The organism is Rhodococcus sp. NPDC127593 (assembly GCF_042671975.1).
In the GTDB taxonomy this organism is placed as follows: domain Bacteria; phylum Actinomycetota; class Actinomycetes; order Mycobacteriales; family Mycobacteriaceae; genus Rhodococcus_F.
Genome location: NZ_JBHXWI010000030.1, coordinates 1 through 56744, shown reverse-complemented (window position 1 = coordinate 56744; position 56744 = coordinate 1). Strand labels below are relative to the sequence as shown.

Here is a 56744-nt window from a genome sequence, read left to right as displayed (position 1 = left end):
CGCGGCGTTGGTGTTCTCCGACGTATTCTTCCCCGCGTTGGGGAATCAGGCCGGCACCGTCGTTTCATTCGCCACGCTGGGCGTGGCGTTCGTGGCGCGACCGTTCGGGGCGATCTTCTTCGGACACTTCGGAGACCGACTCGGGCGAAAGCGCACGCTGATCGCCACCATGCTGACCATGGGTGTTGCGACCGTCCTCATCGGTGTACTTCCCACTGCTGAAACGATCGGTGTCCTCGCGCCGGTCTTCCTTATTCTCTTGCGCGTTGCGCAGGGGCTGGCAGCGGGCGGTGAATGGGCCGGTGCCGCGCTGTTCACGACGGAGAACGCGCCGAAGGACAAGCGTGGCTTCTGGGCGATGTTCACCAACCTGGGAGGCGCTGCTGCCAATATGCTGGCCGCAACGACCTTCCTGCTGACCAGTGTGTTCATGACCGACGAAACGTTCGTGTCCTACGGTTGGCGGATCCCCTTCCTGCTGAGCGCGCTCCTGGTGGTCTTCGGCCTGTATGTCCGCCTCAAGCTCGATGACACTCCGGTGTTCACCAAGCAGATCAAGGGCGAGGGAGCCAGCTCACTTCCGTTCGCGGACGCGTTCCGCAACCAGGGCAGGCAGATCCTGCTCGGCGCCGGCACACTGCTGATGGCTTTCGCTCTCAATTACATGGGCGCGTCCTACCTGACCAACTACGGCACCGCAACGCTCGATCTGGATCGCTCTCAGGTCCTCGGAGCCGGCGTGTTCGGTGGTGTGATGCTCGGAATCGGCATCATCTCAGGCGGAACCCGTTCCGACCGAGTAGGCCGGAGACGGATTCTGCTGATCACGAACGTTGTCGCGATCCCCTGGGCGCTGGTGCTGTTCCCGTTGCTCGACACGAAATCGCTGGCCGCGTTCTGGATCGGTCTTGCGGTGAGCTTCCTCGTTGCCGGTCATGCCTTCGGTGTCGCGGGGTCCTTCCTGTCAGAGCTGTTCCACACCAGGTACCGCTACACCGCCGCGGGTCTGTCCTACAGCCTCGCCGGAATCTTCGGTGGTGCGCTTCCCCCGCTGATCGCCGCGAGTGTCATCTCGACATGGGGAGGTCTCGCTTTCGGTGTCCTGCTGGCAGGCCTCGGCCTGGTCTCCATCGGGTGCACGCTGCGGTTGCGGGAAACTCGGGACGTCGACCTGGACGACATTCCGGACGCTCCACGAGTCGGCTGATCCTTCACTACTCGACCTGGTACGAGAATGTGCCGGTACCGGCACGGGTACCGGCACAGTGCTGCCGCAGTTCAGGAAGAAGTCCGACCGGCGATCGGCAACCAGACCAGCGGACTGCCTTCCTGCCTTTCCACCCGCGCCTCGCATTCCAGTCGCACAAGGTGGGACATGGTCTCGCCCAGAGCCGCGCGGGCGCCGCGCGGATTCAGCGAATCGAATGGGCGCGCCCACTTCACCGCATTCGCGACATCCCAGGCCGTGCGGTGACCATCAGCGACCGCATCCCAGATTTCGTCCAACCGCGCGAGGTGGTGCACTTCCACGTCGCGTACTCGTCGATCGACGTCGGTGAAGGTCCACTCGTGCCCGGGCGCGGCCACGGCGTCGCCGAATGGTCCTAACCTCGTGAGTGAGGCACGGTAGTCGCCGAGGGGGTCCTCTCCTGACGTCGGGCGCTGTGAGATGTTGGCCGACACGCGGGGCAGCAGGTGGTCGCCGGTGAAGATAATGTTCCGGCCGCGATCGTGAAACACCATGTGACCTGGTGTGTGTCCGGGTGTGTGCACCGCAAGAAGTTGGCCGTCGGTGTCAGGGACCGTGGCTCCGTCGACAAGTTCGAGGTCTGGCAACTGCGACGACATGTCGAGCATGAGCTGGTTACGGTCGGCGAGGAGATCGGCGGACCTGTTGGGAGGCACTCCCACACGATCGAGCCACGACGTGATCTCGGCGAGGCGCCGGCGACGGTCCGCGGTAGTGCGCGCTATCTGGGGGTACTCGGCAGGGTGAAGCGCGATCCACGCCCCGGTAGACCGGTGGACTCGTGCTGCCAGACCGTAGTGGTCGGGATGGCCGTGAGTCACCACCACACCTGTCAGGTCGTCCAGCGTTCCACCCGCGCGGTCGAGTCCATCGGTGAACGCCTTCCAGCCCCCGTCGCTGTCCCACCCCAGATCGACTGCAACATAACCGCGATCCGACTGCAGCAGGTAGGCGAAGGAATGGCGCAACGGACTCGGAAACGGCATGGCGATCTGCCAAAGTCCGGGAGCGATCAACGAAAATCCTGAGGCGCCGGAAGCGCTCATCGGACGATATTCCGCTCGGTGAGTGAACTTACGAGTGGTAGAAGATTATTCGACTGTGTTCGCCGGACCATAGTGACGATGACCTCTCCGATGGTGATTAACGAGTGATGGTGCGCGCAACAAGATGGCGACTGGAAACCGCCCCAGGGCAACGACACTGGGCGAGTGGTGCCGACGCTACGCCATGCCTGTCACGACGTCCACGGTAGGCGTGCGGGTCAACAGGAGGGAGGTACTGCTGTTACCTGGAAGAGCAAGACTCACGCGGATCATCGCCCCCGGCTGAACTCGATGGGTGACACCGCCGTGGCGGTCGCGTGGGGGTTTCATGGCCCGATGAGCCAAGTCGCTATTGACGAGGACTGTGAGGCGGGATACATTCCTGGTTCACAAATGGAGCCAAAAGTCCGTATATACGTACGAATGTGTTCCGGCCGCTTCACGCGCCACGGAGCGCAACCGTCCGCAGCGCTCTCTAATTCAAAGGCATTGAGGAGCACCTGCTTTGACCGACTACCTCCCCCCTCCGAGGCAGGACTCTCCAGTTGCCGAGCGCCCGACAGAGCCCGCCGATTCTTCCACGGCAAAGACGAACAAGATGCCGAAGGTGGCGTTCGCCAGCTTCATGGGGACCGTCATCGAGTTCTACGACTTCGGCATCTTCGGTACAGCAGCTGCTTTGGTGTTCGCCCATGCCTTCTTTCCGGCCCTGGGATCCTACGCCGGAACGGTCGTGGCATTCGCAACTCTCGGCGTGGCGTTCGTAGCTCGTCCGTTCGGCAGCATCCTGTTCGGACACTTCGGGGATCGTCTCGGCCGTAAGCGGACGCTCATCTCCACGATGTGCCTGATGGGTACCGCCACGGTCATCATCGGTCTGCTGCCCACCGCAGCGACCGCAGGGGTCGTCGCACCGATCCTGCTCATCGTGCTCCGCATAGCCCAAGGGTTGGCCGCGGGCGGTGAATGGGCAGGCGCTGCACTGTTCACGTCCGAGAACGCTCCCAGCGACCGCCGCGGCTTCTGGTCGATGTTCACCAACCTCGGCGGAGCCGTGGCCAACATCCTCGCGCTGTCGACCTTTTTCGTGACCGGCCTCTTCATGAGCAACGAGGCATTCATCGCCTGGGGCTGGCGTGTTCCGTTCCTCCTCAGCATCGTTCTCGTCACGGTCGGCCTCTACGCCCGGTTCAAGCTCGAGGAGAGCCCGATCTTCGCGAACGAGGTCAAGCGGCGCGGGCGAAGCAGTCTCCCGTTCAAGGACGCCTTGGCCAACCAATGGAGGGAGATCCTCCTCGGCGCCGGGGCGCTCGTGTCGTCGTTTGCCTTCGGCTACATCGGGATTGCGTATCTGATCAATTACGGGACCGCTACGCTGCACCTGAGTCAGCACGGCGTGCTCGCGGCCGGGATCTTCGGGAACGTGGTGAACGGGCTGGCCATGATCTCGGGTGCGATCCTGTCCGACAGAATGGGCCGCCGACCTGTTCTGCTGATCGTCAACATGATTGGCATACCCTGGGCGCTGGTCCTCTTCCCCCTGCTCGACACCGAGTCACCAGTCGCGTTCTGGATCGGCATCACCGTGAGCTTCCTCATCGCCGGCCACGGCTGGGGAGTCTGCGGGTCCTTCCTCTCCGAGCTGTTCCACACGCGCTACCGCTTCACCGCCGCCGGTCTCGCCTACAGCCTCGCCGCCATCCTGGGGGGTGGTATCCCCCCGCTGGTAGCAGCAAGCATCATCGGTAGTCACGGCGGCTTTGTCTTCGGGATCTTCCTGGCGGGCTACTGCCTGGTGGGACTTGTGTGCACGTTCGTCCTTCGAGAGACCCGCAGCAGGGCACTGGACGAACTCCCTCCCGACATCGGATTCGCACGAGCTGAAAACAACTAGACAATTACATCGGAGTGGTCCCATGAGCCTGACGATCAGAGCATTCTCTGTCGGCCGAGTATTCGGCCTCCCGAAGCCCTCGTTCACCTATCTGCGGGGATGGGGCGACACCATGGACCTCCCGCTCATCATGTTCGTGATCGAAGGCGGGGAAGCGCCCGTGGTCGTCGACACCGGGGCCGACCTCAGCCGAGCCTGGGACACCCACCGCATCAAGATGGAACAAACTGTCGAGGAACGACCGGAGGTGGCGCTGCGGTCCGCCGGGATCGATCCGGACGACGTGCGCCTCGTCGTCAACACACACCTGCATTGGGATCACAGCTCGAACAACCATCTGTTTCCCAACGCACGCGTCGTTGTCCAGCAACGTGAACTCGACTTCGCCCGACAGCCCGTGCCCTGGCACTGTCGGCAATTCGAAGCACTGCCAGATATGGACCCCGCCTGGCAGCGAGCCGAGGACAAGATCGTTCCCGTCGACGGTGACACCGAGTTGGCTCCGGGAATCTCTTTGGTCGCGTTGCCAGGGCACACTCCGGGCTCGCAGGGAGTTCTCGTCGAGGCAGACACCACCCGTTACCTCATCGCCGGCGACTGCGTCTACCTGTACGACAACTGGGAGGGCGACGCCGAAGCCGACCACATTCCCGTCGGACTCTTCACCGATCTCGTCGCCTATCACGAGAGTCTGCTGAAGATCGAAGCCCTTGACTGCGAGGTCATCCCGAGCCATGACTTCCGTGTCCTCGAACGGTCGATTTTCAAGTGATCCCGCCGATTCGCGAGGGCGCCGAACCCCGGCTCCCTGCTGAACATCATCGCCTCGCTCCGGAAGGAACCCAGTGACACGAGAAGCCGTCGTCGTCTCCACGGCACGAACCCCGATCGGAAAGGCCTACCGCGGCGCCTTCAACAACACCCAGCCGCAGCGCCTCGCCGCCCACGCGATCACCGCCGCGGTCGAGCGGGCCTCGATCGACCCCGCCGAGATCGACGACGTCGTCCTCGGCTGCGCCATGCAAGAAGGCGCCTCCGGGCTCAACATCGCCCGCCAGGCGTCGCTGCGCGCATCGCTGCCGGTCACCGTGCCGGGTATGACCATCGACCGCCAGTGCGCATCCGGGCTGATGGCAATCGCCACCGCCGCGAAACAGATCATTGCCGACGGCATGACCGTCACGGTCGGCGGCGGCGTCGAATCCATCTCGCTGGTGCAGAATGATCACGCGAACCGTTACCGGGCCCGCGACCCGTGGCTGGTGGAGAACCTGCCGCAGACGTACATGCCGATGCTCGAGACGGCCGAGATCGTCGCCGAACGCTACGGCGTCTCCCGCGATCGCCAGGACGCCTTCGCACTTCTGTCCCAGCAACGCACCGCCGCCGCTCAGCAGGCGGGGCTGTTCGATGCCGAGATCGTTCCCCTCACCACCACCAAGGCGGTCACCGACCGCTCCACCGGGGAGGCCGGCGGCGAGACGGTCACCGTGACCCAGGACGAAGGCAACCGCCCACAGACCGATCTCGCCGGACTCGCCGGGCTGCGCACCGTCCTCGAGGACGGGCACGTCACCGAGAATGCCAGCGTCACGGCAGGCAACGCCTCCCAGCTCTCCGACGGCGCCTCGGCCGCCGTGCTCATGGAAGGCCGGGAGGCGGCCCGCCGCGGCCTCGATGTCCTCGGCACCTACCGAGGGATGGCCGTCGCGGGCAGCCACCCGGACGAGATGGGCATCGGCCCCGTCCACGCCATCCCGAAACTGCTCCGCCAACACGACCTGAAGATCGACGACATCGACCTGTGGGAACTCAACGAGGCCTTCGCCTCCCAGGCGGTGTACTGCCGCGACCACCTCGGCATCGACCCCGATCGCTACAACGTCAACGGCGGCGCCATCTCCATCGGCCACCCCTACGGCATGAGCGGCGCCCGCCTCGTCGGACACGCACTACTCGAAGGGCGTCGCCGCGGGGCCCGATACGTCGTGGTCACCATGTGCATCGGCGGCGGCATGGGCGCCGCTGGGCTATTCGAAATCTGAACCGCATGAACACCATTGGGGAATCCATAAGAAGCGTGCGCCGATCATCTCGGGGTGCGCAGAGGGCCGACTTCAACGGGTGATGGCGACGGCATCGGAAACGTCGCGATGTATGCGCACGCCGGTCTCGGCCAACGGACGACCGGCACCGCCCCACCGTGACGCGACGACCTCGGCCACGATCGATACCGCCGTCTCCTCGGGTGTGCGTGCGCCCAGATCCAAACCGATCGGACTGCGCAGCCGCAACGCGATGTCGAGGACCGGAACATCGAACCTCGGGTCATGGGTGAGCACACAGATCACCTTGGTGGCATCGATCGCACCGTCATCGGCTTGGGCCGCGAGGTAGCGGTGGGGCCACTCCACGACGACTTCGTCGGCGGCGGGGAACCGGGCGGGAGTCGCGAAGACCGGGCGGGCATCGACACACGGTGACTCGATATCCCAGCAGCGATCCTTGCTGTGCCAGGGCGGCGGCGAAGTCGACCGCACCGAAGATCAGCATCCGCGGCGGCGGCGCATGGCTGGCGACGAAGATCTCCATCCCGTCGCCTTGTCGCTCTCCCTCCGGCCCGTAAGAGAACACGGTGCTGCGGCCGACAGCGAGCAGGCCACGCGCGTCGTCGCGCACCGCAGCGTCAGTGCGCGCCGATCCGAGCGTGCCGGCGACCGTGTCGTTCTCGATCACCAGCCTGGCCCCCACCCGGTTGTCGTCGGGGTGGGCGATGATGGTTGCCACCGCGGTCGGTCGGTGAGCGGCAAGGTTGTCGGCCACAGTCTGAAGCTGAGGAAAGGTGCACTGCGACGCCGCCTCGACGCAGCCTCCCGACACAGATCCTGCGACCACGCCGTCCGGGGCCACGGTCATCGTGGCGCCCGGCAGCCGTGGCGCCGACCTCAGAGTCCGCACCACGGTGGCGACACCCGCCGTGCCGCCTGCCCGCCAGACCACCATCACATACGCCAGCACTTCACGCGTGCGGACCTCCCCGCCGATGAGCCGTCACAACAGGGTGTCCAGGGTGATGGGAAGGCTGGTCACCCGTTTTCCGGTCGCGTTGAACACTGCGTTCGCAACTGCTGCGGGCACGCCGACGATCACCACCTCAGCGAGCCCCTTCACTCCGAGCGGGTCGGCGATCATGTCCTCGGCGGGCACGAATTCCGCGTCGAGGGCGGTGATGTCGGCGTTGACGGGGACCAGGTAGTCGGCCAGGTTGGCGTTGACGATCTTGCCGTCGCGGTAGTCGAGGTGCGTGCCTTCCAGCAACGCCATCCCGATCCCGCCGACCATGCCGCCGATGGCTTGGCTATGGGCGAGTTTCGGGTTGATGATCCGCCCGGAGTCGTAGCAGGCGTGCATGCGCCGGACCCGAACCGTGCCGAGCAGTTCGTCGACGGCGACCTCGGCGAACACCGCACCGTAGGCCCACATCGAGTACCGTTCGGCGGCGTCGCCGGCATCCCAGTCCTGTTGGGAATCCAGGCTGTTCCAGCCGCGGCGCCGCAACAGGTCCTGGTACGTCTCGCCGCGGGCCTGGTCATCGGTCTGGAACATGCGGCCGTCGGCGACACCGACCTGGTCCGGGCGCAGACCGTTCAGCGGGGAACCGGGATCGACGACAGAGGTTCGAATAAATCTGTCACGCAGCATGTTTCCCGCGATGTGCACGGCCGACCCGACGCTGGCCATCGTCATCGAGCCACCGTGCAGGGGCGCGGGAGGGAAGGTGCTGTCGCCGAGCGCGAATCGCACCCGTGACATCGGCACGCCCAGTGCGTCGGCGGCCACCTGGGTCATGGACGTGTACGTACCCGGCCCCATGTCGATGGTGGCGCTGCGGACCTCGAAGGTGCCGTCGGCGTTGGCCCGAGCCACCGCGGAGGAGTCGGCGGTCAGTGTGTGATAGGCCGCAGCCGCGGTGCCGTATCCGATCAGGAGGTTGCCCTCGCGCGTGACTCCGGGCACCTGATTGCGACGCGACCAGCCGAAGACGTCGGCGCCGCGGCGAAAGCACTCGGTGACCCGCCGGGTGGAGAAGGGCAGTCCTTCGGACTGGTCGACCACCGGTTCGTTGCGCAACCGCAAGTCGATGGGATCCATGCCGAGCCGGTGCGCCAGGTCGTCCATCGCGCACTCCATGGAGTACGCGCCGGTGACGGTGCCCGGTCCCCGCATGGGTGCGGCCGGGTTGATGTCGAGCGGCACCAGGCGCGCGGTGGAGCGCATGTTGGGAGAGTTGTACATGAACCGCGCGTACGGCGCGTTGGCTTCCAGATACTGGTCGTAGCGCGAGGTCTCGATGGACACCTCGTGGATGATCGAGGTGATTGTTCCCGCCCGGTCGGCGCCGACGGCCAGGCGCTGGCTGCTGGCCGGGCGGAACCCGACCACGCTGTAGAGCTGTTTGCGGGTCAGGACCAGCTTGACAGGGCGAGCAAGTTTGCGTGCGGCGAAACACGTGATGAGTTCATGTGGCCACACCTTGAGCGCGTTGCCGAACGCGCCACCGACGAACGGGCAGATCACCCGCACATTCTCGACCGGGATGCCGAAGGCCTTGGCCAAGCTCGCCTGCGACTGCGGCACGCCCTGCACCTTGTCGCGCACGGTGAGCCGATCGCCGTCCCACCGGGCGACGGTCGCGGGCAATTCGATGGGGTTGTGATTGTTGCGCGCAATGTCGTAATGCAGATCGCTGACCACTGCCGCCGACGCGAGGGCGCCTTCAGGGTCGCCTCGGCTGTAGTCGGGGGTGCGAGTGTTGGGTTCGGCCGGCGCCGCGGGGTCGTGCATGTCGGTGATCTGCGGTGCCTCGGTGTAGCGCGCGGTGACCAACCTTGCGCCGTGGATCGCGGCTTCCGATGTGGAGGCGAGGACCACTGCGATCGGCTGTCCGTGGGAGCGCACCTGCTTCGGGTCGAACGGCAGCGTGACGCCGGTGAAGTCGGTGATCACCTCCAGAACGCCGGAATGCTGTTGTGCAGCAGTGGTATCTATGGAGTCGACCGTGCCGCGCGCGACCGTGCTGTCCACGAGTACGGCGTAGACCAGCCCGGGTTCGATATTGTCGGCGGTGTACGTGGCCTTGCCGGTGACCTTGAGTGGTCCGTCGACGCGGGAGATGGGCCGGCCGCTCGCGAGGGTCATGGCAGTGCTCCGATGGTCGAGAGCTGACGTTCGACGGTCCGCTTGATCAATTCGACTTTGAAACCGTTCTCCGACAATGGTTGCGCGCCGTCGGCTGCGGTGGCGGCCGCGGTGCGCCACAGTTCGGCGCTCGGCGCCTGCCCGATGACAGCGCGCTCCACCGACGGCAGCCGCCACGGCACGGTACCGACCCCACCGACGGCAACCCGCGCGGTGCGGATCCTGCCGCCGGCGATGTCGAGGGCAACCGCCGCCGAGGTCAGTGCGAATTCGTAGGATTCACGGTCGCGGACCTTGAGGTAGCCGGACCGGCGTGCTTCCGGACCGACAGTGACCTCGACGGCGGTGATCAGTTCGCCCGGGCGCAGCGTATTCTCGCGGTTCGGCTTCGTACCCGGCCGAAGATAGAACTCGCTGAGGGGAATTCGGCGTTCCCCATTGCTGTCTCGCGCGATGACGGTCGCGTCGAGGGCGGTCAGAGCCACTGCGACATCCGAGGCGTGGGTGGCGGCACAGCTGTCGCTGGTGCCCAGGATCGCATGGGTGCGGTTGCGGCCCCCGATCGCCGCGCACCCCGCGCCCGGTGTGCGGCGGTTGCAGGCCGCGGTGACGTCGCGGAAATACAGGCACCGGGTCCGTTGCAGGAGATTGCCGCCGATGGAGGCGCTGTTGCGCAGCTGAGCTGACGCACTCAGTTCCAGAGCCTGCACGATTATCGGGAACTGTTCGCGCACTCCGGGATGCGCGGCGATCTCCGCCATCCGCACCAGCGAACCCACACGCAACCGGCCGGGTTGCACATCGATGTCGCGGTAGGGCAGCGCGTTGATGTCGACGACCGCCTCGGGTCGCTCGACGGTTTCGCGCATGAGGTCGACCAGGGTGGTGCCGCCGGCGACGTAGCGTGCGCCCGACGCGGCGGCGCTGAGCGCGGCTTGCTCGTCGGAAGCCTTGCTGAATCGGAAGGGGAACATGCGTTCAGCTCTCCTTGGCGGCGGTGCCGATAGCGGCCGCGATGTTGGTGTAGGCCCCGCAGCGGCAGATGTTGCCGCTCATCCATTCCCGGATCTCGGCCGGTGATCCGGTGCGGCCCTCGCGTATGCAGCCGAGGCCGGACATGATCTGGCCCGGGGTGCAGGCGCCGCACTGGAAGGCGTCTTCGTCGATGAACGCCTGCTGCAACGGATGCAGCCGGTCGCCGTCCGCGACTCCCTCGATGGTGGTGATCTCGGCGCCGTCGTGCATCACAGCCAACGTCAGACAGGAGTTGACGCGCTGCCCACCGACGAGGATGGTGCAGGCACCGCACGCACCCTGATCGCAGCCCTTTTTCGTACCGGTCAGCTCGGCGCGCTCACGCAGCATGTCCAGCAGCGACGTGCGGTTGTCGACGGTCAGTTCGCGTTCTTCGCCGTTGATCCGCATCCGCACGACCGATGTCTGTGCCTCGCTCGCCCCGTTCTCGGAGTCACCGCAGGCGGCCAGCAGCGGTGCCGCCACTACGGCGCCACCGACCGCCAGCGAGGATCCGACGAAGGTCCTGCGATTGATTTCCTTCCGCCAGGGGGCGTTGCTACCGTCCAGCGCGCTCATAGGCGTTACCTCCTCGATTCGGGACAACTCACCGGCGGGCTTCGAAAATCTCTTTGAAGACCGGCATCGCGGTGAACACATACGGCCAGCCGGCGTAGAACGCGACCTGGGTGAGCACCTCGGAGGCCTGGGCCTGTGTGAGGCCGCTGTCCATCGCGCGGGTCAGGTGCGAGCGGATCTGCCCGGTGAGACCGGTCGCGACGAGCGCGCTGACCGTGACCAGGCTGCGGTCGCGGGGCGCCAGACCGGGGCGCAGCCACACATCCTGGAACAGCACGTCCGTGGTGAACCCGAGCACGCCGGGTGCCGCCTGGCCGAAATCGCCGTCGACCCGGTTGCGGCGTGCGGTCTCCCACTCCTGGTCGACCGGCAGGAGTTGAGGTGAGACGTCCGGCAGCTGCGCGGCGTCGATACCGCGGGCATCGAAGACGGGTTTGGCGGCTTCGACGGCACTCATCGCGTTAGGCCAGCCCGAGTAGAAGGCCAGGTGGGTGATGATCTCCGATACCTCGGTCGGGGTGACGCCGTTGGCGAGCGCTCGATCGAGGTAGAAGGGAAGTTCCACGCTCTGGTTTCGGGCGATCAGGGCAGCGAGGGTCACGATGCTGCGGTCGCGGGCGGACAGCTCGGTCCGCTGCCACAGCTGGTCTTCGAGGACTTCGTCGCCGTAGCGTTGCAGCGCCGGGGAGACCGAATCGACAGACTCCACCTTCGCCGCGGGCGAAGGCGAGGACGCGGGGTTGTTCTCCGAGCATGCGGTGGCCAGCACCGACAGCGACACGATCGTTCCCGGGACTGCGAACCATCTGGACAGTTTCATCAGAAGTTGCTTCTCTCAGAGGTAGTACTGTTCGGGGCCGACTTGCTCCATCCAGGTGACACGGCTGCCGTCGACTGCCTCGGCGACGGCGATATGCGTCAAAGCGTCCACGGCGGTCGCCCCGTGCCAGTGCTTGACGTCCGGCGGAATCGTCACCACGTCGCCAACCGTCATCACCTGCTTGGGGCCGCCCCATTCCTGCACCCACCCGGTACCCTCGGTCACGATCAACGTCTGACCTGCGGGATGGGTATGCCAGGCGGTCCGGGCGTGCGGCTCGAAACCGACCTCACCGCCCGAGGCTTCGGTGATCGGTCGCGCCGAACAGTGACCTGCTCTGCACCTGACCGGTGAAATTCTCCGGCGAACCGGGAGCCGCAGGCCGAGAAATCTCGGGGGAGACGCCGATCTGAGGGCTTCCGGCGTGGGCGGGCGCCGCGATGATCACGGCGCCCAGCACGGCTGACGTCGACAGCAGGGCGGCCTTGGAGGACAAACGCACGATATCGCCTTTCACAAAGGGGAGTTCGGCTACTTGCCGTCGAGTTGCTTGTCGGCGAGGAACTTCGAGACTTCGTCGGCGATTTGGGTGTTGTTGAGGTCGGAGAACGGGAAGTGGGTATTGCCGGTGATGCCGATCTCGGGCAGGTGGACGACGGTGGCGTCGCCGCCGTGGCGGTTGACTGCATCGGCCCACAGCCGTGCCATCTCGAGCCGGGCCCGCCAGCTGTCCTGATTCGGCTGATCGGTGGGCTCGCTGGGGATGTTGTCGCCGTAGTAGATGACGATCGGAATCTTCGTCAGCGCGGTGAACTGGTCCATCGGAACGGTTTCCGGGCTGAGAGTGTCGAAACCGTTCGGGATCGGTTGTGGTGCTTCCCCTTCGGGGAAGACAAATCCGCTGCCCGGCTCGAACGCGACGATACCCTTCACGTCGGGATTCTTCATGGCGGTTTGCCAGCCGGGCCCGCCACCTTGGGAGTGGGTGAAGAGGATCCCCTCGCCGATCCTGTCGAACAGGGCTGACAGGCTGTCGGAGATGACCCCGGCGTCGAAGGGACCGGTGTTGGGTGTCATCGAACGGTAGAACTGGTCCAGGGCTGCGGGGTCGCTCGGGAACTGCACCCCGGGGAACATGTCCGGCCAGGTCCCGAGGCGGAACTGGTTGAACCACAGTTGCTCGTCCGGGGTCGGGGTGACGGTGGTGCCGACAATGCCGCGGCCCGCGTCACCGCGCCGCGGCTGGTCGACGAGATAAGTGGAGAACTGTTTGCGCAGGAACAGGTTTTGGAAACCTTCCCGGCCGTCGGCGGTGGTCTCCCAGGTCTTGGCGGACTGGCCGGCACCGTGCAGCATCACGATAGGCAGGTTCCGGGTGTCTTGGGGCACCTGGTAGTAGGCGTAGGCGTGGTCGCCGTGATAGGTCTGTCCCTGCGGATCGGCGGGACGACGAGGATCGAACTGGCCGGGCGCGGTTGTCATGGTGCCGCCGACGGTGAAGCTGCCCTGCTCGGCGATGGTGAGTCCGGTCGCAGGTGAGTCACTTCCACTCTCGCCGGAGCTGCAAGCGGTGAGCGCAGCGGCGACGGCCACTGCGAGGGCGGCCATCCGTGTCCGCGTGCCGATCGTTGTGGTGTGCATATCGTTTTTTCTCCCGACTAGAGCGTGTTCTGTGAAATATTGGCGGTCGGATGGTCGATGCTGTCCCGGTGCTGCGTGCCGGCGAGATTTCCAACGTTCCCGGGGACTGCGATCAACGGGGCCGCTGGGAGCGAGATCAGATCTCGCGGAGGACATCCCGAATCCCTGTCCCGCAACCCGGGGAGGTGTGTCACACCAAGCATTCCGCATGACGATAGAGAAACTGTCGATGCGTTCTGTGTGAAAAGATGTGAGCTTCCTATGAAGTGCCCGTCGGCTCACTCGGCCGTAGCTGGCCCGAGGCTCAACTCGCCGGTGCCGACCATCGACCCGATCAGCAGTACCGCGCTGCCACTGGGAAGAAATCCCGGCGGAAATACTGAACCGGTCCACCCGATGTGGTGCGGGTGGACTGGATCGCCGTCAGCCGAGTTGGCCGGCGGGGCGGAGCAGGATCTCGTTGATCGCCAGGTGACGGGGGCGGGCGAGGGTGAAGGCGATGACCTCGGCGATCTCCTCGGGCTTGACCGTGGCGACGTCGTAGCCCTGTTGTACGGCCTGCCTGGTGGCCTCGTGGGTGATGTGGGTGGGCAGCTCGGTGTCGACGACACCCGGTTCGATCAGCGTGACCCGGACGTCCGGTAGCAGTTCCTGGCGGAGGGATTCGGACCATCCGTTGACGCCCCACTTGGTGGCGGCGTAGACCCCGTTGGTTGCCCTGGCCGTGCGTCCGGCGACGGAGGAGATGTTGATGAGGTCGCCGCCGCCATCCTTGAGCTGGTCGAGGAAGACCTCGGTGGCGGTGATCGCGCCGAGCAGGTTGACCTCGATCATGTTGCGGTAGTCGGCGCGCTGTTCGGAGGAGAACGGGCCCAGGAGCATGGTTCCGGCGTTGTTGACCAGCACGTCGGCCCCGCCGAGCTCGTCCTGCACCCGCTGGGCTGCGGCCACGAGTGCGTCGCGGTCGGTCACGTCGGCTTGGATCGCGATCGCACCGTCACCGAGCTCGGCGGCGAGAGCCTCGATGCGGCCGAGGCGGCGCGCCAACAGCGCGACGCGGTACCCGTCGGCATGGAGGGCGCGAGCGGTGGCTGCGCCGATCCCGGACGATGCGCCGGTGATAACCGCAACACGGGGAAGGTTCTGGGAGTCAGTCATGTGATTGGTTTCCTTCTGATTGGTCGGGGGGTCTCGCAGTGGCAGCGACCCGACATACGGTGGGATGCTCGCCCTGCTGCCTTTCCAGCACACCATGGTGACGCCGAATGCGGGAGTAACCGGCTATCCGTGTACTGGTATTACTCTTTACCGCCGTCGGTCGGGCGTGACGTACACGAGCGGGCGCGTTGTCCGTGCTGCTTTCTCATACGAGGTTGTTGGCGCTGAGCCACTTGTCGAGCTCCGGGGCTGCTTCTGCGACGGTCTCGCCCTGAATGGCCAGCCCGTCACGGACCTCGCTGTCGGGAAGGGCATCGCGGTAGTCGTCGTCGATACCGCTCATGCCGCTGACGGCGTAGGTGACGAACGGCAGGATCGTCTTCCCTGCGAGGTCGAGGCCTTCGATCAAGGTGGACATGATCATCGGGGTGCGCATGTTCCACACGGGGCTGCCCAGGAGCACGATGTCGTAGCCGCCGACGTCCGGAAGCGGGTTCGCGATCGCGGGTCGGGCGTCGTCTTGTTGCTCTCGGCGGTTGCGCTCGACCGTCGGGTCGTACGCATCGGGATAGGGGTCGGCGGCTTCGATTTCGTAGGTGACACAGTCGATCCGGTCGGAGATCATCCCAGCGAAGACTTCGGTGTTGCCGACCGCCAGGTCCCGACGGCCCCTGTAATAGTAGTTCTCGCCGGCACGGGAGAAGTAGACGAGTAACACTCGCGTGCCGGGGACGGTGGTTCTCTCGGGATCGGGTGTCCTCGGGGTTCGCTCTCCGGTGGCCGGACTCTCTTGCGGGCGCTGCCCGGTGGTGCAGCCGGTGAGGACCGCGGCGATGGCCGTGATCCCGGTAAGCCCCGCGGTCAGGAGTGTTCTGCGGCTGATGGATTCGATCATGATGCCGTCGGGTGCGGGCCGGCGGCGGCGCTCACGATGCTGCATCGGTGCTGCGGCTGAGTTGCTCGAACCGATCGACGTCGCGGGCGGCGTCGTCGGCGGCTGCACGAAAACCGCCGAGCGCGTCGCTACCGAGAACGAGCAACTTCGGTGGCTCGGCGTCCTCGGCGGCCTGCAGAATCGCGGCCGCCGCTTTCTCCGGTGCGCCACGCTGCGGACTGAGCGCCGAGTCACCTGTCCGTCCGAGTACCTGGTCGTACGCCTCGATCTGGACGCTGGACCGGTCGGCGGAGCGTCCGCGAAAGTCGGTGCGGAACGATCCGGGTTCGACGACCATCACGCGCAGCCCCAACGGCTCGACCTCCTTGCGGAGCGACCCGGACAGTCCCTCGAGGGCCGCCTTCGCGGCGGAATAGTAGCCACCGCCCGGGATGGCGATGCGCGCGCCCACAGATGAAATGTTGATGATCAGGCCGTTCCCGCGGCCGCGCATACCGGGTAGGGCCGCCTTGATCAGCGCAACGGGACCGAAGAAGTTCGTCGCGAACAGGCGAGCCACAGCCTCGTCCTCGCCTTCTTCGACCGCAGCGGTGTACCCGTAGCCGGCGTTGTTCACCAGCACGTCGATACCGGTCCAGCGCTCCTCGACCCTCGCTACGGCGGCATCGATGGATGTCGGGTCGGTGACGTCCAGAGACGTGATCAACGCGGTTTCGGGATAAGCCGCCCGGAGGTCGTCGAGGGCGTCCGTGTTCCTCGCGGTTGCGACGACCTGATGCCCGGCAGCGAGAACGCGCTCGGCGAGCGCACGGCCGAGTCCGCTTGATGCTCCGGTGATCAACCACGTCGTCATTCGTCGTCCTTCTCGATGGCGAAGTCGGTGATGGCACTGACGTGCGCCCACTCGTCGATCTCGTCGATTCGTCCCTGGAGCTCCTCGCGGACGATCTGAATGGCGTCGGTCCCGAGCAGCAGGCGGAAGGGGGCGTCCTTGCCTCCGACCGTGTCGATGATGACCTGCGCCGCGCGATCGGGGTCACCCTGCTGGGTGCCGTGGGTGTGGTCGTTCTCCTTGCGGCGCTTTCCGGCGGTGTCGGCGTAGTCGTCGATCACGGTGCTGGACTGGTTCAGGGAGCGACCGGAGAAGTCGGTCCGGAACGCGCCCGGCTCGAGCACCATCACCCGGATCCCGAGCGGCGCGACCTCACGGTTCAATGCGTCGGACATGCCCTCCAACGCTGCCTTCGTCGCGGTGTAGTAGCCGGAGGCGGGGTTCGATCGGGGCGCGCCGATCGAGGAGACGTTCACGATGGTGCCCGACCGGCGGGAACGCATCTGCGGCAGCACCTGCTTGATCAGATCGACGGGGCCGAAGAAATTTGTGGCGAACAGCTCGTCCACCTCGTCCACAGCTGCTTCCTCGACTGCGGCCCGGTACCCGTGCCCGGCGTTGTTCACCAGCACATCGATGCCCCCGAACCGGTCGTTCGCGGCGCGGACCGCGGCGACTACCTGTTCGTGGTCGGTGACGTCCAACGGCACCGCCAGCGCACTGTTCGGGTGCGCGGCGACGAGGTCCTGAACGTGGTCGGCGTTGCGGGCGGTGATCACCGCGTTGTCGCCGTGCTCGAGGACGGCCCGTGCAAGCGCGTCTCCCAGGCCGCTCGAAGCTCCCGTGATGAACCAGGTGGTCATGTTCGTGTCTCCTTCGTCGTGCGTAGTGCGTCCGGCGCTCGCGCCGGGCCGGCGGGCAAGGAGCTGTCCGGGGGCGCGGAAGCAGAAGCCATATGCCCATTTCATCGCACCGTCCGCGCGCGTGGGAGTCACGTCTTATCCGTGTACTGGCAGTTCCTCCCACCGCAGCATCGCTGACGTTAGCGTTGAAGATATGGATCATCGAGCAGAAGTGGCCGAGTTCCTCCGGACCCGCAGGGACCGGATCACCCCGGACCAGGCGGGCATCATCGGCGGAGGACGCCGCCGCGTGCCCGGGCTGCGCCGCGAAGAGGTCGCCATGCTCGCCGGGGTCAGCGTCGAGTACTACGCGCGGATGGAACGCGGCGACCTCACCGGCGTCTCCCCCGAAATACTCGACAGCATCGCCAGAGCTCTCCAGTTCGACGACGCCGAGTGCGACCACCTGGCCGACCTGGCCCGAGCCGCCGGACCACCACCGCCGCGGCGACGCAAACGACCCGCCGAGCAGACCGTGACGCCCACGTTGCAGCGGTTCCTGGACGCCGTGACCGGCGCGCCGATGTGGGTGCGGGACCGGCGTATGGACTTCATCGCCGCCAATCCACTGGGGCGGGCACTCTACGCGCCCTTGCTCGATGATCCGGCGAACCGAGGGAATACGGCCCGGTTCACGTTCCTCAATCCCGCCGCGCAGATCTTCTTCCCGGACTGGGAACAGAACGCCGATAACATCGTCGCGACCCTGCGCACCTACGCCGGTCAGAATCCGCTCGACAAGCCGCTCACCGATCTGATCGGGGAGCTCGTCACCCGTAGCGACACCTTCCGGCACCGGTGGGCCGCACACAACGTCCGTCATCATCGCGGTGGGATCAAACGCATCCACCACCCCGCCGTCGGCGACCTCGAATTCTCCTACGAAGCAATGGATCTGCCGGCGAATCCGGAATGGTTCATGTTCGCCTATACCGCCGAGCCCGGCAGCCCCACCGAGGAACGCCTCAAGCTCCTCGGCAGCCTCGCCGCCACCGGCCAGGCAACCAGTGACGCCCGCGCGCATCGCTCATTCTGATCGGGCCCGCCCCACCTGTGGGGCGGAGAGTCACACCGCCGAGTCCGGCAACCCAACCGCGAAGGGTGTACTGCCAGTTACTCCCTCATCTGACATCGAGTGTCTAACGTCAAGGAATATGAGTATGAACGTGACTTTGAACAATGGCGTCGAGATGCCCGCCCTGGGTTTCGGCGTCTTCCAGACCCCGCCCGAGACGACCGCCGCATCCGTGGCCGAAGCGCTGAGCGTCGGCTACCGGCTGATCGATACGGCCGCCTCCTATTTCAACGAGCGCGAGGTCGGCGAGGGCATCCGCCGGTCCGGGCTCGACCGTTCCGAGGTGTTCGTCGAGACGAAGATCTGGATCAGCGACTACGGCTACGACCAGACCCTGCACGCCTTCGACAAGAGCGCAGGCAAGCTCGGCGTCGACCAGATCGACCTGCTCCTGCTGCATCAGCCCGTGCCCACGCAGTTCGACAAGACCATCGAGGCCTACAAGGCGCTGGAGAAGTTGCTGTCCGACGGTCGCGTCCGGGCGATCGGGATCAGCAACTTCATGCCCGACGTCCTCGCGAAACTGCTTGAGCAGACCGATGTCGTGCCCGCGGTGAACCAGGTGGAGGCGCACCCGTACTTCACCCAGCCGGACGTGCAGGCCGCCGACAGGGAGCACGGGATTCTGACTCAGGCGTGGTCGCCAATGGGTGGCATCACCAGCTACCGTGGCGACGGCGCGCGCTCGACCTTCAACGATCCGGTGATCGGCGAGATTGCCGCCGCCCACGGCAGGACGCCCGCCCAGGCCATGTTGCGCTGGCACCTGCAGGAGGGACGCTCGGCAATCCCGAAGTCCGTCAACCCCGAGCGCATCGCCGCCAACTTCGACGTGTTCGACTTCGAGCTCACCACCGACCAGCTCGGCGCGATCGACGCACTCGATACCGGTGTCCGCGGCGGACCCGATCCCGTGACCGTCACCCCCGAGCTGTTCGCCCGCGACATCCCGGAAGCCTGAACCGCAGCTCGCGGTGACCCGATGAGCGCCCACGCGCGAACGGACGGCCAACCGGTGAACCTCGAGGCCACATTCCGGTTCCAGGTGATCGGTGCCGATTGGGAGATCGACACCGAACAGCCACTCCCCGAGAAGGTACGGTGCAGAATCTGCTCCGTCACCGAGGACTTCGATCACGTCTGGTCCCGGTTCCGTGCGGATTCACTGGTCACGCGGATCGCGCGCGCCGAGGGCGGGGGACGTTTCGAGTTCCCCGCCCGGGACCTCGCCCTGTTCGAACTCTACGACCGCCTCGTCGCCGCAACCGACGGGGCGGTCGACCCGCTCATCGGAAGGGACCTCGAACTGCTCGGCTACGACGCCCGGTATTCTCTCGTCCCCGACGCTGCCGCGCTCGTGAACCGCCGTCGCGACCGCTGGCTCTCCGACATCCACCGTGACGGAACCACAATCGCCTCGGATCGTCCGACCGTGATCGACGTCGGCGCAGCCGGAAAGGGGTACCTGGTCGACCTCGTCAGCCAGACGCTGACCGAGGAGGGAATCGACCGGTTCTTCGTCGACGCCAGCGGCGACCTGCGGCATCGCGGAGCCGAGGCCGTCAGGGTGGGACTGGAACACCCCCGTGCTCCCGGCCGAGTGATCGGCACGGTGAACCTCCGAGACGGTTCGCTGTGCGCGTCGGCGACGACCCGACGAACGTGGGGCGCTGGACTGCACCACGTGCTCGACGGCCGAACCCGGCGCCCGGTCGCGGACGTCGTAACGACCTGGGTGCTCGCCGCCGACGCCGCCACCGCGGACGGGCTGGCGACCGCCCTGTTCGTGAGCGAAGCAGCGAGCCTCAGGTCGTTCGAGTTCAGCTGGGTGCGCATGCTGGCTGATGGAAGAGTCCAGTGGTCCGATAACTTCGACGGGGATCTCTTCATCTGACGGACGCTCCGATCGCACGCAGTCGTCCCCTCGTCGCTGCCGACGACCGCCGGCGGCCGGTGTCCGAACGGTCATGTCATCGGTGATCGGTTGCGGTCCGGGAAGATCGCCTCGCCGAAACCTTCGAATTCCGAGGGATGTTCGGTTCCGGAAGGAGGAACCGCGGATGGGTGTATCAGCAGTTCCTCCCTCCATGCTCGAGCCGACCGTCGCGTTGAATATATGAACCAGCAACCTCACAAAAGACCGGGCGACGCGCGTCCGTCCCCGAACCCGGTGCTCATCGTCGGCGCACCAGGAAGTATCGGCCGACTGGCGGTCGACGAAGCCTTGCGCGAGGGGTTCGAGACCAGGGCGCTCGTTCGCGACCGCAATCAGTCTTCCTTGTTCCCTGAGGGCACCCGTGTCGTCGTCGGCGACTTCACTCAGCCGGACTCACTCACCGAGGCACTCGAAGAGGTGACCGGGGTGGTATTCACCCACGGCACCTATGGCGGTGCCGACGAAGCGGAACGGGTCAACTACGGCGCCGTCCGCAACGTGCTGAACGCGCTGAAGAAGCCCGCCCGGATCGCGTTGATGACGACGATCGGCGTCACCAAGCCCACGCCCGGCCACGACTGGAAGCGGCGCGGTGAACGCCTTGTCAGGGCCAGCGGGCTGCCCTATACGATTGTCCGTCCCGGCTGGTTCGACTACAACGAGCCGGATCAGCACCGCCTCGTGATGATGCAGGGCGACACCAGGTGGGCGAGCGATCCGTCGGACGGTGTGATCGCACGCCGGCAGATCGCGGAAGTCCTCATCGGCAGCTTGAGCTCGGACGCAGCCGAGCACAAGACCCTGGAACTGGTGGCAGAGAAGGGCGGGGCTCAATCCGATCTGACGCCGCTGTTCGCCGCGTTGAAGACCGATCCCGTGCAGTCGTTCGACGCCGTCCTGGATCGAGACAATCTGCCGATCGCCGGCGAACCGGCCCGTGTGGTGAGCGACCTCGACGCGGTACGGGGACGGTTCTGAAAGCGGAGAGCGACGCGTTCACCCCGGGTGAGCCGACTTGCACACGACGAACCCCGGAGAGCCCGTGAACGCGTGGAGCCCAAGTCAGTTGCCGTCGGTCGAGCGCGCTTGCTCGCGGATCTGCTCGATGGCGTCGTTGAAGCCATCTGGGCAGGTGCTCGCGCCCGCCAGCCTCCCGACCTCGGCCTCATCGAGGCTCTTCCCAATTACCTCATCGGGGACGGCGGCCGCGAACCGTTCCTGATATCCGAGGGACGTCTCGTTTTCCGCCATTGTCCCGACCGTGACATCGGCAATGACCTCGTCGCTGATGGTGACGGTGACGTTCAGGTAGGAGGGTCCGCCGCCGTACTCACCGATCGCGTTGTAGGTCCCGTCCTCGTAGGTCGCCGACCCTGTGCTGCTCTCCGGCGGCCGGGTCGACTCAGTGGCAGGAACAGATTCCGAAGGGGACGGGCCGGTGCCGAGACCGGAGCATCCTGCCAGTGGCACGAGAGCCACGGCGGAGACAACGGTCGCGAGCGCGGCGCGTGTCAAGGTGTCGGTTCTCATTCTTCAAACGTAGAAGGCGCCAGTCTCTTTCGGGAGGAACTGGCGGTACACCCCTAGCACATAGGAAACACTTATCTTTTCAAAGGGGACACATCGAATTCGGCATTATCCTCACGTGCCATGCGGCTGACAGCGCAAACCAACATCGGCTCCAGACTCCCAATCGGACGGATCGACCTGTGACAAGACCAACTGCCCTGCGGCCCACCCTCGTGGAACCGACAACTCGGGTCGCCTTGGGAGCGCTCTGTGCGATTGCAGCCTCCTCTGCAATGTTTCTCCTGCTCGACCTGTATGCAGTAGTAGCGATGCGAAGCCGACTCGAATCAGCCATCAGCGCATACGGTGTCGGCAGCGGCCGTTGGATCTTTACCCTAGCCATTCTCTTCCTTGCTGCGGGCTCCGTTGCGCTACTCATAGCAGTTGTAGACCAACAGCTCACGAGGTGGAGATCCGGCGCTACCGTCGCCCTGACACTGTGGGTTCTCGGGCTCCTCGCCATCGCAATCTTTCCCAAACAGGACTGGTCTCAACCCCCGAGTATCAGTGGCAGCATTCACCTCACCGCGAGCGGAATTGCATTCGTCAGTCTTCCGATCGCGGCCGTCCTCCTCGCCAGGCCGTGGCTTCGGCATCGAACCCATGGTGTGCACGCCCGACGGACTCGGCTCTTCGCCTGGCTGGCGATCGCAAGTTTTTCGCCACTCCTCTACGCGTTTGTCGTCGCTGCGGTGACCGGTGTTGCGTGGTGGGAGGTCGTGACCTTCGGTCATTCCGAGCGCCTCCTGGCAGTGAGTGAAGTGGCGACATTGGCCGTGATCGGCACCTGGGTCCTGACGAGGAAGTGAAGTACAGAAGTTACGTGGGTGCTGCGTCCAGATAGGTTGTGACAACCAGGATTAGGAAGACAATCGCGAAGATGATCGCCCCCTTCCGGGTGATCAGCGGTTCGAACTCGTGAGTTTCGTCGTCTATGTCGTTGCGTGAGTCCATGCACCGATCACTGTCCGTTCGATAGGCAGGCCGTCCCGGCAGCCCGAGTAGTACCCGTCAGTCCACACCTTGTCCCGCACCCGAAGAGGTTTGTCACACCACGCATGACGCATGACGATAAAGAACCTGTCGGTGTGTTCTGTGTGAAAAGATGTGAGGTTTCTATGAAGTGCCCGTGCATCCTTTGATCACGAGAGTCGATCAGGAATAATGGTCGCAGTGTCATCAACTCGTCCGGATTTTCATGCCGCCGATTCGGGACGTCGCCGCGCCGTTCTGGCGCAACTGCCCCGGATGTATCGAGCGGACGGGTCGACGATTCGCGTGCTACTCGTCGACGACGAACCGACTCTGACCGACCTGGTGGGCCTCGCCCTCGGGTACGAGGGTTGGGCCGTCGAGGTGGCGCACGACGGTTCGACCGCTCTGCAGAAATTTCGTGAGCAGCAATTCGACGTGGTGGTTCTGGACATCATGCTGCCCGACATCGACGGGCTGAGTGTGCTCCAGCACATACGGGGCTCGGGCGGGGGAGTGCCGGTCCTCTTCCTCACTGCGCGGGATTCGGTCGACGACCGGGTGATCGGACTGACCGCCGGCGGCGACGACTACATGACCAAGCCCTTCAGCCTGGAAGAACTTGTTGCACGACTGAGGGGTCTGCTACGGCGGGCGGCCGATTCGATCTCGGAGAACGATGCGGTACTGACCGTGGGCGATCTTTCGCTGGACGAGGGCAGCTACGAGGTGAAACGGGGCGGCGACAGTATTGCGTTGACCGCCACCGAGTTCGAACTGCTCCGCTACTTCATGCACAATCCCAGACTCGCGCTCAGCCGGGCGCAGATTCTCGACCGCGTATGGAACTACGACTTCGCCGGCAAGGCGAGCATCGTCGACCTGTACGTGTCGTACCTGCGGCGAAAGATCGACGCGGGTCGGGAGCCGATGATTCACACCGTTCGTGGCATCGGATACATTCTCAGGCCCGCAGAATGACATTATCGGGCCGTTTCCTCGCTCGGGGACCGTGGAGTTTGCAACGGAAATTGGTTGCAGCACTGACGACGGTGATCGCGGTTGTTCTGCTCGTCGTCGGAGTGGTCGGTGTGGTGACGTTGCGTGCGTCGGTCACCACTGTCGTCGACAAGCAATTGACCGGATCGATGTCCGTATTCAGTCACTCGGTCGACAAGTATCGTGACGGAAGCCCGGTCACCGCTCCCGGCGTCGACCCGAACTACGTGAAGCCGTTGACCGAGTTCGGCGGGCAGGCGCCGGGCACCGTGATCGTGCTCCTGGACGACGGGGTAGTCACCGATTCTGCGGTGTTCTCGGACGCCGAGCCGGTCCCGCTCAGTTCCGAGGCAATTGCCCAGATCGAGAACAGGGAGTGGGCAGACAATCGCCGGCAGGACTTCGACGTGGCGGGCCTCGGCGATATGCGGATGGAAAGCCTTGCACACGATGAAGATTTGACTCTCGTCGCCGGAATATCGTTGACAGCGGCAAACGAGGCTGTGGTCCGCGAAACCGTGGTGTTGTCGATTCTCGCCCTTGCGGCACTCGTCGCGACGGTGATCTGTACGGTGCTCGTAGTTCGGGTTGCCTTCCGACCGTTGAGTCGCGTGGTTACCACGGCGAAGAAGGTCACCGATCTTCCGCTCGGCACCGGTGAGGCGGCCCTCACGGTGCGGGTCGCGGACCCCGACACGGATCCTCGGACCGAAGTGGGCAAGGTCGGGGAAGCGCTGAACCACCTGCTCAGTCACGTCGACGACGCACTGGCGGTCCGCGTGGCGGCGGATCGGAGGATGAAGCAGTTCGTCACGGATGCGAGCCACGAATTGCGGACGCCGCTGGCCGCCATCCAGGGCTACGCCGAGTTGACTCGACAGGACAGCGACCAGCTCCCCGAGATGACCGAGTACGCACTTGCCCGGATCGAATCGGAAGCCAAGCGGATGGGCGCGCTTGTCGCCGATCTCTTGTTACTCGCCCGTCTGGACGAGGGCCAGGATCTGCACACGACCTGCGTCGATCTCGCCGACCTGCTGGTCAATGCGGTGAACGATGCTCGGGTCTCGGCGCCTCTGCACCGCTGGGCGGCGGTTGTGCCCGAGTCCGCGGTCATGGTGAAGGGCGACAACGAGCGTCTCCATCAGCTCGTCGCGAACCTCCTGTCGAATGCGCGGGTACATACTCCGCCGGGTACCGCCGTGGTCGCAACGTTGACAACCACAACCGACGACCGCGATGTGGTGACGGCCGAATTGACGATCACCGACAACGGCCCCGGAATCGCGCCGGACCTGCTGAAGACCCTGTTTCAGCGTTTCGTTCGGGGCGACAAGGCCCGGTCCCGCGAGACCGACAGCACCGGCCTCGGGCTGGCAATCGTCTCCTCGATCGTCGACGCGCATCACGGTCAGGCGAGTGTCGAGTCGACTCAGGCCGGGACGACGTTCCGCGTTCGGATACCCGCGATCGAACCCTCCGGCGCTGCCACCGTCACTCATCAGCGCCTCCGGACTTCCGCCGTCACGCGCAACTAGTGTGTTGGATCCCTACAGGGTCCACAGGAACGGGAGTGTCACCACCCCGACAGGCGCCCTCACTCCGAGGCGAGGGTGAGGACGATCTTGCCGACCGCCTCACCGGAGCGGAGCCGCCCGGCTGCCTGCTGGAAGTCGGTGATGTCCACGGTCCGGTCGATCACGGGTCGGATCTCACCACGTGCGACGGCGGGGATGACCTCGGGCAGGAGCCCTGCGATGATGCCGGCCATCTCCCAGTCGCGGGTGAAGCCGAAGGACACGCCGTGGACGGTGAGGTGGCGGTAGGACAGGTGGTCGAGGTTGATCGTCGACTCGGCTCCGTCGAGGCGGCCGATGTTGACCACGTGACCGTCCTCCTTCGTCGCGGCCAGGCAGTCGGCGAACGTCTGGCCGGCGATGTGGTCGAGGACGACGTCGACGCCCTTGCCATCGGTCGCCGTCAGGGTCGCGGCGGTGAGGTCCTGCTCGCCGGTCACGATCACGGTCTCGACCCCAGCACCGGTGAGAAGGTCCCGCTTGGCGCTGCTGCGGGTCGTGCCGATCACGTGTGAGGCACCCAATGCCCTGACTATCTGCGCGCCGATGAGACCGATCGCGGTCGACGCGCCGGTGATCAGCACGCTCTGCCCGGCCGTGAACCCGGCGGTGGTGAGCGCACCGTGCTCGGTCAGCAGGCCGGTCGGCAGCGCGCAGGCGATCTCCGGGTCGAGCCCGGCGGGGCGGGGCAGGACGAACCGGTGGTCGGCGACCACGTACTCGGCGAAGGCCGACGGGATCGACCCCATCACCGCGTCACCGACCTGCCAGGTATCCACACCCTCGCCGAGTGCGGCCACCTCGCCGGCGTACTCGAACCCGGCGATGAACTCCTTGCCGTGACCACCGTGGGTGGGATCGGCCTCGGCGAGCATCGGGATGTCGGCGTTGTTCGTCGCCGCGGCCCGGTTCCGGATCAGGACCTCACCGGGCCCGGGCTGCGGGACGGGGACCTCCTCGAGGACCCATTCCGGGCCGATCCCGCCGACGAGGGCGCGCATCGTATCAGTCATGTGGGTTCTCTCCTCCGGGAAAAGAGTCGGGCACGGTTTTCAGGAGCGGCGGGTGCGCGGTGCGTGGTACTGCTCGTCGGTGACTTCCTCGAGCCAGGTCGTCTCCGGCGTGCTCGACCCGTCGCCTTCCCAAATGGCCAGGTGTTCCATGAACCGGTCGTCGGTGGCGCCGTGCCAGTGCTCTTCACCGGCGGGGCAGGTGACGGTTTCCCCGGGCTGGGCTGCGAAGACGACACCGTCGCGGGTGCCGACGAGCGCGGTCCCGCTCACGACGTGCAGGGTCTGCCCGAGGACGTGGTGATGCCAGAACGTGCGGGCGCCGGGCGAGAAACGGACCATGTTCGTACGCGCCCGCGAGGGTTCCTTCCCGGCGTAGATGACGTCGAACCAGACATCGCCGGTGAACCACTCGGCCGGCCCCTTGCCAGTCGGGACGGGATCGATGAATTCCATGAGTTGTCTCCTCAATCGGTGATGTGTCAGTTGTCGAGGTCGAGGTCGAGGTCGAAGCCGAGTTCGCGGGAGGCCTCGGCCTGCGCGCTGATCTGACGTCCCTTGTCGATGACGGCGGGGATCGCGTCGGAGCCGGCGACGAACCGCAGCGGCGGCTCATCCAGCTCTGCGACCTTGATCAGTGCCTGGGCGAGCTTGACGGGGTCGCCGGACTGCTGCCCGTTCATCGATTGCCAGGCGGCCTTTGTCTGGGTGGTGCGCTCGGCATAGTCGTCGATCGACTGGTCCGCCCAGGCGGTGGACGCCTCTTCGAGAAGTTCGGTGCGGAAGAACCCGGGCTCGACGATCGTCGTCGTGATCCCGAACGGTTCCAGATCGAAGCTCAGTGACTCCATCCAGCCCTCGATCCCGAACTTCGTGGTGGCGTAGGCGACGCAGAACTCCTGGCCGATGATCCCGGCCAGCGAGGAGACGGTCATGATGTGCCCCGACCGCTGCTTGCGCATTTGGGGTAGGACGGAGCGGGTGACGTTCATCGGGCCGAACAGGTTCGTCTCCACCTGCGCACGCATCGCGGCGTCGGAGATCTCCTCGAAGTAGCCGGCTTGGAAGGTGGCGGCGTTGTTGATCAGCACGTCGATCCGGCCGAACCGCTCCACCGCGGCGGCGACCACGGCTTCGGCATCGGCAGGGTTGGTGATGTCCAGGGCGGCGGCCAGCAGGTTGTCGCTCTCACGCAGTAGTTCCTGCACTTTTTCGGGGCGGCGGCCGGTGGCGATGACCTGATGGCCCGCCGCGAGGGCAGTGCGGGCGATGTCGGTGCCGAGCCCTCGGCCTGCGCCGGTAACCAGAATGACCTTGCTCATACGTGTATGTCTCTCGATTCTTCGTTCGTGGTGACTGTCAGTTGTTTCAGCAGCACCTTGGTGGCACGCCGTTCGTGTGGATGCACTCGACTAAGGCCACGTCAGTCGGTTTCCGGTGGGAAATCGGTGGAGGCGGCGAGTTCGGTTTGGGCTTCGAAGTCGGCGACGCGTTTGCGGAGTACGGCGAGGGTGGACTCGAGTGCCTGCGAGCCGAGCATGAGGCGCAGTGGTGCGGGTTGGACGTCGACGCTTTCGATGATGCGGGCGGCCATGCGTGCCGGGTCTCCGGGCGCCAGGCCGGCGGCGGGGTCGAGCATTTTCTGGAAGTTGTGCGCGGGTGTCGCGTCGTACTCCGGAATCGGTTCCGCGATCTGGGCGCCCCGGTAGCGGAAGTCGGTGCGGGCGCCACCGGGCTCGACGATGGTCATGCCGATGCCGAACGGCGCCACCTCCTGCGCCACCGCTTCCACGAAGCCTTCGATTCCCCACTTCGTCGCGTGGTACATCGAGTTACCGGGGAACGCGACCTGTCCGCCGTACGTCGAGAGCTGGATTACCCGGCCTCCGCCGGCAGCCCGCATGTGCGGAAGCACGGCACGGATGACCTGGATGGACCCGGTGAGGTTGGTGGCGATCATGGCGTCGACCTGTTCGTCGCTGAGCTCCTCAGCGGCCCCGAACAATCCGTATCCGGCGTTGCTCACGGCCACGTCGATCCGACCGAAGTCCGCGACGGTTCGCGTCACGGCTGCGCGCACGGCCGGGGTGTCACGGACGTCGAGTACCTCGGCCCGGAACAGGTCCGGATTCCGGCTGGTCAATTCGTCGGCGGCCCCGGGTCGGCGGACGGTGCCGACCACGCGGTCGCCGCGTTCGAGCAGTTGCTCGGTGAGGTGGCGGCCGAAGCCACTGCTGACGCCGGTGATCAGCCAGGTGCGTTCGGTCATGACTGCGACGAGTGGTCGGCGGCGGGTGCGGCCTCGTTCAACGCCCGCAGGGCGTTGAGCGTGCGCGGGTAGCCGATGAACGGCAGCAGGTGTGTGAGGACGGCGAGCAGGTCGGCCCGGGTGTTCCCGACGCGGAGATTCGCCATCGTGTGTCCCTTGACCTGGGGTTCGCAACCACCGAGGGAGGCCAGCATCGCGAACGTGAGCAGCTCACGGGTTGGCGTGTCCAGGCCGCCGCGTGTGACGTAGTCACCGAAGCAGTTCGCCGACAGGTAACGCTGGATGTGGAGCTCGTCCGGTGCTGCCGCGTCGTACATCCCGTCCACGGCGTCTGCGCCGACGATCTCCTTCTGCTTGGCCAAGCCCTTCGCCAACCGGTCCTCGGCCGTCGTCGTCGCCCGGCCTTCCAGGGGGAGGCTGATGCCACGCTCGGTGAGCACGTCGTTCGTCGCGTGGAGAAAATCGAAGACTCTCGCCATGCCGACGTACGGGACCGCCTGATACACGACCTCCTTGGCCTCCGCAGGGCTCACTCCGACGGTGAGGGCTGCGCCCAGGATGACCCGGTACTCGGCAAGTGCCTGGCTCGCGATCATCGAGGCGAGCTGCACCATCAGACGTGTACGGGTGTTCAGGTCGCCGTCCTGCAGCACCTCGTCGAACGCGAAGTTGTCGAACACCTCGATGAGCTCCGGATCAGTCTCCTTCAACGTCGAGACGTGCCCCGGGAACAGATCGTCGTGATTGTGCCTTGCTGCTTCGGTGATCGCCATGTCCAACTCTCTTCCAGGGATTCGTGTTACTCGATGCCGCACCGGAGCGCAGCGTTCGGCAGGGGTGGCCGACCAGGGCCGTCGCGAAGATCGCCGCGACGGTGCCGCGACCGGCGGTCGGTCATGCGAGGTGGTCACAAGTCGAGTAAACGCGCGATCCGGCACCCGCGGGAGTCACTGCTCTTCCAGGTAACCGCAGTACCTCCCTCGGCCGTGCCGGTCCGCATACCGTGGTACGCATGGACGACCAGCGAGCACAGGTCCGGGAGTTCCTCACCTCCCGGAGGGCGCGGATCAACCCCGAACAGGCAGGACTGCCCGCCTACGGCGGTACCCGGCGGGTTCCTGGGTTGCGCCGAGAGGAAGTGGCCCTGCTCGCCGGCGTCAGCATCGACTACTACGTGCGGATGGAACGCGGCAACCTCGCCGGCGCCTCCGACAGCGTCCTCGAAGGCCTCGCCCGCGCCCTGCAATTGGATGACGCAGAGCGCACACACCTGTTCGACCTCGCCCGGGCCGCCGAACCCGGACCCGTCCGGCAGCGCCGCTCGAAGACTGCGGGGGTCACCGCCGGCGTTCAACTGGTCCTCGACGCCATCACCGATGCACCCGCCTGGGTACGCAACGCCCGCCACGACATGCTCGCCGCCAACCGGTTGGCCCGCGCCCTCTACGCACCCGTGCTCGCCGACCCGCGCCGACCGGCGAACAATGCCCGGTTCGTCTACCTCGACCCGGCCGCGCGCGACTTCTACGTCGACTGGGACCGCGCCGCCGACGATATCGCCGCCATGCTTCGTTCCGAAGCCGGCCGCAACCCCCACGACAGACACCTCATCGAGCTGATCGGCGAACTATCCACCTGCAGTGAGGTTTTCCGGGCCCGGTGGGCGGCGCACAACGTCCGGTTCCACCGAACCGGGCACAAGAAGATCCGCCATCCCGCCATCGGAAAGCTCGAGCTGAACTTCGAGGCGATGGAGTTCCCTGCGCATCCCGGCCTCATCCTCCTGGTGTACACCGCACCCGAGGACAGTCCCGCCGCCGACGGACTCAAACTCCTCGCTACCTGGGCCGCGACCCTCGAAGAAGCCGGCCAACTCGCCACCCACCACGGCGCGGAATAGTCTGACTGACGCCAACGCAGGTCGCACTTGTGTGGATCCTTGCTCAGGGGGCCGACTTCCCCGATTCCCCGGCACCAAACGCGTCTCCCGCGTAGAGGACAAACACCGCGACCGCCGACATCGTCCTGGCTCCCGGGAAGAGGCGCGACTCAATTATGTGCCGCGGCGGAATTCGGGGGCTGCGGCGGCCTGATCGTGTCGTCTACCGACGGGATCGCAGATGATATGACGGTGGCAGACAACCGAACCCTGTTACCGGGAAAGCGTCCGTTGCGGAGATGAGGCACGCTCGGAAAGGACCGTAGTAGTGATGGTCACCGGTCCATGCGCGTCTACGCTTCAGGCGAATCGGCGTACCGGTTCTCGAGTTCCCGCATGGCAGGCAGGCCCACCAGGTCATTGAATCCGTCGAACGTGGGTGGCGGGATCTCGGCCTCGCCCGAGGCGCCGTCGGCGGCCAGTTCTCGAAGTGAGCGCTGCATCGCTGCCGTGGCAGCGAGAAGCGTCCCGATGGGCAGGAGGAGAATCGAGAAGCCGAGATCGGCGAGGTCGGTGAACGACAGTGGCGGCGATTGCCTCCCTTCCGGGACCTTGAAGACCAGTGGCGCCAACGGTGCGAGGCTCGATGCGATCTTCTCGATCTCTCGGACGTCATCCGGCGCTTCGACGAAGAGGATGTCGGCCCCGGCATCGGCATAGGCCTGGGCTCGCGCGATCGCCGCGTCGGTTCCTTCGATGGATGCCGCATCCGTCCTGCCGATGATCATGAGGTCGGAATCTTCGCGGGCGTCGACGGCCGCCCGAATCTTGCCGAGCATTTCCGCGCAGTCGATCACCTGCTTTCCCGACATGTGTCCACAACGCTTGGGGGTCACCTGGTCTTCGAGCTGGATGGCGGAGACTCCGGCCTGCTCGCAGGTCTGTACGGTCCGCATCACATTGATCGCGTTGCCGTAGCCGGTGTCGCCGTCGACGATGAGAGGAATCTGGACTGCGGCAGCCATACGTCGTGCGTTGTCAACCATTTCGCTGCCAGTCAGCAGGCCGATGTCGGGCTTACCCAGCAGAGCCGCCGAGACCGCGTATCCGGACATGAATGCAGCCTTGAACCCGGACTGCTGGACCAGGAGGGCCGACAGCGCATCGTAGGCGCCCGGAACAATCAACGGGCCGGGTCCCGTGAGGAGTTGGCGCAGTGCCCGACGAGCCATCATGCCTCCATACCGGGCTGGATGACCGCCTTGATCGGCTCATGACGTCCGACAGCCTCAATTGCGCTCTGCGCGTCCTCCAGCCCGAATCGATGCGAGACGACGTCGGTCAGTGGCAACTGCGCGTGGTAGCGCTGTGCCAGTTGGATCGTCTTGAAGATGTGCCTGGGTCGCGAGAGCGCGGATCCGATGATTCGCACGTTGTCGTTGTTGATCTTTCGAGGTTCCAGCATCGTGGTCCCGGGAGCCGACCACAGGCCGACGATGAGGTAGCGGCCACCACGTGCCACCAGTTGGGTTCCCTCCCCGAACGCCGCGAGCTTTCCCGCGGCCTCGATCACGATGTCGGCGCCCCCATCCATGACCTCCCTCGCGGCTGCAATGCGATCTGCGGAGGTGGCGTGCAAGTCGAGGTCGATGGTCGATGTCGCCCCCAGGCGCTTTGCCATGTCGAGTCTCGACGCCGGGGCTCCGATCACAACCACCTCGCCGGCCCCGGACAGGCTGGCGACCAAAGTCGCCGCCAGGCCGACGGGCCCAGCGCCCTGGACAAGCACTCTGTCCCCGAAGCGGATCTGGCCCAGGCGCTCCATGGCGTGCAGCACTGTCGGCATCGCGCAACCGAAGGCGATGACCGCCTCGGACGGGGTGTCCTCTGGAACCTTGAAGAAGGTCATCCCGTCCGGAAGAAGCGCGAAGTCGGTGTACGTCGCAAATGGCGTGAGCCGTGGATCACGGAACCGGCCGGGGGACTGGTTAGGGCACAGGGACGTGTCTTCCAAGACCGTGCATGCGTGACACCGGTGACATGGTTTCAGGGGAACCCAGTAGACGCGGTCGCCCTTCGCGAGGGGATTGCCGGCGCTGTCGGTTGTTGCTTCGGGCCCGGTCTCGACCACTCTGCCGATCCCTTCGTGACCGAGGACCATCGGCCCGGGCATGGGCACCTCACCGAGGTAGAAGTGGTAATCAGTGCCACACACTCCGGCCATTTCCACCGCGACCAGCACGTCGGCACCGGAGGGCGGGTCCACTGGGGACTCCCAGATCTCCAACGGTTTGTTGGGCTCGACCAGGACGGCCCTTCTGCCAGTACGCATTTGCTGCATTACCGCCTTCTTCACGTGAGGTTTCAGATTGACAGGCCGCCGTCAGCCACAATTGCGCTGCCGGTGATGTAGGAAGCGGCAGGGGATGCCAGGAAGCCGACAACCGAGGCGATCTCGCTCGGCTCGGCCATGCGTCCGAGAAGCACCCGCGACACGAGGCCTGCGGCGCCATCTGCTTCGCCCGTAGCCTGGACGCGTTGTTCGCTCAAGGAGTTCATCATGCGCGTGTCGACCGGCCCCGGGCACACCGCGTTGACCCGAATGCCGTGGGGCGCCAAGTCACTGGCTGCCGATCGAGTGAGACCCAGGACAGCGTGTTTGCTCGCCACGTAGGGTGCCAAGAGCACCGACGAGCGGAGCGCGGCAACCGAGGCGACGTTGACGATGGAGCCGCCGTCCGCGAGCAGCAGCGGCACCACGTGCTTGATGTTGAGCCAGGTTCCGCGTGCGTTGACGGCCCACACCCGGTCGAACTCTTCCTCGGAGTACTCATGGATCGCGCAGACGCGGCCCTCGATACCTGCGTTGTTGACCAGAAGCCGGATCGGGCCGAGTTCGGCCCCCGCGCTCTGCACGTAGTGCGCCACTGCCGCGCCATCCGTCACATCGGCGACGTACGTCCGGAGCTCCGCAGTCGGAACCTCTGCGCGGACCAGATCCGCCACGCGGTCCAACTGCTGCTGGTCGCGGTCCACGAGCGCCAGTGCGTAGCCGTCGTGGGCAAGTTGGACAGCGGTGGCGGTCCCGATGCCACCACCGGCACCGGTGAGGATCGCCCCGCGCGAACGTGTCGATTCAGATTCAGTCATTCAGTGTGTCCTCCGTATCATCGTTACTTGGTGTCCCAGTCGGTGAGTACCGAACGCAGCGCAGAGAGCGCCCGCTCTGGTGCGTCCCATAAGACCATGTGGCCGGCCCTCGGCACTTTCACAAATCGCGCCTTCGGGTTCGACAGCGTGGCTTCTTCGATGGATTGCCCGGATGCCATGGGGCTGTCGGCCCCGTAGATCAGCACGGTCGGCTCTGGGACTCCCGGCCAGAAGTCGAAGAAGTCGTCGCCCTCGAAGCCCTCGTGTGTTCGAGCGATGGCTTCGTCTGCGCAACTGGACAGCCAGCGAGCACGAAGTCCCAGTTCGCGTTGCGGCCAGGTCGGCCAGGTTCGCGCCATGTCCGCCGGGTCCAAGCCGCGCCTCGCTGCGACGAGTTGATCCTCGAAGTCGTGCAGCGTGACCGGGTACGGCCCGCGGCCTGGGCCGCTCGTCATCGGTGGGTCGACGAGGATGGTGCCGGCCAGTTTCTCCGCATCAAGGGATGCTGCGAGTCCTGCTACTCGGGCACCCATCGAGTGCCCGAACAGGAGCGGTGATTCAAGATGCAGGGAATCGATCACCGCGCGCGTGTCATCGACATAGTCCTTCAAGGAGTACGACTCGGCGCTGTCCGAGAGTCCTCGTCCTCGCATGTCGACGACAATGGGGCGGACGAGGTCGAGCAGCTCGCTCGCCACGAAGTCCAGTGTGATTGCAGGACTGGTGATTCCGGGCAACATCACCATCGGCGGTTTGTTCCCGCCGTAGTCGAGCACGTGGAGCCTCAGTGTTCCTGTGTCGACCCAGCGGCTGGTCGCCCGCAACGATGCGAGGTCGGCGAGGGCCGTTTGGAGGACGGCCCTCGGGCGGCGGACATTATCTGCGGACAACGGCTGCTCCTCGTCGGAGGTCGGGCGAACCCGAAGATAGTTTGTCCACTGATCATCTTGCGTGGTGCAGTCGTTGTCAACCCACATGTCCAGCGCTGGAGGGATTGTTCAGGGTTGCGCGGCGCGGATGTTGTAGCCCGTGTTGCGCCGGGACGGCGGGCCCGTCCACACAATGATCAGTACACAGAGCAAATCCTGCATTTCGATCAGCAATGTTCGACACTCGTCCGTAGGACCGACTCGGTTCGAAGACCCCTCGGGCCAGAGACCTCCGGCTTGGAATCCGGCATTTAGGCTCCCTGGACCTGCATAGATATGCGGTCGGACAGGCCCCGCGCCGCGCAGGCCAGGCTCGCCGGTCCGGCGGTGAGCCCTCGGAGATTGGATTGTCCAAATCCGCAGCACATCTCTTGCGGATGGAGATAGTCCGTGTTCCAATTACCTCCTCGAGCCGCGAGACGAACGTCACATAATTCGGGCGGGCGAAGGAAAGGCTGGCTACATCCAATGTCACAAACTGATCTTCCAAGGAGCGCCATGGCGACGGAATCAGCAGCAGCGAGGCCTGCCCTCGGGTCCGGTCCCACTGCCCGCAACCAGCGCCGCGCGTACCTGGCGAGCCTCATCGGCAGTGTCGTGGAGTTCTACGACTTCGCCATCTACGGGACTGCCGCAAGCCTGGTCTTCGGGTCGATCTTCTTCTCCGGCATGTCCCCGGCCGCTGGTGTGATCGCCTCGCTGGCGACATTCGCGGCCGGATACCTGGCGCGTCCGCTGGGTGGGGTCGTGTTCGGTCACTTCGGCGACCGAACCGGACGAAAGTCCGTGCTGATGATCACCCTGGTCCTCATGGGTGTCTCCACGATGGCCATCGGACTCCTGCCGACGACTGCCCAGATCGGCAGTCTCGCGCCAGTGCTGCTCGTGATCCTTCGTCTGATCCAGGGGCTTGCCGTCGGTGGCGAGTGGGGCGGTGCGGTGCTGATGTCGGTCGAGACCGGCCCGCAGAAATCTCGCGGACTCTTCGGAAGCGCGACCGGCGTCGGAGCGGCGCTCGGGGCACTGCTGGCAACCGCATCGTTCGCCGTCTTGGGACTTCTGAACGAGGACCAATTCATGAGCTGGGGATGGCGCATCCCGTTCCTGGCATCGGTGGTTCTGATTGCTATCGGCGCCTACATTCGAATGAACGTTCAGGAGAGCCCGGTCTTCGAGGCTTCTGTCGACGAGCGAGAGAATGAGACGAAGACCCGCAAGCAGACGCCCTTTGTCCAGTTGATTCGCAACCACCCGGGACGGCTCGTGCTGGCGCTGTGCGTCTACGTCGGGCCGGTCATGGCCCAGTCCATCGTCAAGATCTTCGTTGTCTCGTGGGGAACGACCCACACCGACGCTTCACGCGGACTCATGCTGAACGCCCTCACCGCGTCTCTGGCCGTGATGGTTGTCGGTGTGCCACTCTTCGCCGCGCTGTCGGACAAAGTTGGGCGACGCGTGGTTTACGTGCCGGCAGCGATCCTGTTCGGAATCTTCTCGTTCTTGATCTTTCCCATGATCGACTCGGGCTCCGCAGCCCTCGTGTTCCTGGCCTTCTTCATCTCCATGGGCGTGATCGAATCCGCGTGCCTCGGTCCCGTCGGCGCGATCCTCAGCGAGGTGTTCCCGACCGAGTCCCGCTACACCGGTACGTCCTTGGCGTACCAGTTGTCCAGCATGATCGGTGGTGGATTCGGCCCCCTCGTCGCCGCGGCGTTGGCAACGACCCTTGATCTGGGCGTCATAGCGGTGTCGCTGATGATTGCAGTGTTCTGCGCGATCAGTGCGGTCTCCACGATGATGCTTGGAGACACCCGAAAGGCCAACCTCACCCGGGTGTGAGAGTGCCAGATCGTGATGCGCCCGAGAGTTGACTCCCCAAGTTAGTCCGTGTACAGATTATTTTGACGGCCAAGCGACGGAGTCAGGCGCCGTGGGAACAACAATCCAGCCTTCGAGAGGCTGCAAAGCGCGATCACCTCGTTCTTCGAAGAGCTGGCAGGGACGTCCGCGACGGGAATCCTCGAGGTGGGGCAGGCACAACTGCTGTTTCCTTCGTCGCGCTACGTCACGACATGCACGCCGAACGGGCGGTATGAATTTATTCGAAAAAACACAAGGGAGCTCGAGGAACATGACGCACTGGTCTGCTGATTATGGTTGGCGTGGCAAGGTCGGGTTGATCTCTACACCGGTTATCGAGAACGCTCATGTCGAGCTCGCGCGTGTCGCTCCGGAGGGAGTGGGTGTATACCAGACCTTCCCGTACGTACCGAACTTCCGCGTGGATGCCACGAATATCAAGCGGGCAGTCGAGCAGCTCGAGACCTCCGCCGCTGCACTCGGCTCGGCCGGCGTCGATATCGTCGGCCAGGTCGGCACGCCGTTCTCGTTCGCCGGCGGTTCGGGTCTCGAGTGGGCCGAAGACATTTCCACGAAACTGGAAAAGGCCTCCGGGAAACCTGTCGCATTGATGGGCCTGTCCATCGTCGAGGCACTGCAGGAACAGGGGTACAAAACCGTCGCCATCTCATCGACTTACTACAGTCGAGAGCTGAGTGAGCGGTACACGCAATTCCTGGAGGCCGGCGGCATTCGTGTGCTGACCATCAAGAACTGGGTCGACCAGAAGCGCTTCCCCGACGAGGAGTCGGTGGACGGTAGGAACCTCTGGTACCCGGCCAGCTACGCGTACAAGAGTGCGCGTGAGGTCGCGGAAGAGGCTCCCGAGGCGGACTGCATCATCATGTCCGGCGCCGCGGTTCACACGATGGACATCATTGCGCCACTGGAAGCAGATCTTGGGAAGCCCGTGATTTCCAGCGACTCCGCATTCTTCTGGAAACTCCTCAGCCTCCTCGGCGTCCGCGAGACCTCCGGCGGCTGGGGCTCCCTCCTCGACAGCCTCTGATGCGCGTGCGGCGCTTCACCATCCGCCTAGCATCGAGCGCGTGGACCGGTCGCTGACATCAGAGGCGCGTCGGGCGCCGACTCCGGAAGAAGTTGTCGCCCGACGGCCGCGCCGCTGGCGGCGTCCGGTCCTGGACCACCGCGCGGGCCCTGTCGCCGCCAGACCCGGGAATGGCCGAGGCTCCGGTCTCGTTCAAGTAGTCAGGGCGCTGATGACAGCGGCTGGTCACTGCGACCGTGGAAGCGCCTGGGAGTCTGAGCGGGTAAAGCGCGGGAAGAATCAGTGATGGTGCGCACGTCAGTTCCGCTTGCGGGTGGAGATGGTGTGTGATCGGATTACCTCTAATCGATTGCTGGTGAGCATGTCTCGATAGCTGCCTGGACAGATCGAATCAGGACATATCACGCCCCGTGTCAGGAGTAGCCGGGTGTAGTGGTGGCAATTGAAGGAGGCATTGCGTGGAAATCAATGACGCGCGGACCGTCGAGTCCGAAACGGAGAGGGTCGCGACCCCCCGTGGGCAGGCCGCCCGGATCTATGCCGCGAGTTTCGTCGGCACCACGATCGAGTTCTTCGACTTCATCGTCTACGGTACGGCGGCGGCGTTGGTGTTTCCCCAGGTCTTCTTTGACGGGGTTCCCTCCGCATTGGGCATCGTGTTCTCCTTCGCGACACTTGCGATCGGTTATGCTGCCCGACCGCTGGGGGGCATCATCGGTGGTCACTACGGTGATCGGTACGGCCGCAAATCCGTGTTGGTCGCCACGATGGCCGTCATGGGCGTGAGCACGTTCCTCACCGGGTTGTTGCCACCGTCGGCCAAGATCGGCATCTTGGCACCGATCCTCCTCATCCTGCTGCGTGTGGTGCAGGGTGTCGCAGTTGGTGGTGAGTGGGGTGGCGCTGTGCTGATGGCGGTCGAGCACGCCGGCAAGGAGAAGCGGGGCTTCTCCGCCACCGCCGTTGCCATGGGCTCGGCATGTGGTGTCTTCCTGGCCTACGCATCGTTCGCCGCTCTCGGGTTCCTTTCTGAGGAGCAGTTCAACTCGTTCGGGTGGCGCATCCCGTTCGTGGCGTCGATCGCGCTGGTGATCGTCGGCATGTACATCCGACTGAAGGTCGAAGAGTCTCCAGTCTTCCTGGAAGCAAAAGAGGCGCCGACAGAGTCCGAGCGGCGGTTGCCGATTCTTTCCCTGATCAAGGAACAGCCGGGCCGCACCCTTGTCAGCATCCTGACCTACACGGGGCCGTTCATGGCGCAGGCGATCTTGACGACCTACGTAATCACGTATGCAAAAACGGAGTTGGGAATGCCGCGGCAGGTCTTCCTCAACGCCATGATGATCTCGCTGCTGGGGATGATGGCGATGGTCCCTGTGCTCGGCGCACTCTCCGACAGGATCGGGCGGAGGGCGATCTACGTTCCGGCCTGCCTGGCCTTCGGCGTCTTCTCGTTCTTCACCTTCCCGATGGTTGGAACGGGCAACACGTGGGTCATCTTCTTGCTCTTCATCGTGGGGATGAGCTTTCTGAACGCCGCGACGCTCGGCGTCGTCGGCTCGATTCTCTCCGAGGTGTTCCCCACCCGGCACCGGTACACCGGTGCGTCTGTGGCATACCAGTTCGCCGGCCTGATAGGTGGTGGCTTGGGGCCGCTCGTCGCAGCGTCAATGGTCGGGAGCGGCATGCCCGTGGTGTCGGTCGGGATCATGGTCGGGGTCTTCTGCGTGATCAGCGCGATCGCCTGCTACAGCCTGGGCGACACCCGCAAGCACGAACTCGTGGACTAGCCAAGGTCGACCCGCCGCGACGCCCCAAGTGCCCCGAGCCCCTTGGCTCGGGGCACTTGGGATTGAACGGCGGATGACGTCGACGAGGTGTTCGTCCTCAGGGCACTTCTGGAGAGCCATGGCGCATCGCACGCCGCGCCGACCATCGCTGAGGAACACCTTGGGGAAAATCGAGCGCATGTGTGCCGGGGCAGAGTTGCAACGGTGCCTGACGACACCTGACTCGAGCGCCCGAGTTAGGTCAACCATGCATTCCACCAACGGACCTGATCGCCGCGGGAGTGCCCGGCTCGTTGCCTCGGTCTCGTCAGTCGTCCCGATGCCCGTGTCGCTCAATACGTTCGAGCGATTCTCCGACGAAGGTCCTTGGGCGCAGCCTCAACCATCACCGGTAGATCCGGGCAGCCTTCCGTGCCCGCAATCCGGGCTGGGCTGGTGCTGTCATGCATGGCCGCGCGATTCGAGGCGAGCCCGTAGACCTAGACGACTGGGCCGGTTACCGGGACGCCACCGGTCAGGTCTCGGGGCCAGAACGAAAGGTCTGACCTGCGACGCCCCGGGCTGACACCGATCAGCCCTGTCGGTCCGCGACATCCTCCCAGCGCTGCGCGAGGGAATCCATCATCGAAACGACAATTTCCATCCCCAGGGGACCGAACCCCTCCATGAGCAGGCCGTCCAACTTCTGTGCACGTCCGACCAGATCCGTCACGGCCGCCTTCCCCTCATCGGTGAGGTACAGGAGTCGCTTGCGCCCGTCGTCGGCAGGGCGGACCCGATTGATCAGTCCGCGCTCCTCCAAACGGGTGACGATGCTGGCCATGGTCGATCGATCCAACGAGATCGAAGCTCCGACCATCCCCTGTTCGACTCCCGGATAGGTGCGAATGGCCATGAGGACGGCCACCTGCGGTCCGGTTGTCGTCGTGTCGACATGGGCGAGCCAAGCCGCTTGGTACGCCTGGTTGAGGCGACGAAGGAGGTGCCCCGGTGCCGACATCATGTCGGGTGGGGTTGGGTACTCACGCTTCTGATCGTGATGGTTCATAGCCGGAGTGTCTCGCTGCTTGGCCATGGGCGGAGGGTACGCCTGCCTGTCTGTCGTTTGATGGCTCCCCCGGCATTTGAGTGAATCGGCCGTCATATCGATCACCCGGCTCGGACTCGTCTCGCCGCGTCGACGACCACCAAGGTCGGTGATACGGAGTCAGACCCAGCAGCCCCACCTGGTGCCTCAACTTCGGACCCGTCCACGGACGAGTCGGTACCCGAGGGCGATCACCACTGTCGCCAGCGTCGCCAGCGCAGCCACACGGAGCGCCGGGCCGGCCGCAGCGCCGAGGATGTTGAGCGAATCCGCTTCCTCCGACGCACTTGATGAGGCTCCCGGCTCGCCCGTGGCCCCATTGAGCTTGTCGGCCAATCGTGCGGCGAACTGGCCGATGATTTTGTCGGCGACGTCCGACATGATGCCGCGGCCGAACTGCGCCGGCCGTCCGGTGATGTTGAGATCGGTCACCATGGTGACATTGGTCCGCGCGGCACCGGCGGACTCCATGGAGCCTGTGACGACCGCGCGCGCGGATCCATTGCCGCTGGTGTCTCGCCCCTCAGCCTCGATCACCAGGCGTCGGCTCGGCTCGTCACGCTTGATGTAGACCCCGGCGCCTTTGTACTTCAGCGAGACGGGGCCGAGTTTGACTCGCACACCCCCGGTGAACGAGTCACCTGTGTACTCGGTCAGGTCTGCGCCCGGGAAGCAGGGTGCGACGAACTCCGGATCGTTGAACGCCCTCCACACATCGTCGATCGGCGCTTCGATAGTGAACGTGTTGGTCAGTTCCATGATGCTCTCCTGGGTCTTGTCGTGTCAGCGGCGCGACGCGGGCCGGAGCTCAGTGACCGCGAGGTCGCCTTTGTCGACGATCAGTTCGTCGTCGAGGTACAGCGAGCAGTTGCGCATCGGAATGTCCATGTGGCACGGCGTGTCGTTGGGGCCGCCGAGCTCGTTGTTGGGCCCGGTGGAGATCATTACGTTGCCATAGTACGAACGGGTCTCGACCCCGATCACGTTGGGATCCTGCACCATCCCATGCCAGCGCGCGCGCTCGTCGAGTCCCCAACCCACATGGCTCATGCCGAAGCCACGCGGATCGGCGAAACCGTCGATATGTGCCTTGACGAAGTCGGAATCGAGGCTCGAATGACCGTCGACTCCCCGGATGTCCACGATGAAGCCATTCTCGATCGTGAACTTGACCGGCGACTGCACGTAGGTGTCGAAGGGGTGGATGATGTCACCCGGGCTGAGCACGATTGTGCCGTCCACGCCGTCGTCGTCGGCGCCGGTGAAGGCGAACCCGCAGCCCCAGTGATCCCAGCGGCCGGGGGTGTCCGTGTAGCCGTACTCGGCCATCGCCGGGTACTTTCCGAGGCGGTAGGTGACATCGGTGCCGAGGTCATTGGTGATACGAAGGGACTTCGCCTCCGCCAGGTACTTCTGGGAGAGCTCGACGCGGTCTCGCAGTTCGTGCGTCGGGAAGAGACGTGCCAGGACCGGCACAGGCTCGATCGCGGAAAGGACGCGTGTGCCCGCGCCCTGGATCTCGAATTGCTCGGGGCTGAAAAGCATCAGCGCACAGTCGACGACCATGTCGGCCTTCTTCAATGCGTCCACGGCGAGCGGGTTGGAGCCGAGCCCCACGTCGCCGACCTGCCAGGCACCAGCCGGGTCGCTGGGGGCCGCCAAGCGCAAGTGGTACGTCTGGGCGCCCAGACGCTGCGCCGCCCACATGAAGGAGTCTGCGTACGCGGTCCTCTCGTCACCGCGCGTCAGAACGGCGATCGTCTCTGATTCGTTCACTCCGCAAAGCTTCAGTTCCTCCAGGCAAAGCTCGTTGAAGGCAGTCGGATTCATCGTGAAGACCCCTCTCGTGAGGTAGTAATTCGTACACGGACTATCGCATTGGACCCGATGTTTGTTTGCCGTCAATGTTTTGTCAAGCGGTATGGAGGCCTGCTCGAAGTCTCCGCACTGTGAGGCGTGTTTCAGCTCGGTGAACTGCGCGACGCGGAGAGAGTGGAGGGGTGGGGTTTTTCGTTCAAGGATGGCGAGTGTCGGGACATCTATTGCGAAACTCATCAGTGTGCGTACTATCTAGGTGAGATAGTCGTCCAAGGAGGTAGTCATCAGAACCTCGGCACGGCACCCACCTTGTTTCAGGAGGTTCCATTGAGTAACCATATTCACAGAGTCGTTATCGCGGGCGGAGGCCTCGGTGGTCTCACCGCCGCCTACCTGCTGCGCAGTGTCGGCATGAAGGTCACCGTGCTGGAGCAGGCCAACGAACTCGGGGAGGTCGGTGCCGGCATCCAGACCGCGCCCAACGCGAGCCGAATCCTGATCAACGCCGGACTGCGGCCCCAGCTCGAGGCGATAAAGACGGAACCCACCAGTCAGGTGCGTCGACGGTGGAGTGACGGCAAGATCCTCGCCAGTCGGCCGCTCGGCGACACCCTGTGGCAAGAGTTCGGGGCGCCGTACTGGCACTTCCACCGCGCGGACCTTCACCAGATGCTCGTCGATGTGTGCTCGGATCCCACGTTGCCCGGACCCGTTGTCGACCTGCACACGAACTCGAAGGTGGCCACCGCCGACCAGTCGAACCCGGCGCTTCCGGTGGCAATCACCGAGGACGGCCGCAGATACGAGGGTGATGTCCTCATCGGGGCTGACGGAGTGCATTCACGCGTGCGTGCCGCCATGGGTATGAGCGAAGAGGAGGACCTCCTCTTCTCCGGGCAGATGGTGTTCCGGGCGATGGTCCCGGGTGAGAAGTTGAAGGCGGACCCCGCTACCCGCTTCCTGTGGGACAGCTTCCATTCGACAATGTGGTACGGCCCTGGTCGGCATCTGGTTCACTACTTCATCCGTGGTGGTGAGTACCTGAACGTGGCCGCGGCCCTCTCCAGTGATGTGAATCTGGACAAGGGCTGGACCGAAGAGACGACAGCCGAGGAATTCATCAGGGCATTCGGCGACTGGGACTCGCGGATCGCTTCGATCCTGGAGAAGGCCGAGGGGCCGATCCTCAAGTGGGCCCTCTTCGCGCACCGTTGCAATCCGGTCTGGGTCCAGGGGCATGTCGGACTCCTCGGCGATGCCGCACATGCGATGGTGCCGTTCCAGGCTCAGGGTGCCTCGCAGGCGATCGAGGATGCGGCCGTGCTCGCAGAGGAACTCGCCGTCGTCGACAAGGACCAGATCTCGGCTGCTCTGCTGCGCTACGGCGCAAAGCGCGCCAAGCGGGCGGGGATGGTGCAGGAGGCTTCGGCGCAGAACGCCCACCTGTACCAACTGCCAGACGGACCCGAGCAGGAGCTCCGGGATGAGAAGCTGGCAAGATTCGAGGGAGAGTCGGACGTCTCCTATGAGTGGCTCTGGAACGGAAGGCACGAACCGATGTCCCCGGCGTATGTCTTCAGCAAGGGGGACCGCCCGGCTCTTGCGAGATTGCAGGACGAATGATCACTCCGTTTCATGCGACATTGCCTGTGTCGAGCGACCAGGCGCTCAACGCTCTCGCCGACCGAGAGTTTCTGGCCGAGTGCGTGCCTGACGTGAGGTTCGAAACCGGCGACGCTGATGAACTGCTGCGGGGCACTTTCACCAGCGACGACCCAGCAACGGTGGCCATCTATCAGTTCGGGCTGCGCCTCATCGATTTCGACCAGGATGGACGCAGTCTGCGGTACGAGGCGCAGGCGCGTCAGGTCGATGGACGGGGCCTTGCGTCTCTGATCGTGGATCTGGATGTAACCGTTGAGGGCGAGGGAACTGCGCTCGTGATGAATTCCTGTCTCAGCATGGCAGGAATCGGCAACCGCCGCTCCTACGCGGAGATCGAGCGGACCGTCTCCGACAGGCTCTCGGCATTCGGCACCAGCGCCGTTGCGCTGCTCGGCGAGGACACCGGTAGAACCTGGCCGGCTCCCGGCGCTGCAGCGCCTCAGAACCCGGCAGCACTTGCGGTGGCGCCTGGGGCCGCGAAGACTGTCATCGACCCCAGGTTGAAGCGGGTCATTCTCCCACTCGGTACCTTCGGAGGGACAGCCTTGTTCACCTACTTGATCTGGCGTGCGATCCGCGCGGTTCGGGGCGAGGAACGAATGCGGGGTGCGGGCTCGTGAAGCCTTCGAGGTTCGATTACCTGCGGCCGGACAGCGTTGACGAAGCGCTCCGTATGCTCGCTGAGGATCCGGATGAGTCGAAGATCCTTGCCGGGGGCCAAAGCCTCATCCCGGTGCTGAATTTCCGATTGGCGTCGCCTGAGCGCCTGATCGACATCAATAGATTGGTTGATCTCGCGTACCTCAGATCCGTTGACGGAAATCTGCACATAGGTGCCCTGACCAGGCACGCCACTCTCGAGAAGTCCAGGCTGATCGAGCGCCGATGGCCCCTGTTGAAGGAGGCCGTCCACTGGGTGGCGCACGCCGCGATCAGAAACAGGGGAACAATCGGTGGCAGTGTTTCGCACGCCGATTCGGCTGCCGAGCTGCCGGTCGCATTGACCGCCCTGAATGCGACCATCGTGGCGCGTTCCAGCAGCCGGGGCGAGCGGTGCATCCCCGCGCAGGACTTCTTCGTGGGAACGATGACTACCGCCATGGAGCCGGACGAACTACTCGTAGAGGTCCGTGTACCTCCGCTCCCTGCCGGTCACGGGTACGCATTCGAAGAGATCTCACGACGGAACGGCGACTTCGGCCTTGCCGGTTCAGCCGTCGTCCTCACGGTCGACGAACAGGGCACCTGCTCGGACGCCAGGATCTCGCTTCTCGGGGCGGCGCAGACACCGCTGCGGGTCCCCCGAGCCGAGGAACGCCTGACAGGTAGTGGCATCGACGATGCTGCTGTCGAGGCGGCTGTTCAACTTGCGCGCGAAGCCAGCGAACCCTCGGGAGATCTTCACGGCTCCGCCGAGTACCGACGATCACTCATCGGGGTGGTCGTGCGCCGGGCAATAAACAAAGCAGTCGAAAGAGCAAAGGAGGGCCGCGATGCAACTCCGCGCCATGACCACTAGCTTGAACGGCAAAGACTTCACTGCAGAAGTCGAGCCGCGGACGCTTTTATCGGATTTCATCAGGCACGAAGCCGGGCTCACCGGCACCCATGTCGGGTGCGAGCACGGCGTGTGTGGCGCGTGCACGGTGGAGGTCGACGGCTCGCCCGTTCGGTCGTGTCTGATGTTCGCAGTCCAGGCCGAAGGTTGCCACGTCAGAACGGTCGAGGCCGTGGCAGGCACAGACGACGACTGGACCGTGCTCCAACAGGCCTTCCACGAGAATCATGCGCTTCAGTGTGGCTTTTGCACGCCAGGTTTCCTGATGGCCCTGCAGCCGCTGCTCCTCGAGAACAAGGAATTCACCGAGGAAGAAATTCGCGAGGCACTCTCGGGCAACCTCTGCAGGTGCACCGGATACGAGAGCATCGTGAAGGCGGTGACACAGGCTCTCGACACGTTGCGTGCAACCCGAAACCCGACCGGGTCCACGGATAACCTTCCGTCCGAACAGGTTTCGTCGGAGTTGATGTCATGAATGCCAGTCCTGAACAACCCTCGGGGATGGTGGGACGGGCAACACTTCGCGTTGAAGACCGCCCACTCCTCACCGGTACCGCAACCTTCCTGGACGATGTCCGGTTGCCCGGCGACGTACTCCATGTCGTGTATGTGCGGAGCACCATCGCGCACGGCATCATCAAGGAAATCCGGAGCGAGCATGCCGCAGCCATGGAAGGAGTGGTGGGTGTCTTCACGCGCGAAGACCTCGGCGACGTCCCCGACCTGGTGACGCCTGTCGCGAACGCGAGCAAGCCTCCGCGTCCCATTCTCCCGCACGAGCGGGTGCGTTACGTGGGCGAACCTATCGCCGCGGTCGTGGCGACCTCCCGCTACATCGCCGAAGATGCCGCCGGTCAGGTGGACGTCGACATCGAACCCTTACCGGTCGTGAGCCACATTGCCGATGCGCTGGACCCGGCCAAGCCGATCCTGCACGAGTCCGAGGAGATCACCTCGAACGTGCTCTTCGACCGCCTGATCGAAGTGGGTGACCCGGACGGGGCCTTCGACGAGGCCGCCCATGTCGTCGAGCGCGTCTTCCGGCACCCCCGGGTTGTTCCGTCGCCGATGGAGGGGCGCGGTGCAGCGGCGTACGTCGACGACGGTGAAGTCGTGCTCTGGTCCTCGACCCAGTTCCCGCATGCGCTCATGGAATGCGTCAGGGACCTCTTCGGGTTCCGGGTGCGAGTCAAGTGCCCCGACATCGGAGGTGGGTTCGGGCTCAAGAGCGTGGTCTCCCCCGAGGAGCTCGTGGTGGCCTGGCTGGCCGTCAAGCTCGATCGATCCGTCAAGTGGGTCGAGGACCGTGCGGAAAATCTCATCGCCTCTGCGCACGCACGCGACTTCGAGGTCAAGGTTCGTGCTGCGGCGGACGCCAACGGCAACTTGCTCGCGATCGAGTTGGACTCCCTGGGCAATGGCGGAGCGTACTCGGTCTTCCCGATCACACACGTACTCGAGACGGCCGGGGTGCTTGCCATGACCCCGGGCCCCTACCGTCTTTCGAACTATCGTGCCCGCGGCCGTGCCGTGACCACGAACACCTGCCCGGCGGGACCATATCGTGGCGTGGGACTACCCGTCGCCAATTTGATCCACGAACGGATCATGGACATCCTCGCCAAGGAGGTCGGGATCAGCGCCGTCGAGATCCGCCGGCGAAACCTGATCACGCCGGAGGAACTTCCCTACACGACGGTCACGGACCAGAAGTACGACTGCGGTAACTACCCGGCTGCTCTCGAGGCGGCTGCCGAAATGCTGCGTGTGGACGACTTCGCGGCAGAGCAGGCGGCGGCTCGTGACGACGGGAAGATCCTGGGCCTGGGCATCTCCACCTACGTGGAGTGGACAGGGAACAATTCCAAGCTCTTCAAGCAGCGCGGCATGACGGCGATGAAGGGATGGGACAGCTGCCAGCTCAGCCTCGGGCAGGACGGGCGGGCCAAGATCTGGACATCGAGCCCGTCCATCGGACAGGGCAGTGCCACGACCTATTCGCAGGTCCTGGCCGACGCCAGTGGGCTCGACTACGACGACATCGATGTGATCCAGAGTGACACGGGTTCCGGCGAGGTGGACGGAACAGGAACCGGCTCCTCGCGGAGTGCGTCGGTCACCTCCGGGGCGATCGTCAAGGCCGGCGAGGAACTCAAGGGTCGCCTACTGGAGGACGCGGCGGCACTGCTCGATGTTCCGGTTGATCGCCTGCAGATCCGGTCCGGTCTGGTCTTCGTGGTCGATGACCCGACGGTGTCCGAATCTGTTCGGAGCTTGGCAGCCAAGGCGCCGGAGGGGCGCTTCACGCTCGGCCGGACGTATGAGGCTGAGACCGTCCTGTACTCGTACGCGACACACGCCTGCCGCGTGGAGGTGGATCCGGAGACAGGCTTCGTGAAGATTCTCGACTGGGTCGTGGCCGAAGATTGTGGTCGGGTCATCAATCCTCTTGTCGTCGAAGGGCAGACCAAGGGGGCCATCGCCCAGGGTATCGCCGGGGCTCTCTACGAGTCGTTCCAGTACGACAGTGAGGGACAGCCCCTGGCCGGGTCCTTCATGGACTACCTGATCCCGACGGCGAGCGAGCTGACGAACGTCACCGTCCGGCATCTTCCGGTCCCTGCGCCGGACGGCATCATCGGTGCGAAGGGAGTCGGCGAGGGTGGAACCATCGCGGCCGGCGCATGCCTGGCGAATGCGGTCACGAATGCCCTGGAATCGGAGTTCAATGAGCTCCCGTTGCATCCCGAAGCACTACAGAAGCAGGCTCAGATGCTGCTGAGCCGGCCGTCCAGAGCGGAGGCCGTGTCGTGACCCGGACCGAAAGTGCCGCAACTGTTTCGCTCACCGCGCCCTTCTCCGGGCGGGTGGGATGGGGGCGCCGTCCGGCGTTCATCGTCGTGGATCTCGTGCATGCATACACCGATGCGGACGGCATGTTCTCGCTGCCCGGGATGGAGGCAGTGGTCGAAGCGACGGAAACGCTCGTCGGTGTCATGCGTCGAGCGGGCTTTCCCATCGTCTGGACGGACGTCAGGTACGACGAGACAATGTCGGACGCGGGCCTGTTCGGCAAGAAAGTGCCGGGACTGGCCGCATTCGCAAAGGGTGCTCCCGAGCGCGGTGGCAAACTCGTGCTGCAGCCCGAACCCGGAGACGTGCGCATAACGAAGAACTATGCGAGTTCCTTCTTCGGAACGTCCTTGGCGTCGACTCTGCACACTGCCGGCGTCGACACCGTCTTGGTCGGCGGCGTATCCACATCCGGTTGCGTGCGGGCTACGGCCACCGATGCCCTCAACCACGGTTTCAGGCCCCAGGTGGTTCGCGAGACGTGTGCAGACCGGAGTCCGGAGCTGCACGAGTCGAACCTCCGCGACCTCGATGCGAAGTATGCGGATGTATGCCATCTGGATGAGGCCATCGCCAGGGTTGACGCCCTGTCCGGCCTTGAAGGCTAGTACCGCAAACAGTGCCAGACGTGAACGAGGGCGTGTCACGGGCACGCGACGCGATTGACGGCCGCGTATCTCGTTGACTGGCAGAGAGGTCAGCTCTTGTCCATCGGCAGACCGGTCCGTCGCAAAGCGTGTCGTGTCATCTCGATGCCCTGATCCACGGCGTGGCGATGTTGCTCGCCCCAATCTATTCCGCGTCAAATTCCAATGCGTGCAATACATCTAGCGAAAGGGAACAGCATGGCCAATATGTTGAGTCGGGAAACGGTACCGGCGCCTCGTCGGTTGCGACAGGCACTCGAGGAAGCACCGCGAACTGGACCCGTGATCGCGCCCGGCGCATACGACGGACTCACGGCGCGGTTGATCGAACTTGCGGGATTCGACGCTGTCTACTTGACCGGTTTCGGTGCGACGGCGTCGCTGCTGGGGATGCCGGATGTCGGCTTGCTGACTGGAACCGAAATGGCTGATCAAACACGTCGCTTGGTCTCCGCCGTCGATATCCCTGTCATCGCTGATGCTGACACCGGATACGGAAATGTCGTCAACGTAGCTCGGACTGTGAGTGTCTATGAACAGGCCGGGGCTGCTGCGATTCAGCTTGAGGATCAGGTGAACCCGAAGAAGTGCGGGCACATGAGCGGCAAGGCACTCGTGTCGGCAGGCGAGATGATCGGCAAGATTCAGTCCGCCGTGGACGCACGGCGCAATCCGGACACGGTACTGATCGCACGTACCGACGCTATCGCAGTCGACGGTGTGGACGCCGCAATCGCGCGAGCTAGGGCATACCATGCAGCCGGCGCTGACGCATTGTTTGTCGAGGCACCGACCAGCGAGCCAGACATCGAGCGACTGGCCGGAGAACTCGCAACCGAGATGCCTCTTGTTTTCAATTGGGTCGAAGGCGGGAAAACGCCCCCTCTCACATTCGAGCGAATGCGGGAACTTCAGTTTGCAATGGTCATTTATCCGATTGGAACCCTGCTCGCAGCAACCGCGCGTGCACGTTCCTACCTGGCGGACCTGAAGGAACACGGCACGCCTACGGCGGCGTCGTTGGCTGGACTTCCGAGCTTCGAGGATTTCACTTCTGTGGTTGGTTTGCAGGATGTGCGGGCTCTCGAGAACCGCTACGTGTCCGAGGAAGCAGTTTCCGCTGTGTAACAAAGGCAGTGGTTTGCTCGGCCCGAAGAACCTACCCCAGAAAACATCTGGAGATGGGAATCGGTCGCCTCATCCGCACGGTCATCGACAGATCCGGGCCGGCCAACAGAGATTGTTCCCATAGAACGCGGGAGTCGGCCCGCATCAGCGCCTTGCTCGGCGTTTGCGGCGCAGGCGGCGGGCGGCGGTCACGGGTCGGATGACCAACCACCCGTCCCACGGGGATCCGCAGTCGCCGCCGTGGGTACCGCCCTGTACGACGTGCGTCGCCGGTGACCACACCGGCCACTGGTGAGGACACGTTGTCTGTGGGCACGAACATGCACATCCGCAAGCGAGCCCGTGGCAGGATTGTTGTTTCCATCAATACGACTATTGCGCTTGCTGTTACAGCCCTGTGCGATTGACTGCACTCCACCAGGCGTCGCTGTGTACGGAGAACGGCTTGTCGGATATCTGCAGGGCCAACGGTGCCGTCGGCGGGGATGCGGCCACCGGCCCGCGCATCTCCAGCCAACACAAACGGCTGGGACAGATGGACATCATTCTCGATACCGATGCTGATTTCAGCAACGCTACGCCCAACCGGAAGCACACAGGGGTTGGAAAAGTCAGATGACAGACAAACGCGTTGCGAAAGGATTTGTTCTCACTGAAATAGGTTATGACGGACTTGTCGAAATCGAGCGCGAGGTTCCGTCAGTGCGCACGACGCAGATCTTGGTCGAGATGAAAGCTGCTTCGCTTAACTTCCGCGATCTCAAAATCCTCAAAGGCGTCTACGCTGTGAAGCCCAATTTGCCCATCGTGCCTCTGTCCGATGGGTCTGCGCAGGTGATCGAAACCGGAGTCGAGGTCAGTCGATTCAAGGCCGGTGACAGAGTTCTCCCGATTTACATGGAAGGCTGGTACAGCGGTCCCTCAACGAAGGATAGACGGGGCTGGAAAGCGAAGTCTGCCGATGTTGACGGTACGGCCATCCAGTATGCGGTTTATGATCAGGAAGACATACTCCCGATCCCCGCATCGCTTTCCTATGAGGAAGCTGCGTGCCTGCCTTGTGCCGGCGCTACGGCTTGGCAGGCATTAGTTTATGTCGGCCAAGTCAAGACTGGCGATACCGTCCTGATCATGGGCAGTGGCGGCGTTTCGGTGTTGGGTTTACAAATCGCACTGATGAGCGGCGCGCGTGTGATAGCAACCTCCAGCGACGACGCGAAGCTCCAGCGACTGATCGACATGGGTGCCAGCGACGGTATCAATTACAAGAAGAACTCTAATTGGGAAGAAGAGGTTCTGAGGCTGACCAACGGTCGCGGCGTCGATCTCGTACTGGACGTGGTGGGTGCGGCGACGATCGGACAGTCGATGCGTGCGACGAAAGATGGGGGCTATGTCGGGAGTGTCGGGAACTTGAGTGGGGAATTCTCATCGGCCGCCGCAACAGAGCGCGAAATTCGTGTCGCAACCATTCCTGTCGGCTCTCGCGAAATGACGGAAGACCTGATGAGGGCGCTTGATCTACACAACGTGAAACCGGTCATCGACAGAAGTTTCCCGTTCAAACAATTGAGGGAAGCCCTGCAATACCTGGAAAAGGGCCAGCACTTCGGCAAAGTGGTCATATCGTTCTAGACACCAAGTCGACCCAGCGTCGCCGATGGTCCAGTAGGGCTCGCTGTGGAAGACCGAGGTGCGGATGCACTCGGTTTGTAGAGCCCGATCACGCACTCCATCAGGCCGTTGCCATACGTATCGGCAACCGAACCGATCGACGGCCGGATGCCCTCGTCGGCGAGGTGGTCGGTGAAGGTCATGGGATATAGCCGCCACGGGTCTCGACGACGTCAGTCCTCGGCGATCGTCTCCCATCGGCTTGCCAAAGACCTAAGTAGGTCGACAATCAGTTCTTGGCCGAGGGGCCCATATCCCTCCATGAGAAGGATGTCGAGCTCCTGGGCGCGTCGGACAATCGCGTCGATTGACTCATAGCCCGCGGCGGTGAGGAATAGCAGTCGTTTACGCCCATCTTCGGCGGGCCTTTTCCTCTCGAGCCAGCCCCGTTCCACAAGGCGCTTGACGATGCTTGCCATAGTTGATCGGTCGACGGCGACTGATGCTCCGAGAGCTCCCTGCTCGACGCCAGGGTTACTCCTTATGGCCATCAGTACGGCGGCCTGAGGTCCGGTAGCGACCGGATCGACATGTTTCAGCCATGCCGACTGGTAGGCCTGGTAAAGCCGCCGCAGGAGATAACCGGGAGCGGAGACCATGTCCGGAGGAGCCTCGAGCGCATTCCGATCGTTCGTCTTCAATGTGTTGTCAAATCTATCGATTGTCACGGGTTCAGCTAACCATGTGTGACCTACGGCGGGTTGGCTCGACTTGACGGTTCGGCACGTTCGAGTGTCGGTGAGATTGGCGTGCGGTTCAGCGGCGACAGCACGCGACCTCGACGAAGAGGGCAGGGCGGGGGTGTCGTGTGCGCTCGGAACATGACAACTGCGGCCGCATAGAAGGATCGGCTGGCTGGTGTGCTCGACCATTACGGGAGGCGGCGTCGTCACTCGGTCACTTGCTGGGCGTGCCCTTCGTCGTCGGTCAACGCTGGACACGGGACAGTGGTCGGTGTCGAACTTTGCCCCGAGCTTGGGCGGCGGCACGAGCTGCGGAGCGTTGTCGATCACGCCAACGGTGCACTTCTCGGTTTCTCTCTGTCTTGGGTATTCGGTCGTGGTGATTTGCTTATTTCAGCCTTGGATATGACTTTCGGTATCGTCCCATTCGGAGTCGCGAAGTTCGTTCTTGCGGGTCTTGCCTGTTGAGGTTTTGGGCAATTCGACGAGGAACTCGACCGAACGGGGAGCCTTGTACGAGGCGATCCTCGATTTGACGTGTGCAACAAGTTCTTCGGTGTTGCTTTCGGTACCGGGATTGAGGACGACAAATGCTTTGGGCCGTTCTCCCCATTTCTCGTCGGGAACCCCGATGACAGCTACGTCGGCGACGGCGGGATGACTCATCAGCGCTTGTTCGACCTCGATGGTGGAGATGTTCTCTCCGCCCGAGATCACGACGTCCTTGGCGCGGTCGAGTAGCTGCACGTATCCGTCGGGGTGCATGACCCCGAGGTCACCGGAGTGGAACCATCCACCTCTGAAGGCGGTAGCGGTGCCGGCGGGGTCGCGGTAGTAACCCTTCATGACGTTGTTGCCGCGCATGACGATTTCGCCCATCTCGACGCCATCGGAGTCCACATCGGTGAGGCTGCCGTCATCGGCCGGCTTCTCGCGTACCACCCGCAGGTGGTCCGCGGTGAGGAAGCCGACGCCTTGCCGGGCCAGGAGACGGGATTGCTGCCCGGGGTCGAGGTCGGCCCATTCGGGCTTTTCCTCGCAGACCGAGTACGGCCCGTAGGTTTCAGTGAGACCGTAAACATGCACTAGTGTGGCTCCGAGGGACCGGATTTCATCGATTGTCGTCGGGCTCGGCGGTGCGCCGGCGGTAACGATCAGCAACGGGTTCGCGAGTGGGTGCGCTTGAGGTGCCGACGCCAGCAGCGAAAGCACGGTGGGTGCGCCGGCCATGTGATTGATGTGCTCGGTGTCGATCAGGGTCCAGATCGCGTCGCCGCGGACCGCACGCAGGCAGACGTGGGTGCCCGCAGCTGCGGTGACCGCCCAGGCCGAGCACCAGCCATTGCAGTGGAACATCGGCAGGGTCCACAGGTACCTGGTATCGAGCGCGAATCGCTGGTGATGCAGCTCGCCGAGCGCGTTGAGGTAGGCGCCCCGGTGGGTGTACATGACACCCTTGGGGCGGCCGGTGGTGCCGGAGGTGTAGTTGATCGCGATGGTGCGCGTCTCGTCGTCCACTTCCCACGGGATGTCTTCGCCGGCGCCGCGGGTCAATAGCCCCGTATAGCTGGTGGTGCCGGGAACCTGCTCGTAGGTGCCGTCCTGGCTTGGGGTTTCGACGATCTCTGCGACGGTGGCGAGATTCGGGTGTTCGCCGAGCCCCCGCAGAAGTGCGGCGTCACCGATGAGGATTTTGGCCTCGGAGTGATCGCAGATGTAGGTGATCTCCTCGGCGGACAGCCGGGTGTTGATCGCGACGAGGATGCCGCCGGTCAGCGGAACGGCGAAATGGGCGAACAGCATTTCGGCGCTGTTGGATGCAAGATAGGCCACCCGGTCGCCGACACGGATTCCCGAGGCGCGTAGGGCGTGCGCGAGTTGGGTGACATCGGCCACGAATTCGGCGTACGTCCATGTGCGATCGCCGTCGATCACTGCGGTCTTGTTCGGGTGTACCTCCGCGGCCCGAGCGAGGAAACGAAGTGGGGTGAGAGGCGTATCAAGCCCAGACATGATTGATCCTTCGAAGTGGGGGGTCCGGCAAGTATCCGTCTGTTAAATCAAAACGGTGTCCGCAGCTGGATCAGCTCTACTACGGGGAGTTCGGCACCTGATGCCGTGCAGAATTACCACCGCCGGATAGCGGGTGTGTAGGTCGATCGGCTCGCCTCGAACGTGGCGATGTCGAACTCGTGTCGAAGAGTCAATCCTATGTCGTCGAGGCCCTCGATCAAACGCCACCGGGTGTAGTCGTCGATGGTGAACGGCACAGTCAGATCATTCGTAGTGATCAGGCGCGCACCAAGATCGACCGTCAGTTCCGTACCCGGACTGTGCTCGAGCGTGCTCCACAGCAGTTCGACGTCAGCCTGTTCGACAGTCGCGGCAAGGAGCCCCACCTTTGATGCGTTTCCCTTGAAGATTTCACCGAAACGGGACGCGATCACGACTCGAAACCCATAGTCCATCAGTGCCCACACCGCATGTTCGCGGGACGATCCGGTTCCGAAGTCGGGACCGGCGACGAGCACGCTACCGCGAGAGAAGGGCTCGACGTTGAGGATGAATCCTGGGTCCGATCGCCAGGTGGCGAATAGCGCGTCCTCGAATCCGGTGCGGGTGACTCTTTTCAGATATTCACCGGGGAGGATTTGGTCGGTGTCGACGTCGGACGCGCGTAGTGGTGTTCCGACTCCGGTGTGGGTGGTGAAGGCGTGCATCTTGTCTCCTGGACCTATCCGACGCGGATCGGTCGGTGAGTTTCGGCGTGGTTTAGGGGGACGAGGTCGGTCGGCGAGGAAAGCGTTCCGCGCACCGCCGTTGCGGCTGCCACGAGCGGTGAGACCAGATGGGTACGGGCAGACCTGCCCTGGCGCCCTTCGAAATTTCGGTTGGACGTGGACGCGCTGCGCTGTCCTGGTGAAAGCTGGTCAGGGTTCATGCCGAGACACATCGAACAGCCGGCCGCACGCCATTCCGCGCCCGCGTCGGTGAACACTCGATCGAGGCCTTCCTCTTCGGCCTGCGCTTTGACCGACATCGAGCCTGGAACGACAAGCATCCTGACGGAGTCGGCGATCCGTCGGCCGGAGAGCACCGACGCGGCGGCACGCAGATCCTCGATGCGGGCATTGGTGCAGGATCCAATGAAGACGACGTCGATACCGATGTTGCGCAACGGGGTCCCTGGCGATAGACCCATGTAGTCGAGGGCCTTGCGGGCCGAGATTGCTTCACGCTCGTCCGTCATGTCCGCTGGATCGGGTACGACAGATTCGAGTGGAAGCCCCTGCGCGGGGTTGGTGCCCCAGGTGACAAACGGCGTCAGCGAGGACGCGTCGATGTAGACGACTTGGTCGAAGTCGGCGTCGTCGTCGGTGTGTAGCTCCCGCCACGTCTCGACCGCTCGATCCCAATCGGGGCCGCTCGGCGCGTATCGGCGGCCGCGAAGGTATGCGAACGTGGTGTCATCGGGTGCAACCATCCCCGCTCGACCGCCCGCCTCGATCGTCATGTTGCACATGGTCATCCGCGCTTCCATCGACATCTTCCTCACCGCCTCGCCTCGGTATTCGAGGACGTATCCGGCACCGCCGCCGGTACCGATCCGGGCGATGACGGCGAGGATGACATCTTTGCTGGTCACGCCGGGAGGCAATTCTCCCTCGATCTCGACGGCCATGGTCTTGAAGGGCCGGATCGACAGGGTCTGGGTAGCGAGGACGTGTTCGACCTCCGACGTTCCAATGCCGAAGGCGAGTGCGCCGAAGGCACCGTGTGTGGAGGTGTGTGAGTCGCCACAGACCACGGTAGTTCCCGGATGAGTGAGTCCAAGTTGTGGACCGATGACGTGCACGATGCCCTGTCCCTCGTGTCCCATCGAGAACAGTTTGATGCCGAACTCCTCACAGTTACGACGCAGCGTTGCAACCTGTGTCGCGGAGATCGGGTCGGCGATCGGAGCAAGGATGTCTACAGTGGGAACGTTGTGATCTTCTGTGGCGATCGTGAGGTCTGGTCGTCGAACTGTGCGACCGGAAAGGCGAAGGCCTTCGAACGCTTGCGGGCTGGTGACCTCGTGCACGAGATGGAGATCGATGTACAGGAGGTCTGGTTCTTGACTGAGCCCCGGGCGAACCACGTGCCGCGACCAGACCTTTTCTGCAAGTGTTCGACCAGAACCACTCGTCGACGTGGACTGTTTCATTCTCGGTCACCTTTCAAGGAGGGGTGTGGGCGGGGTGTCATGCGTCGCTGAGGTCGACGGTGCGGTTGTCGCCGATCCGGTATGCGCAGATGGCGCTGAGTGTGCAGAATGCTGCGAGCATGATCGAGA

52 protein-coding genes and 1 pseudogene (1 of these 53 running past the window's edge) are annotated in these 56744 nt (G+C 64.3%); 23 read left to right on the top strand and 30 right to left on the bottom strand.

Annotated features, from left to right (window positions below; translation table 11 throughout):
• Positions 1-1207, top strand: the 3' portion of a protein-coding gene (locus ACFVJ3_RS26725; RefSeq protein WP_378454923.1) for an MFS transporter. It extends 137 nt beyond the left edge of the window; the window shows 1207 of its 1344 coding nt (coding positions 138-1344); its start codon lies off the left edge, out of view; its stop codon occupies positions 1205-1207.
• Between the two features lie 71 nt (positions 1208-1278).
• On the opposite strand, the gene ACFVJ3_RS26720 is transcribed toward ACFVJ3_RS26725, so the two are convergent.
• On the bottom strand, positions 1279-2295 hold the full coding sequence (locus ACFVJ3_RS26720) for an MBL fold metallo-hydrolase (RefSeq protein ID WP_378454922.1): 1017 nt from the start codon (positions 2293-2295) through the stop codon (positions 1279-1281).
• A gap of 598 nt (positions 2296-2893) precedes the next feature.
• On the opposite strand from ACFVJ3_RS26720, the gene ACFVJ3_RS26715 reads away from it, so the two are divergent.
• The 3 genes from ACFVJ3_RS26715 to ACFVJ3_RS26705 all read left to right on the top strand — a co-directional run bounded on the left by ACFVJ3_RS26715 (position 2894) and on the right by ACFVJ3_RS26705 (position 6234).
• Positions 2894-4189, top strand: coding sequence for an MFS transporter (locus tag ACFVJ3_RS26715; protein WP_378454921.1), 1296 nt, complete (start codon positions 2894-2896; stop codon positions 4187-4189).
• A gap of 22 nt (positions 4190-4211) precedes the next feature.
• Positions 4212-4961 (top strand): N-acyl homoserine lactonase family protein, encoded by a 750-nt coding sequence (locus ACFVJ3_RS26710; RefSeq protein WP_378454920.1) that lies wholly within the window; start codon positions 4212-4214, stop codon positions 4959-4961.
• 73 nt (positions 4962-5034) lie between these two features.
• Complete coding sequence (locus ACFVJ3_RS26705) at positions 5035-6234, top strand: acetyl-CoA C-acyltransferase (RefSeq protein WP_378454919.1); 1200 nt, start codon at positions 5035-5037, stop codon at positions 6232-6234.
• A gap of 72 nt (positions 6235-6306) precedes the next feature.
• Here the strand turns inward: ACFVJ3_RS26705 and ACFVJ3_RS26700 are convergent.
• From ACFVJ3_RS26700 to ACFVJ3_RS26645, 12 genes and pseudogenes are all read right to left on the bottom strand, one after another.
• Positions 6307-7192: pseudogene (locus ACFVJ3_RS26700) on the bottom strand (XdhC family protein).
• 48 nt (positions 7193-7240) lie between these two features.
• Entirely contained in the window at positions 7241-9388 is a 2148-nt protein-coding gene (locus tag ACFVJ3_RS26695) for a xanthine dehydrogenase family protein molybdopterin-binding subunit (RefSeq protein ID WP_378454918.1), read from the bottom strand.
• Complete coding sequence (locus tag ACFVJ3_RS26690) at positions 9385-10362, bottom strand: FAD binding domain-containing protein (RefSeq protein ID WP_378454917.1); 978 nt, start codon at positions 10360-10362, stop codon at positions 9385-9387. The genes ACFVJ3_RS26695 and ACFVJ3_RS26690 overlap by 4 nt, the downstream gene beginning before the upstream one ends.
• A gap of 4 nt (positions 10363-10366) precedes the next feature.
• On the bottom strand, positions 10367-10981 hold the full coding sequence (locus ACFVJ3_RS26685; protein ID WP_378454916.1) for a (2Fe-2S)-binding protein: 615 nt from the start codon (positions 10979-10981) through the stop codon (positions 10367-10369).
• Positions 10982-11009: 28 nt separating this feature from the next.
• On the bottom strand, positions 11010-11801 hold the full coding sequence (locus ACFVJ3_RS26680; RefSeq protein ID WP_378454915.1) for a carboxymuconolactone decarboxylase family protein: 792 nt from the start codon (positions 11799-11801) through the stop codon (positions 11010-11012).
• 15 nt (positions 11802-11816) lie between these two features.
• Positions 11817-12032 carry a hypothetical protein gene (locus ACFVJ3_RS26675; RefSeq protein WP_378454914.1) on the bottom strand — a complete coding sequence of 72 codons (216 nt, stop codon included), beginning with the start codon at positions 12030-12032 and terminating at the stop codon, positions 11817-11819.
• Positions 12033-12090: 58 nt separating this feature from the next.
• Positions 12091-12303: a hypothetical protein gene (locus tag ACFVJ3_RS26670; protein ID WP_378454913.1), complete on the bottom strand. Its 213-nt coding sequence runs from the start codon at positions 12301-12303 to the stop codon at positions 12091-12093.
• Between the two features lie 29 nt (positions 12304-12332).
• Complete coding sequence (locus tag ACFVJ3_RS26665; RefSeq protein ID WP_378454912.1) at positions 12333-13442, bottom strand: alpha/beta fold hydrolase; 1110 nt, start codon at positions 13440-13442, stop codon at positions 12333-12335.
• Between the two features lie 423 nt (positions 13443-13865).
• On the bottom strand, positions 13866-14600 hold the full coding sequence (locus ACFVJ3_RS26660; RefSeq protein WP_378454911.1) for an SDR family oxidoreductase: 735 nt from the start codon (positions 14598-14600) through the stop codon (positions 13866-13868).
• Positions 14601-14805: 205 nt separating this feature from the next.
• On the bottom strand, positions 14806-15540 hold the full coding sequence (locus tag ACFVJ3_RS26655; RefSeq protein WP_378454910.1) for a flavodoxin: 735 nt from the start codon (positions 15538-15540) through the stop codon (positions 14806-14808).
• On the bottom strand, positions 15527-16348 hold the full coding sequence (locus tag ACFVJ3_RS26650) for an oxidoreductase (RefSeq protein ID WP_378454909.1): 822 nt from the start codon (positions 16346-16348) through the stop codon (positions 15527-15529). Before ACFVJ3_RS26650 ends, ACFVJ3_RS26655 begins: the two co-directional genes overlap by 14 nt.
• The gene (locus ACFVJ3_RS26645; protein WP_378454908.1) at positions 16345-17190 is read right to left on the bottom strand and encodes an oxidoreductase; all 846 of its coding nucleotides are present in this window, start codon (positions 17188-17190) and stop codon (positions 16345-16347) included. Before ACFVJ3_RS26645 ends, ACFVJ3_RS26650 begins: the two co-directional genes overlap by 4 nt.
• Positions 17191-17383: 193 nt before the next feature.
• Here ACFVJ3_RS26645 and ACFVJ3_RS26640 point away from each other — a divergent pair, with 193 nt between their 5' ends.
• The 4 genes from ACFVJ3_RS26640 (at position 17384) to ACFVJ3_RS26625 (ending at position 21218) form a co-directional block, all read left to right on the top strand.
• Entirely contained in the window at positions 17384-18265 is an 882-nt protein-coding gene (locus ACFVJ3_RS26640; RefSeq protein ID WP_378454907.1) for a helix-turn-helix transcriptional regulator, read from the top strand.
• 118 nt (positions 18266-18383) lie between these two features.
• Positions 18384-19265 carry an aldo/keto reductase gene (locus tag ACFVJ3_RS26635; RefSeq protein ID WP_378454906.1) on the top strand — a complete coding sequence of 294 codons (882 nt, stop codon included), beginning with the start codon at positions 18384-18386 and terminating at the stop codon, positions 19263-19265.
• 21 nt (positions 19266-19286) lie between these two features.
• Positions 19287-20198, top strand: coding sequence for an FAD:protein FMN transferase (locus tag ACFVJ3_RS26630; RefSeq protein ID WP_378454905.1), 912 nt, complete (start codon positions 19287-19289; stop codon positions 20196-20198).
• A gap of 222 nt (positions 20199-20420) precedes the next feature.
• Positions 20421-21218: an SDR family oxidoreductase gene (locus ACFVJ3_RS26625; protein ID WP_378454904.1), complete on the top strand. Its 798-nt coding sequence runs from the start codon at positions 20421-20423 to the stop codon at positions 21216-21218.
• Between the two features lie 84 nt (positions 21219-21302).
• Here ACFVJ3_RS26625 and ACFVJ3_RS26620 read toward each other — a convergent pair whose 3' ends face one another.
• On the bottom strand, positions 21303-21770 hold the full coding sequence (locus ACFVJ3_RS26620) for a calcium-binding protein (RefSeq protein ID WP_378454903.1): 468 nt from the start codon (positions 21768-21770) through the stop codon (positions 21303-21305).
• 272 nt (positions 21771-22042) lie between these two features.
• Here ACFVJ3_RS26620 and ACFVJ3_RS26615 point away from each other — a divergent pair, with 272 nt between their 5' ends.
• The 3 genes from ACFVJ3_RS26615 to ACFVJ3_RS26605 all read left to right on the top strand — a co-directional run bounded on the left by ACFVJ3_RS26615 (position 22043) and on the right by ACFVJ3_RS26605 (position 25318).
• Positions 22043-22618 (top strand): DUF998 domain-containing protein, encoded by a 576-nt coding sequence (locus tag ACFVJ3_RS26615; protein WP_378454902.1) that lies wholly within the window; start codon positions 22043-22045, stop codon positions 22616-22618.
• Between the two features lie 355 nt (positions 22619-22973).
• Positions 22974-23762 carry a response regulator transcription factor gene (locus ACFVJ3_RS26610; protein ID WP_378454901.1) on the top strand — a complete coding sequence of 263 codons (789 nt, stop codon included), beginning with the start codon at positions 22974-22976 and terminating at the stop codon, positions 23760-23762.
• A 50-nt stretch (positions 23763-23812) separates the two neighbouring features.
• The gene (locus ACFVJ3_RS26605) at positions 23813-25318 is read left to right on the top strand and encodes a sensor histidine kinase (RefSeq protein WP_378454900.1); all 1506 of its coding nucleotides are present in this window, start codon (positions 23813-23815) and stop codon (positions 25316-25318) included.
• A gap of 59 nt (positions 25319-25377) precedes the next feature.
• On the opposite strand, the gene ACFVJ3_RS26600 is transcribed toward ACFVJ3_RS26605, so the two are convergent.
• The 5 genes from ACFVJ3_RS26600 to ACFVJ3_RS26580 form a co-directional block, all read right to left on the bottom strand.
• Positions 25378-26370: a zinc-binding alcohol dehydrogenase family protein gene (locus ACFVJ3_RS26600; RefSeq protein WP_378454899.1), complete on the bottom strand. Its 993-nt coding sequence runs from the start codon at positions 26368-26370 to the stop codon at positions 25378-25380.
• A gap of 39 nt (positions 26371-26409) precedes the next feature.
• Positions 26410-26823 (bottom strand): cupin domain-containing protein, encoded by a 414-nt coding sequence (locus tag ACFVJ3_RS26595; protein ID WP_061044987.1) that lies wholly within the window; start codon positions 26821-26823, stop codon positions 26410-26412.
• A gap of 26 nt (positions 26824-26849) precedes the next feature.
• Positions 26850-27689 (bottom strand): SDR family oxidoreductase, encoded by an 840-nt coding sequence (locus tag ACFVJ3_RS26590; RefSeq protein WP_378454898.1) that lies wholly within the window; start codon positions 27687-27689, stop codon positions 26850-26852.
• A gap of 101 nt (positions 27690-27790) precedes the next feature.
• On the bottom strand, positions 27791-28636 hold the full coding sequence (locus tag ACFVJ3_RS26585) for an SDR family oxidoreductase (RefSeq protein WP_378454897.1): 846 nt from the start codon (positions 28634-28636) through the stop codon (positions 27791-27793).
• A complete protein-coding gene (locus ACFVJ3_RS26580; protein WP_378454896.1) occupies positions 28633-29409 on the bottom strand; it encodes a carboxymuconolactone decarboxylase family protein in 777 nt (258 codons plus the stop codon). Before ACFVJ3_RS26580 ends, ACFVJ3_RS26585 begins: the two co-directional genes overlap by 4 nt.
• Positions 29410-29648: 239 nt before the next feature.
• On the opposite strand from ACFVJ3_RS26580, the gene ACFVJ3_RS26575 reads away from it, so the two are divergent.
• Positions 29649-30536, top strand: a complete 888-nt coding sequence (locus tag ACFVJ3_RS26575) for a helix-turn-helix domain-containing protein (protein ID WP_378454895.1) — start codon at positions 29649-29651, stop codon at positions 30534-30536.
• Positions 30537-30868: 332 nt separating this feature from the next.
• Here ACFVJ3_RS26575 and ACFVJ3_RS26570 read toward each other — a convergent pair whose 3' ends face one another.
• The 4 genes from ACFVJ3_RS26570 to ACFVJ3_RS26555 are packed head-to-tail and all read right to left on the bottom strand — an operon-like array spanning position 30869 to position 34555.
• Positions 30869-31747, bottom strand: coding sequence for an oxaloacetate decarboxylase (locus ACFVJ3_RS26570; protein ID WP_378454894.1), 879 nt, complete (start codon positions 31745-31747; stop codon positions 30869-30871).
• A complete protein-coding gene (locus ACFVJ3_RS26565) occupies positions 31747-32847 on the bottom strand; it encodes a zinc-binding dehydrogenase (protein ID WP_378454893.1) in 1101 nt (366 codons plus the stop codon). Before ACFVJ3_RS26565 ends, ACFVJ3_RS26570 begins: the two co-directional genes overlap by 1 nt.
• Positions 32848-32879: 32 nt before the next feature.
• The gene (locus tag ACFVJ3_RS26560) at positions 32880-33665 is read right to left on the bottom strand and encodes an SDR family NAD(P)-dependent oxidoreductase (RefSeq protein ID WP_378454892.1); all 786 of its coding nucleotides are present in this window, start codon (positions 33663-33665) and stop codon (positions 32880-32882) included.
• A gap of 23 nt (positions 33666-33688) precedes the next feature.
• Positions 33689-34555, bottom strand: a complete 867-nt coding sequence (locus ACFVJ3_RS26555; protein ID WP_378454891.1) for an alpha/beta fold hydrolase — start codon at positions 34553-34555, stop codon at positions 33689-33691.
• A gap of 537 nt (positions 34556-35092) precedes the next feature.
• Here ACFVJ3_RS26555 and ACFVJ3_RS26550 point away from each other — a divergent pair.
• The 3 genes from ACFVJ3_RS26550 to ACFVJ3_RS26540 all read left to right on the top strand — a co-directional run bounded on the left by ACFVJ3_RS26550 (position 35093) and on the right by ACFVJ3_RS26540 (position 39292).
• Positions 35093-36433 carry an MFS transporter gene (locus ACFVJ3_RS26550; protein WP_378454890.1) on the top strand — a complete coding sequence of 447 codons (1341 nt, stop codon included), beginning with the start codon at positions 35093-35095 and terminating at the stop codon, positions 36431-36433.
• Positions 36434-36725: 292 nt separating this feature from the next.
• Positions 36726-37502 carry a hypothetical protein gene (locus tag ACFVJ3_RS26545; protein WP_378454889.1) on the top strand — a complete coding sequence of 259 codons (777 nt, stop codon included), beginning with the start codon at positions 36726-36728 and terminating at the stop codon, positions 37500-37502.
• Positions 37503-37960: 458 nt separating this feature from the next.
• Complete coding sequence (locus ACFVJ3_RS26540; RefSeq protein WP_378454888.1) at positions 37961-39292, top strand: MFS transporter; 1332 nt, start codon at positions 37961-37963, stop codon at positions 39290-39292.
• Positions 39293-39863: 571 nt separating this feature from the next.
• On the opposite strand, the gene ACFVJ3_RS26535 is transcribed toward ACFVJ3_RS26540, so the two are convergent.
• From ACFVJ3_RS26535 to ACFVJ3_RS26525, 3 genes are all read right to left on the bottom strand, one after another.
• Positions 39864-40367 carry a MarR family winged helix-turn-helix transcriptional regulator gene (locus ACFVJ3_RS26535; protein ID WP_378454887.1) on the bottom strand — a complete coding sequence of 168 codons (504 nt, stop codon included), beginning with the start codon at positions 40365-40367 and terminating at the stop codon, positions 39864-39866.
• A gap of 159 nt (positions 40368-40526) precedes the next feature.
• Positions 40527-41138 carry an SRPBCC family protein gene (locus ACFVJ3_RS26530; protein ID WP_378454886.1) on the bottom strand — a complete coding sequence of 204 codons (612 nt, stop codon included), beginning with the start codon at positions 41136-41138 and terminating at the stop codon, positions 40527-40529.
• A gap of 24 nt (positions 41139-41162) precedes the next feature.
• Positions 41163-42155, bottom strand: coding sequence for a leucyl aminopeptidase (locus ACFVJ3_RS26525; protein WP_378454885.1), 993 nt, complete (start codon positions 42153-42155; stop codon positions 41163-41165).
• Between the two features lie 369 nt (positions 42156-42524).
• On the opposite strand from ACFVJ3_RS26525, the gene ACFVJ3_RS26520 reads away from it, so the two are divergent.
• The 8 genes from ACFVJ3_RS26520 to ACFVJ3_RS26485 all read left to right on the top strand — a co-directional run bounded on the left by ACFVJ3_RS26520 (position 42525) and on the right by ACFVJ3_RS26485 (position 51686).
• Positions 42525-43820: an FAD-dependent monooxygenase gene (locus tag ACFVJ3_RS26520; protein ID WP_378454884.1), complete on the top strand. Its 1296-nt coding sequence runs from the start codon at positions 42525-42527 to the stop codon at positions 43818-43820.
• Positions 43817-44482, top strand: coding sequence for a hypothetical protein (locus tag ACFVJ3_RS26515; RefSeq protein WP_378454883.1), 666 nt, complete (start codon positions 43817-43819; stop codon positions 44480-44482). The genes ACFVJ3_RS26520 and ACFVJ3_RS26515 overlap by 4 nt, the downstream gene beginning before the upstream one ends.
• Positions 44479-45381, top strand: a complete 903-nt coding sequence (locus tag ACFVJ3_RS26510; RefSeq protein WP_378454882.1) for an FAD binding domain-containing protein — start codon at positions 44479-44481, stop codon at positions 45379-45381. Before ACFVJ3_RS26515 ends, ACFVJ3_RS26510 begins: the two co-directional genes overlap by 4 nt.
• Positions 45356-45898, top strand: a complete 543-nt coding sequence (locus ACFVJ3_RS26505; protein ID WP_378454881.1) for a (2Fe-2S)-binding protein — start codon at positions 45356-45358, stop codon at positions 45896-45898. Before ACFVJ3_RS26510 ends, ACFVJ3_RS26505 begins: the two co-directional genes overlap by 26 nt.
• Positions 45895-48237 carry a xanthine dehydrogenase family protein molybdopterin-binding subunit gene (locus tag ACFVJ3_RS26500; protein WP_378454880.1) on the top strand — a complete coding sequence of 781 codons (2343 nt, stop codon included), beginning with the start codon at positions 45895-45897 and terminating at the stop codon, positions 48235-48237. Before ACFVJ3_RS26505 ends, ACFVJ3_RS26500 begins: the two co-directional genes overlap by 4 nt.
• Positions 48234-48884, top strand: coding sequence for an isochorismatase family protein (locus ACFVJ3_RS26495; protein ID WP_378454879.1), 651 nt, complete (start codon positions 48234-48236; stop codon positions 48882-48884). The genes ACFVJ3_RS26500 and ACFVJ3_RS26495 overlap by 4 nt, the downstream gene beginning before the upstream one ends.
• A 321-nt stretch (positions 48885-49205) precedes the next feature.
• Complete coding sequence (locus ACFVJ3_RS26490) at positions 49206-50051, top strand: oxaloacetate decarboxylase (protein ID WP_378454878.1); 846 nt, start codon at positions 49206-49208, stop codon at positions 50049-50051.
• 615 nt (positions 50052-50666) lie between these two features.
• Positions 50667-51686, top strand: a complete 1020-nt coding sequence (locus ACFVJ3_RS26485) for an NAD(P)-dependent alcohol dehydrogenase (protein WP_378454877.1) — start codon at positions 50667-50669, stop codon at positions 51684-51686.
• 212 nt (positions 51687-51898) lie between these two features.
• On the opposite strand, the gene ACFVJ3_RS26480 is transcribed toward ACFVJ3_RS26485, so the two are convergent.
• From ACFVJ3_RS26480 to leuC, 4 genes are all read right to left on the bottom strand, one after another.
• Entirely contained in the window at positions 51899-52393 is a 495-nt protein-coding gene (locus tag ACFVJ3_RS26480; protein WP_378454876.1) for a MarR family winged helix-turn-helix transcriptional regulator, read from the bottom strand.
• A gap of 408 nt (positions 52394-52801) precedes the next feature.
• Entirely contained in the window at positions 52802-54421 is a 1620-nt protein-coding gene (locus tag ACFVJ3_RS26475; protein WP_378454875.1) for an AMP-binding protein, read from the bottom strand.
• 113 nt (positions 54422-54534) lie between these two features.
• The gene (gene leuD, locus ACFVJ3_RS26470) at positions 54535-55128 is read right to left on the bottom strand and encodes a 3-isopropylmalate dehydratase small subunit (protein WP_378454874.1); all 594 of its coding nucleotides are present in this window, start codon (positions 55126-55128) and stop codon (positions 54535-54537) included.
• Between the two features lie 14 nt (positions 55129-55142).
• A complete protein-coding gene (gene leuC / locus ACFVJ3_RS26465; protein WP_378454873.1) occupies positions 55143-56615 on the bottom strand; it encodes a 3-isopropylmalate dehydratase large subunit in 1473 nt (490 codons plus the stop codon).
• Positions 56616-56744: the final 129 nt, after the last annotated feature.

Coding starts and splice junctions, on each gene's coding strand:
- ACFVJ3_RS26720 (WP_378454922.1), bottom strand. CDS start 2,295: ATGAGCGCTTCCGGCGCCTCAGGATTTTCGTTGATCGCTCCCGGACTT.
- ACFVJ3_RS26715 (WP_378454921.1), top strand. CDS start 2,894: ATGCCGAAGGTGGCGTTCGCCAGCTTCATGGGGACCGTCATCGAGTTC.
- ACFVJ3_RS26710 (WP_378454920.1), top strand. CDS start 4,212: ATGAGCCTGACGATCAGAGCATTCTCTGTCGGCCGAGTATTCGGCCTC.
- ACFVJ3_RS26695 (WP_378454918.1), bottom strand. CDS start 9,388: ATGACCCTCGCGAGCGGCCGGCCCATCTCCCGCGTCGACGGACCACTC.
- ACFVJ3_RS26690 (WP_378454917.1), bottom strand. CDS start 10,362: ATGTTCCCCTTCCGATTCAGCAAGGCTTCCGACGAGCAAGCCGCGCTC.
- ACFVJ3_RS26685 (WP_378454916.1), bottom strand. CDS start 10,981: ATGAGCGCGCTGGACGGTAGCAACGCCCCCTGGCGGAAGGAAATCAAT.
- ACFVJ3_RS26680 (WP_378454915.1), bottom strand. CDS start 11,801: ATGAAACTGTCCAGATGGTTCGCAGTCCCGGGAACGATCGTGTCGCTG.
- ACFVJ3_RS26665 (WP_378454912.1), bottom strand. CDS start 13,442: ATGCACACCACAACGATCGGCACGCGGACACGGATGGCCGCCCTCGCA.
- ACFVJ3_RS26660 (WP_378454911.1), bottom strand. CDS start 14,600: ATGACTGACTCCCAGAACCTTCCCCGTGTTGCGGTTATCACCGGCGCA.
- ACFVJ3_RS26655 (WP_378454910.1), bottom strand. CDS start 15,540: ATGCAGCATCGTGAGCGCCGCCGCCGGCCCGCACCCGACGGCATCATG.
- ACFVJ3_RS26650 (WP_378454909.1), bottom strand. CDS start 16,348: ATGACGACGTGGTTGATCACCGGAGCATCAAGCGGACTCGGCCGTGCG.
- ACFVJ3_RS26645 (WP_378454908.1), bottom strand. CDS start 17,190: ATGACCACCTGGTTCATCACGGGAGCTTCGAGCGGCCTGGGAGACGCG.
- ACFVJ3_RS26640 (WP_378454907.1), top strand. CDS start 17,384: ATGGATCATCGAGCAGAAGTGGCCGAGTTCCTCCGGACCCGCAGGGAC.
- ACFVJ3_RS26635 (WP_378454906.1), top strand. CDS start 18,384: ATGAGTATGAACGTGACTTTGAACAATGGCGTCGAGATGCCCGCCCTG.
- ACFVJ3_RS26630 (WP_378454905.1), top strand. CDS start 19,287: ATGAGCGCCCACGCGCGAACGGACGGCCAACCGGTGAACCTCGAGGCC.
- ACFVJ3_RS26625 (WP_378454904.1), top strand. CDS start 20,421: ATGAACCAGCAACCTCACAAAAGACCGGGCGACGCGCGTCCGTCCCCG.
- ACFVJ3_RS26620 (WP_378454903.1), bottom strand. CDS start 21,770: ATGAGAACCGACACCTTGACACGCGCCGCGCTCGCGACCGTTGTCTCC.
- ACFVJ3_RS26615 (WP_378454902.1), top strand. CDS start 22,043: ATGTTTCTCCTGCTCGACCTGTATGCAGTAGTAGCGATGCGAAGCCGA.
- ACFVJ3_RS26610 (WP_378454901.1), top strand. CDS start 22,974: ATGGTCGCAGTGTCATCAACTCGTCCGGATTTTCATGCCGCCGATTCG.
- ACFVJ3_RS26600 (WP_378454899.1), bottom strand. CDS start 26,370: ATGACTGATACGATGCGCGCCCTCGTCGGCGGGATCGGCCCGGAATGG.
- ACFVJ3_RS26595 (WP_061044987.1), bottom strand. CDS start 26,823: ATGGAATTCATCGATCCCGTCCCGACTGGCAAGGGGCCGGCCGAGTGG.
- ACFVJ3_RS26590 (WP_378454898.1), bottom strand. CDS start 27,689: ATGAGCAAGGTCATTCTGGTTACCGGCGCAGGCCGAGGGCTCGGCACC.
- ACFVJ3_RS26585 (WP_378454897.1), bottom strand. CDS start 28,636: ATGACCGAACGCACCTGGCTGATCACCGGCGTCAGCAGTGGCTTCGGC.
- ACFVJ3_RS26580 (WP_378454896.1), bottom strand. CDS start 29,409: ATGGCGATCACCGAAGCAGCAAGGCACAATCACGACGATCTGTTCCCG.
- ACFVJ3_RS26575 (WP_378454895.1), top strand. CDS start 29,649: ATGGACGACCAGCGAGCACAGGTCCGGGAGTTCCTCACCTCCCGGAGG.
- ACFVJ3_RS26570 (WP_378454894.1), bottom strand. CDS start 31,747: ATGGCTCGTCGGGCACTGCGCCAACTCCTCACGGGACCCGGCCCGTTG.
- ACFVJ3_RS26565 (WP_378454893.1), bottom strand. CDS start 32,847: ATGCGTACTGGCAGAAGGGCCGTCCTGGTCGAGCCCAACAAACCGTTG.
- ACFVJ3_RS26560 (WP_378454892.1), bottom strand. CDS start 33,665: ATGACTGAATCTGAATCGACACGTTCGCGCGGGGCGATCCTCACCGGT.
- ACFVJ3_RS26550 (WP_378454890.1), top strand. CDS start 35,093: ATGGCGACGGAATCAGCAGCAGCGAGGCCTGCCCTCGGGTCCGGTCCC.
- ACFVJ3_RS26545 (WP_378454889.1), top strand. CDS start 36,726: ATGACGCACTGGTCTGCTGATTATGGTTGGCGTGGCAAGGTCGGGTTG.
- ACFVJ3_RS26535 (WP_378454887.1), bottom strand. CDS start 40,367: ATGGCCAAGCAGCGAGACACTCCGGCTATGAACCATCACGATCAGAAG.
- ACFVJ3_RS26530 (WP_378454886.1), bottom strand. CDS start 41,138: ATGGAACTGACCAACACGTTCACTATCGAAGCGCCGATCGACGATGTG.
- ACFVJ3_RS26515 (WP_378454883.1), top strand. CDS start 43,817: ATGATCACTCCGTTTCATGCGACATTGCCTGTGTCGAGCGACCAGGCG.
- ACFVJ3_RS26505 (WP_378454881.1), top strand. CDS start 45,356: ATGCAACTCCGCGCCATGACCACTAGCTTGAACGGCAAAGACTTCACT.
- ACFVJ3_RS26500 (WP_378454880.1), top strand. CDS start 45,895: ATGAATGCCAGTCCTGAACAACCCTCGGGGATGGTGGGACGGGCAACA.
- ACFVJ3_RS26485 (WP_378454877.1), top strand. CDS start 50,667: ATGACAGACAAACGCGTTGCGAAAGGATTTGTTCTCACTGAAATAGGT.
- ACFVJ3_RS26475 (WP_378454875.1), bottom strand. CDS start 54,421: ATGTCTGGGCTTGATACGCCTCTCACCCCACTTCGTTTCCTCGCTCGG.
- leuD (WP_378454874.1), bottom strand. CDS start 55,128: ATGCACGCCTTCACCACCCACACCGGAGTCGGAACACCACTACGCGCG.
- leuC (WP_378454873.1), bottom strand. CDS start 56,615: ATGAAACAGTCCACGTCGACGAGTGGTTCTGGTCGAACACTTGCAGAA.